Genomic DNA, 55,996 nt, shown 5'->3' on the forward strand with positions numbered 1-55,996 from the left:
TTCGGCGCTACCTCAGGATGACATGCTGCGAAATAATTAATCCCTACGTGGTGGGTTAAACAAACCCACCCTACAACTACGAACCGTCATTCCGGCCCCGTATCGCCGTACGGGGTAAACTCCGGCCGGAATCCATATCGGGCGAACGCCGTTCGCCCCTACTACACGCTACACGCTACCCGCTACTCATTTCCACACCGGCGGGATCTCCAGCTCGATAACGATGGAATCCACAGGGATGGTCTTGTCCGCATCGGCAGCCAGGTCCAGGTGCGGCACCATCAGGCAGAAGCTCAGCGTGTCATCGACGATAGACAGGTCCTCCGTCTTCCATCTGGCCCGCGCCGTCGTCCAGCCGTCGTAGCTGTCGGTCACATAGTAGCCGTCGTAGTTCACGACGATGTAATCCACGTACTCCTTGAAATCCGAGACGTAGGTCTCAAGGCCGGCCACCTCGCAGCGCCTGGGCAGGAAGAAGGAGTCCGGCGTGAAGGACATGTAGCCGTTGAACTCCAGCGTCAGGTTCTGCCTGGCCGTCACTATCATGTACGAGCCCGGCGCGAGGTTCACCGCGAAGGGCTTATCCATCTCATCGATGTAGAGCCCGGCATAGAAGCCGTCCCCGATCACGGCCGCCTGCTGAATGCCGCTTGCGTCATCGCAGGAGAACTCCGCCCGCTGCAGCGACAGGCCCTGCGTGTACAGCGCCAGCGCGTCGGCCGGTGCGCCCGCGTTGGAGGTGTAGCCCGTGTCCGCCGGGGCGGGGGTGATGCTGTCGTCCAGCACCAGCTTGCCCTGATTGATGCTTATTTGCCTTATCAGGAGGTCTTCACCCGTCATCTCTATGCGATATGCCCCCGTCGACAGATTGGAGGCCGTAAGCGACGCACCCTGCATCGGGCCCGGTTCGCCGCCCGCCGAGGCGTCGCCGTCGTCCGCTATCGAGGCGTTGGCCGTTAGATCGCCGGCGAGGTCGTAGATTTCGATGCTCAATGCGTCCGCGCCCTCGTCCTGATTCAAATCCTGTTTCGTCACGCTCAGCTCAAGGACGCCGTTATCGACGAATGTCCAGAAGGTGTGGCTTCCCTTTAATGAAATATTTATGTCAAGCCAGCCCTTGCCCTCCTCTACGGTGTTGAAGGACGGGATGAAGAGAGATTCCTCCGTTAGCGAGATGAGGGCCCCGGTGGCTTCCAACGCAACATCGCCCAAGCTCGACCTCAGGCGGTAGAGTCCCGGCTCCAGAGCGCCGGACGTGTACCACGTTCCCGACTCGTTGACGTACGTCTCCAGCCTCATCTCATCGCCCCAGACGGTGACGTACTGCGGCACCTGCTCCCCGGGCGAGGAGAACCTTATCTCGCCGGGGGCCGCCAGGTACAGCCAGGCCTCGGCCGCGGCCGTGTTCCCGCCTTCGTAGCTGTAGCCCGCCAGGTACAGTCCGTCCGCGGCTATCGCTTTGCCCTGGTTATAGGCGATGTTCGTGATTATGAAATCGATCTCCTCACCCTGCGGCGCGACGGCGAGGCGGTAGACGCCCCTGTCGCTCTGCTCCATGTTTATATGGCAGCGCTGTTTCTGTCCCAGCATCTTGCTGTCCGTGAAATTAAAATCGTCGAATATAACCTCGCTCACGGCAAGGGTCCCGTCCGGCGCGTAGAGCGACACGTTAATGTTATCCAGCCCCGCGATGCGGTTCAGGTCGCGCTTCTCCACCGTCAGCTCGAATTCTCCGCCGTTGGAGTACAGGTAGAATTCCTGCGCGCCCAGCAGCGCGGCGCCGCCGTCCAGGGGGGCGTACGCGGCGCGGGGATCCGGCAGCAGCGCGGAGAGCCCGGCCCCGGCATCGTAATCGCCGAACTGCGTATTGACGTACTCCTGCAGCGTCACCACCTGGTTTATGTCCAGCGACGGGTCGCCGCTGGCTATCAGCGAGCCCAGCGGCGGGTTGCCCAGGGGGTCCATGACCGTGGACAGGGGCGGGGGGTTCTCCGTGTCGGTGGCGTAGACCATCATCGAGCCGTTCTGCGTCACCAGCGGCAGATCGACGAGCTGGCCGTAGAACGGAACGTATGCGTACCTCAGGCTGTAGCCTTCTTCACACTGCGCGCCGATGACGAAGATGCCGTCCTCCGGGAAGTTGTCCGCGAACCTGACGGCCACCGCGACCTCGTCCGCCTGCGATAATCTCGGATCGGTGAGCTCGAAATAGACCGTGTCACCCGTTATCTCGCGATAGGTCACGCTGCCGTTGGACATCGCCTCCGAGAAGCCGGACGCGTTCCCCGAGAGGCGCGCCTTGCCGCTCAAATCGTTGCCGCCGACATCGATCCTGTGTTCGGGCGAGCCGCCCAGGGGCAGGAAGTTGATGTAGAGGATGATGAGCACGACCGCAAGCGGCGCCAGCCAGAGGAGCCTGACGTACTTCTTCTTTGACGACGGTCTGCTCTCTTCGCTCATTCGCTATCGATGACCTCTGCCGGGGCGCTCGCGTTGGGCCAGCCGTAGACCAGCACCGTGCCGGCGGCCATGGCGCGCGAGCCCTCCTCGTAATAGGCCAGGTTCTGCTCGATGTAGCGCACCGTCTCCTGCGGCAGCCTGTAGGCCGCCAGCTTGTCCATCACCAGCCAGCCGGACGGCGAGGCGTTTATGACCGCCTCCAGCTCTATAACGTCCTGTATGCAGGAGATGTTGGCATAACGGTCGCGGCCGTCTATGCAGTATTTGCCGTGGGTGCCCGCTATATCGAAGTCCAGCCAGTAATCCGGCTCCCGCTCCAGGTAGAATAATCCCACCGAGGGCCACGTGTCGATGATGACGTCCCCTTCCCGCGCGTTATCGTTGACGAAATTATAGGCCAGCTTGAAATCCGGCTGCGGCGCGGTCATGTCCAGCCAGTGCTCGCTCTGCGGCAGGAAGTTGAAGCCCGCGCCCGGCAGCGAGAGCCCGATGATCACGACGCAGAGCGCGGGGCCGAGCCACCTGTTCAACTGCTCCGCCCCGCCCGATCCTTTCAGGCGTTTCTTCAGCGCACGCGCCAGTATGTTGCCGACATACGTGACGGTATAGGCGAAGTAGATGATGAGCACGGGCATGAAGAGGTAGAGGTAGCGCATGGACAGCAGTTTCACCTGGAAGCAGAAGAAATAGAACGGGACGGCCAGCGCCAGCAGCAGGAGCAGGGAGGTTTTCCATTCCCTCTTGAACATAACGATGATCCCTGCGGCGCCCATGTAGAGTATGACGGGCAGGAACTCCGCCAGGTAATTGGTGTACTCGGTGAAGTAGTTCATCTTGAAGCCCCACGCTCCGGAGAACACGTGGAAGACCGCCTGCGCCACTATCAGCGTTATGGCGGCGAACAGGATAAAGGCGATGGTCTGCTTGCTCTTGAGGAATTCCCTGTTCGCGTATCTGCGTATGTTCCTGATGTTGGCCAGCAGAAGCCAGGCCAGGAACACCAGCACAACCGAGGCGCCGGAGGTATGGCTCAGCACGGCGCATATCGTCGAGACGACGGTCAGTATAAGCAGCTTATTGCTTCGTTTCTGCGTATAGAGATAGAAGAGATAGAGCGACAGGATATAGAAGAACTGCAATTGCTGATACATGCGCGCCTGACGCGACCAGGCTATCTCCAGGGCCAGGAACGTGACGATGAATGCCGCGATGAGCGCCGTCCTCGTCCCGCCTATCCTCCGCGCGAAGAAGAAGACCAGCGGTATGGTCAGCGTGCCGAATATCACGGAGGGCAGGCGCGCCGCCAGCTCGGTCTCGCCGAACATGCCCATGGAGGCGGCTATGAAGCTCGTATTCAGCAGTCCGTGCGTGTAGAACCAGCCGGAGGGCAGCACGGGCGCGCCTTTATCCAGCATGGCCAGCGCCGCCTGTATGCTGTAGCCTTCGTCGTACCACAGCGACTGGCTGCCCAGGTCGTACATCCTGAGCGCAAAGCCGAACACGGTGAGGAATATGAGGACTAAAATGCACGGGTCTATTCTGGATAATCTCGCGCTAATCACTTATATCTAATTCCTTGTCGACAATCCTTTTGCCGGGTTTTAAACTCACCCTTCCTTCCATATACCGAGATGTCATGGAAGGATTCCCTCTCTTTCGTAAAGAGAGGGATGCTTTATATGCTGTTGAAGGTGTTCTTCTCCTTCAACAATTAATTGGGCGAGACAACCTCGCCCCTACACGCTACCCTCTATGCGCCACCCGTTTTTTTATGGTAGAATCCTGTCATGTTCAAACTGAAATCGTCCCGCGTGCGTGAAGTGGCGGACACCACCTTTATCCTTCTGGTCATAGCCCTCACATTCATCCTTTTACTGGGCAGATTCGCCGATGTCAGGCAGTACGTTAGCCTGGACTACTTATTGGCTATTATACTTCTAATAGGAGTTTTTTCAATCCTGCTGCGTTCGGAATAACGCAAAACCCGCATGAACTCACCCTCAGGTCCCTCTCTTTCGCAAAGAGAGGGGACGAGCTATATCTCCCCCCTTTGGTAAAGGGGGATCGAGGGGGATTTACGTAGGGTGGGTTCAGAAACCCACCAAATAACGCTCGTATGGCCATACGCCCCTACGCGCCGACCGAATGTAGGGGTTTGATTCATCAAACCCGCGGCCCCCTCCATGGATTCCGGTTTTCACCGGAATGACGAAACGTAGGGTGGGTTTGCGAACCCACCACGTTGACGAGATTCTTCATCATTCCTAACAAGGATTCAGAATGACAGTCCAAGAGAAGAGAGATTCAGGAGATTCCTCTCCTGACGGGGTTATAGGGGTGTCCCCTATCTCTTTTTTTACATCCCCCAAGATTGGGGGATAGCAGGGGGTTGACTAGCAATTGAGATTGCCACGTCGTCCTTCCGAACTGCGGAGGGACTCCTCGCAATGACAGCCTTGAGAAAGGATGTCCCGTAGGGGCAATTCATGAATTGCCCCTACACGATGACCGAAACGTATGGGGGATTCCAGGGGGCACAGATATTATACCCTCTCCCTCCAGTAGTTCAGCAGGTCCTCCATCGTCTTCTCAAAGGGAATCTTTGGCTTCCAGCCGGTCTGTTTTTTAAACTTGGAGTAATCGCCCTGGAGCAGCTCCACATCCGAGGGCCTGATGCGATCAGGGTCCTGTTTGACCTTTATCTTTTTCTTGGTCATGGACAGCAACAGGTCCAGCATCTCGCTTATCTTCACGGCGTTGCCGGAGCAGATGTTGTAAACCTCTCCCGGTTCGCACTTCTCCACCGCCAGCAGGTAGGCGCGGACCATGTCCCTGACATCGGTGAAGTCCCTCCTGGACTCAAGGTTGCCCACGTACATCACGGGCTCCTTGCCCTTCTCTATCTCGGCTATCTGCTTGGCGAAGGCGGAGGTCACGAAAACCTCTCCCCTGCGGGGGCCGGTGTGATTGAAGCCGCGCGTGACAATCGTTTTTAATCCATATGACTTGTTGTACTGGTATGCCAGCTTATCCGCCGCCACCTTGGACACGCCGTACGTGGAGAGCGGGCGCAGGGGATTGTCTTCCTTTATAGGCACCTCGTCCGGATACACCATGCCGTATTCCTCCGAGCTTCCCGCCACCTGTATCACGGGATCGATGCCGGCCCTCCTCACCGCCTCGAACAGGTTTATCGTGCCGACCACGTTGGTCTCTATGGTGTCGGCCGGGGCCAGCCAGCTCATGGCCACAAAGGACTGCGCCGCCAGGTGGAAGATGTAGTCCGGCTTGATATCCTTTATCACGTTATCAAGAGAATGACCGTCCCTGATATCGGCGTTGACCAGGTGCAGGTCGCCCTTGATGTTCTTTATGTTTTCGCGCTTGCTGCGCCAGCGGTCCGTGCCGTGGACCTCAATGCCCTTGCCCAGCAGGTGCTCCGCGAGGTGGCTCCCGGCGAAGCCGGTGATGCCTGTGATCAAAGCTTTTTTCATCTGTCACCTCTTCGTTCTATCGTTAAAAGCAATCCAGGCGTTTGCCTGTTTATTGCTTAGTTTAATATAACAGCTTCATTTATACAATGCGAAAGTTTGTCTCTGTCTGCAAGCCGCGGCATATTATGCGAATATCGAGTGTAGGGGCGTATGGCCATACGCCCCTACGTGGATTCCGGCATCCGCCGGAATGACGAAACGTAGGGGTTTGATTCATCAAACCCGCAGTCGGCTGCGCCCACCCCCTGGTTCCAATTGTTGAAGGTGAAGAACACCATCAACAGCATATAAGGACTCGCAATGACAGCTGCGAGAGACAGGGGAGTCCAGAGGGTTCTCCCTCTGACGGGGGTTTGGGGGTGTCCCCCATTCTTTTTTTTACATCCCCCAAGACTGGGGGATTGCAGGGGGTTGACAACATTTCATTTATTGAAATAATCCCTACCCCTGCGCCTGATCGTCCGCGCGTTTGTTTTTTCTCCGCCGCCCCAGCCATATAAGCACACCGCCCGCGATGATCAAAGTAACGCCCACCGCCACCAGCAGCCAGCCCCACCAGGCTATCCCCCCCAGCCATAATTGCACGGCTTCCATCTCGCTCCAGCCGATGTAGGTCAAATAGCATCCCACGAATGTTTTAGGCAAACGTCCGGCCAGCGTAGCCAGGAGGTACTTCCAGAAAGGGAACCTGAGAGCCCCCGCAACCAGTCCGACGATATCGAAAGGGAGCGGCGTCAGGGCAAAGATAAAAACGGTCAGGCTCCCGTGGCGTCTCATCCAAACCTCGGCTCTCTGGTACCATACGGATCGCTGCTTGCTGATGATGACCCGGCCGGCGTATCCTACCGCATATCCCGTGAACTCGCCGAGGGCGCTGCCCACGCTGGAGGCCAGGGCTATCACAGCCCAGTTGGTTGCCGGGCTCACCACGAGAGCGCCGATGATTACGAATGCGAAAACAGGGAAAAATATCGTGGTGCTGGCGATGAACGACACCAGGAAAGCCCCCAGCGCTCCGTATTCCGTGAAGCCCTCCAGGTAGCTGGACGCCCGAAAGATGGCATAGCCCATGCCTAGAGTGGCTATGACCAGCAACGCCACGATAGACCACTGCTGCCCCCGGCTCAGCTTATCGATCTTCTCGGAGGAGCGACGGACCAGGTCGGCGGTGCGGTTAATCAACCCTTGATACAGTTTCGACAAGGTAAGTCTCCAGCCCCAATTCCTTTAACGAACGATGTATTTTCCCCGCCCGCGCGCGGTCGCGCATAAGGGCGAACAGCGTCGGCCCCGCCCCCGCCAGATGCGCCTCGTCTGCGCCCGCTTCATCGAATTTATTCCGATACCATTCCATGCCCTCGTACATCTCGCAGGCCACGAAATCGAATGTGTTATATCCCTGAAAAAGAGGTACAGGATTATTCCTGACGGGGGCTTGGGGGTGTCCCCCAATTTTTTTAATTCCCCCATGATTGGGGGATACAGGGGGTTGATGTCCCTCAACCGCAGACTCGATAAATGCCTCCGTCTTTCTAGCATAATCGCCCTTGCTATAGTGAGACGGCCTCAGCGCGCCGTACATGGCCTTCGTCTTCGATACCGGAACCGTAACCGACGGTTTCAGCAGAACGACGTACGACAGCGGCAGCGGCGGCAAAGGCGTGACGCGCTCCCCGCGGCCCTCGGCCAGAGCCGTGCCGCCCCGGATGAAATAAGGGACATCGGAGCCCAGAGTCGCCGCCATCTCGACCAGTTCTTCAGTCGAGAGGTTGAGCTTCCACAACCTGTTCAAAGCGACAAGCGCCGCGCCCGCGTCGCTCGAGCCTCCCCCCAACCCGGCGGCGACCGGTATGCCCTTCTTCAAAATAATCTTCGCGCCGCCTTTGTACCCCGATTCCTTCTTCAGCAGCCTCGCGGCCTTGAGCGCCAGGTTATCGGACGGGCGAAGTTCGACATTATCGCAATCGATAGAAAGCGACGGAGCGGCCTCGAACTGAATGGTGTCCTTCAGATCGATCTCCTGCAATATGGAAACAATATCGTGATAGCCGTCCTCGCGGCGGCCCAGCACCTCGAACGTGATATTTATCTTGGCGTATGCGTATGCCGTTATCATCTCTTCTTCGAAAACACCCGATAGAGCTCGGCCCACTCCGCGATGCTCAATGTCTCCGCCCGGCGCTTCGGGTCTATGCCCGCGCCGTCGAGGATATCGCCCGCCTCGTTCGGCGCTATGCGAAGCCCGTGCGACAGCGAGTTGCGCAGCTGCTTGCGCGGCGTTGAGAAGCCGCCGCGAACCACGTTGAAGAATGCGGCCTCGTCATCCACCTTGACCGGCGGGTCGCGGTAAACATCTATGTGCACGATGGCGGAATCGACCTTGGGCTGCGGGTAGAAGCTGCGCGGCGGTATGATTTTCACGATCGCAGGCTTGCCGTATAGCTGCACCCCCACGCTGAGCAGGCTCATATCTCCCGGCTTGGCCGCTATCGACTGCCCGACCTCCTTCTGCACCACGGCGACGATCACTGTCGGCTTGCGGCCCGCTTCCAGGAAACGGCGCAGCACCGCCGAGGCGATGTTGTAAGGCAGAGCGCCGACGACTTTGTAATCTCGATCTGACGGCACCAGCGATTCCGGAGCGCAATCCAGTATGTCCGCCTCGATGATCTCAACATTATTCGAATCCGCGAACTTCTCCCTCAGCGCCGCGGCCATCGTCCTGTCCAGTTCGACCGCGACAACACGGCCGGCTTCTTTTGCCAGTTCCTGCGTAAGCACACCGAGCCCGGGCCCGACCTCAACGACGTAATCATCGGGCGTAAGCTTTGCAGCCGCGACGATTCTATCCAGAGCATGCTTATCGACAAGGAAGTTCTGCCCCAGCCCCTTCCTGGCGCGGGTATCCAGCCGCCGCAGTTCCCTTTTCGTCTCGCTTAGAAGCATATCGACTCTTTAACTAATCCCTGACTCAGGAATCCCCTGGCACTCACCTTTCGAAACGTCGTTCTTCAGAATCGGGAAGTGCAGAGGGCTCTCCCTCTGCCGGGGTTTCAGGGGTGTCCCCTGTCTCTCTATTTTATGTCCCCCATGATTGGGGGATACAGGGGGTTGATATATCATTTTCAACTCAACCCATAAATAAAAAAGGCCGTGCACCCGCCGTCGATCTTACCCCGCGGATCGCCCCTGCCGTTCAGCTCAAACCAGGCAACCCTGCGGCACCCAGAAACCGCTATTTACCGCTGCTTCCTTCCGGACCTGACGGGGTTCATAGCATTCTGCCGCGCAGGACCCAATCATCAACACCTCCCTACAGAGACAACTGCCGACAGGATTAAGACCTTGGACGGGAATTCAGCCCCGCTATAGCGGATTTCGGGTACAGGGCACCGCTGGCTCCCCGCCTAGCACGACCAAACCTGATACTATCTTACCGATATTTCGTTGTCAAGCTTATCGAACTCACCCCGGCCCTCTCTCGCATGAGAAAGAGGTGAAGGAGAAGCTCCTTCCGGGGTAGTACAGGGGTGTCCCCTGTTTATTTAAATTCCCCCAAGACTGGGGGATAACAGGGGGTTGATGAGATTGCCGCGTCGTCCTTCCGTAGTCAGAGTGTATGGAAGGACTCCTCGCAATGACAGTCAGAAATAGATACGTAGGGTGGGTTCGCAAACCCACCGCGTAGGGGTAACCCCCCGTGGTTACCCTCCCAAAGGGCAGGGCAAGCCCTGCCCCTACGTTTATTCCGGCCTTCGCCGGAATGACGGCTTCGGAAAGAGGTGCCCCGATAAATCGGGGCCGGGGGAACCGGGGGTGTCCCCCGGATTATTCTATGTCCCCCAACGTATGGGGGACTACCAGGGGGTTCGGTTATTGTTTCCCCCTTAAAAAGGGGGATTCCAGGGGGTTGACACCTCTTATCTCATTCCTATATGTTGTTATCGCCATGACCAAACCTACAGAAATCGCTGAAGGTATTTACCGCATAGAGACGCCTCTCAAGGTAATGCAGTTCCAGCCGACGGCGTTTTTAATAAAAGATGCCGGAGTGTTAATCGAGCCCGGCCCCGCGATATGCATCCCTTCCCTGCATCGAGCGCTGGAGCATCTCGGCATCAAGAAACTCGACTACATCATACCGACCCACGTACATATGGATCACGCCGGCGGCACGGGAACGCTGGCTAGACTCTATCCCGAAGCGACAGTGCTGGTACACCCTCGCGGCCTCAAACACGCCGTCGACCCGTCGCGCCTCATCGACAGCGTCAAGATGGTATGGGGCGAGAGGTTCGAGGATAACTTCGGGCCCATAGTATCGGTTCCCGAATCTCAGATAAAAACTGTCGCTGACGGCGAGGTGATAAACGCGGGTGACAGGGACCTGGAGTTCATCTACACGCCGGGTCACGCGCCGCACCATATCGCCATATTTGATCACAAGCTGAAGGGGCTGTTCTGCGGCGAGGCGCTGGGCATGCCGGGCTATCAACTGCCGACCGCCGCGCCGATGAGCTTTGACCTGGCCGGCTACCTGTCGACGATCGAGAAACTGCAGCACAGCGACCTTGGCATCGAGACGCTGATATACTCGCACGGCGGCATCGAGCGTAATCCGGCTGACTGCATGAGCAGGGCTGTGGAGAACGCGCTCGCGTTTCGAGACATAGTCATGAAGGCGATGGAGCAGGGAAAGAGCCGCGCTGAAACCGGCAAGGCGTTAGGCTCATACATACAAAGCAAATACGACAGCAATATTGAGTCGGACTTGCAGGGTTTCGAGACCATCGCCACCGGATATATAACGTACTTCGAGAAGAAGTGAACTCGCCCTTCCTTCCATGATATTGAGGTATATCTCCCCCCTTTATGAAAGGGGGATCAGGGGGATTTACGTAGGGCGGGTTTCCAACCCGCCGCGTAGGGAGACGTATTCGTATGGTGGGTTCACAAACCCACCATGTTGACGAGATTCTTCATCGTTCCCAGCAAGGATTCAGAATGACAGCCTTGAGAAAGGGGAGTCCAGAGGGAGCACCCTCTGACGGGGTTATAGGGGTGTCCCCTATATCTTTTTTTTCATCCCCCAAGATTGGGGGATACAGGGGGTTGATGATAGTTGAGATTGCCACGTCGTCTTTCCGAACTGCTGAAGTACTCCTCGCAATGACAGTCCAAGAGAACAGAGGTTCAGTTTGTAGGGCGGGTTTCCAACCCGCCGAATAACGGGCGAATGATTATTCGCCCCTACGTGGATTCCGGCCTTCGCCGGAATGACGGGTACGACCCTCACCCTGACCCTCTCCCTGCAGAGGGAGAGGGAAATAATTTTTAAATTAACACCCCCTAACCCCCTCTTCTCAAAAGAGGGGGAAGAGGCTCCGCCTCGGGGTTTTACCGACACTAAAGATTATGGTTTATTCACGCTCACTTTAGTCCTCTCCCCTCAAGGTAGAGGTTAGCTTCTCACAGAGGTACAGGAGACCCTGTCTCCTGACGGGGTTATAGGGGTGTCCCCTATCTATTTTTTTATATCCCCCATGACTGGGGGATTCCAGGGGGTTGAACCTAACCTACCGGACGGTTGCCTAATTCTCAATCTCCATATAAAATAGTAAAACCATGTCCCGGAAAATACGCAAGGCAGTGATACCCGCCGCGGGCTGGGGAACCAGGTTCCTTCCGGCCACTAAAGCAGTTCCAAAGGAGCTTCTCCCGCTGTACGACAAGCCCATCATCCAGCACACGGTGGAGGAGGCGATAGCCTCCGGCATCGAGGAGATAATAATCATCACCTCCCCCGGCAAATCCTCCCTGGAAGACCACTTCGCCCCGCACAGGAAGCTGGAGTCCGCCCTGAAGAAGAAGGGCGACACCGAACTGCTGGAGAAGGTGCAGCGAACCTCAAGGCTCGCCGATATACGCTTCGTTCCCCAGAACAATCCCAGGGGGCTGGGACACGCCGTGCTCATGGCGGCGAAGGAGGTTGGCGACGAGCCCTTCGCCGTCTTCCTGCCTGACGACCTCTTCGGCGCCGATCCGACCGTGATAAAACAGATGTCGAAGGTGTATAAGAAATACGGGGGAAGCGTGCTGGCCCTGCTGAAAGTCGCGCCTGAGGATATCAGCCGATACGGCATCGTCAAGCCGGAGGAAGTGGCAAAGCGCACATACCGCATACTCGATACCGTTGAGAAGCCGGAGACTGAGAAGGCACCATCGCGGCTGGCCATCATGGGACGATACATCCTCACGCCTGAGATATTCGACGCGCTGCGGGCCACAAAGCCGGGCAAGGGCGGTGAGATACAGCTGACCGACGGTTTGGCTATTTTGCGGAAGAAGCAGAACTTATACGGCTATGAATTCGAAGGAACCTACTACGACGCGGGCAAACCGATGGGACTGCTTAAAACATCGATCGCCTGGGGACTGAAACAGCCCGGAATCGGTTTGGAACTGCGTGAATACCTCTATAAGCTCCTGTCGGGCTAGATCCTGAGCACCTCGACGAAGGCCTCCGGCGGTATCTCCACCCTGCCCACCATCTTCATCTTCCTCTTGCCCTCGGCCTGCTTCGCCAGCAGCTTGCGCTTGCGTGTGATATCGCCGCCGTAGCACTTGGCGATGACGTCCTTGCGATACGGCTTGATCGTCTCCCTGACGATGACCTTGCTGCCGATGGCCGCCTGTATCGCCACCTCGAAATTCTGGCGCGGTATGAGCTTCCGCAGCTTCGTCACCAGATCGCGTCCCTGCCTGTAAGCCCGCTCCCGCGGCACGATGAGGGAGAAGGCATCAACCGGCTGGCTGTTGATCAGTATCTCAAGCTTCACCAGCTCGGCCGGCAGATAGGCCGCGAAGGCATAGTCCATCGAGGCGTAGCCCTGCGTGCGCGACTTCAGGTGATCGTAAAAGTCGATGATGAGCTCGGAGAGAGGGACGTCGTATTTCAGCATAACGCGCAGTGCGCCGCCCGTTTCGCGCGATTGCACGTCCTCTTTGAGGAAATACTCCATGCCGCGATAATCGCCGCGCCGCTCCCGCAGCAGCTCCATCACGCTGCCGATGTACTTGGCCGGTATGATAATATCCACCGAGACCCACGGCTCCCTCAGTTCAGCTATCTCGGCGGGCGGCGGCAGCAGGGAGGGGTTGGCCAGAGAAAGCTCCTCGCCCCCGGTGGTGGTGACCTGATAAGCTACGCTGGGGGCGGTGGCCACCAGCTCCAGGTCATATTCCCGCTCCAGCCTCTCCTTGACGATATCCATGTGAAGCAGCCCAAGGAACCCGCAGCGGAATCCAAAGCCCAGAGCGGCGCTGCTCTCCGCCTCGAACACGAGGGACGCGTCGTTAAGGCTCAGCTTATCCAGGCTCTCGCGCAGTGCGGCATAGTCGTCGGTATTTATAGGATAGATGCCGGCGAAAACCATGGGCTGGGCCGGGCGGTAGCCCGGCAGCGGCGTATCCGCGCCTTCCTCCGCCGTAGTAACCGTATCTCCCACATGGCACTCGGCGACGGTCTTCAGCCCGGTGGCTATATAGCCGACCTCTCCGGTGTTCAGCCTGTTTACAGGCGTCATCCCCGGCTTGAAAACCCCCAGCTCGACCGGCTCCACTTCCTTACCGTTAGCCATCAGCCGCAGCTTGGCGTCTTTCGCCACAGCGCCGTCCATCACGCGCACATAGGCCACCACCCCTTTATATGAATCGTACTTGGAATCGAAGATAAGGGCGCGCAGCGGCTTCCTCGAATCGCCGCTCGGCGCAGGAATCCTCTTAACGATGGCCTCCAGGATATCCTTAGCCCCGGCGCCCGTCTTGGCCGAAGCCATGATGATCTCGTCAGCGAAAAAGCCTATAACGTTTTGAATCTCCTCGGACACCTTCTCCGGCTCGGCATTAAACAGATCGATCTTGTTGACAACCGGTATCAGCGTCAGCCTGTTCTCCTGAGCGATGTGCACGTTGGCCAGCGTCTGCGCCTGTATCCCCTGCGTCGCATCGACGACCAGCACCGCCCCCTCGCATGCCGCCAGGCTGCGCGACACCTCGTAGCTGAAATCCACGTGCCCCGGCGTATCGATAAGGTTAAGCTGATAATCAAGGCCGTCCGATGCCTTGTAATTCATGCAAACCGCTTTCAGCTTGATGGTGATGCCGCGCTCCCGCTCCAGGTCCATCTGATCGAGAAGCTGCTCGCGCATCTCCCGCAGGCTGACGGTGAACGTCTCCTCGAGAAGACGGTCGGCCAGCGTGGACTTGCCGTGATCTATGTGAGCGATGATGCAGAAGTTTCTTATGCGAGCCTGTTCCATAGCTGAATCCTAACATAAGGGACTATTAATCTCAAGCTCATCAAATATAAAAAAGGGGCCCTGTTTACCTACAGTGCCCCTCGCTTTGTTAAGTCGCAAAATTGACTTATGTTATTATTTCTCGTACTTACCGGCGCCCAGTATACCTACCACGCCGCCCAGTAATCCGAGGAACCCCCCGATGGCCGCCACCGGCGACATCAGCGGAACCACCGCCTCGGCCAACCCGGCTCCCTCAAGCGTAGGCCCGTCCACAAATCCCAGAATCGTATTAAGTATGATCCAGAATGAAACCAGCATAAGGATGTAAGATAGATTTATCTTTGTTTTCTTGCCTCCGACGACCAGCGTAGCGCTGGCACAGAAGAAGCCTATCAACATCGGCCATAGATGCGCATGATTTATCATCACAACAGTTTGAGTGCTTCCGTCATCCAGATCAACTATCTTAGCTACAAAAGCGGTCATCATGACCATTATCAAACCTATCCACCCCAAGATTACACATATCAGCGCAGATAGTTTGGCCATTATCTTGTTCATAGTCTCGGGGCCGAGCATTGACTCTAACACGTTTCCTCCTTGAGATATTTATCCAATTTTATATTACATTATGCCTGATTGATGCTCGCTCGTCAATATGATGACCTATTGAAGTCACGAACAGCCTCAACGCGAAAACCCTGTCGCCGTTTTCTCCCCGCGCAACCATCCAGCAAAAGAGGCACATAAAAAGAGAGCCTCGCACAGGAACGTGTAAGGCTCTCTTGATTTTAAGGAAAAACCGGCTAAGAATCAGCTGGCGTATTTGCCGGCGCCCATTATCCCGACAACGCCGCCAAGTATACCAAGGAAACCGCCTATGGCCGCCACCGGCGACATCAGCGGAACCACGGCCTCGGCCAGGCCCGCGCCCGCCAGCGTCGGCCCCGCTACGAAATTCATGATTGAATTCAGCATAACCCAGAAAGAAACAACGAACAGGATATAGGAAAGATTTATCTTTGTCTTCTTGCCTCCGGCCACCAGAGCGGCGCCGGCGCAGAAGAAGCCTATTAACATCGGCCACAAATGCGCATGATTGATCATCACAACAGTTTTCATACTCCCGTCATCCAGATCGACAGTCTTTGCGACAAACGCGGTCATCATGACCATTATCAAACCGATCCATGCCACGATCACACATATAAGCGCCGCCAGCTTGGCCATTATTTTCTTCATGACATCGGGGCCGAGCATTGACTCTAACATTCTATTCCTCCTTTAGCCGATCCTTTTTCTAAAATAACATTATTTTCTCTAATTTCACCTTCAGGCCAATGACCTGACTCCCTGTCGGCATAGCGCCTCCTCGTTACTTCTGCTCTATTGTTGGTGAATGCTAACACAAGACAAGGATAATTTCAACCTTTTTCTTACGATTTTATATCAACTTGTATCAAACAACCGTGCCGGCTAAAATCCCTGAGCCGTGAAGGATGCGGAAATAAGCGCCTTTTAATGGTGGGGAAGGAGGGACTCGAACCCTCAAGCCTTGCGGCACATGATCCTAAGTCATGCTCGTCTGCCAATTCCGACACTCCCCCGAAAGTAAATTACTACGCAGTCGATTCCTTAACGCATGGGCGGCACCATTACAGGGATGGAACAAAGTATCGACCTAAGTTCGGTTAAAAAACATTATCAGAGTACGGGCGGCCTGTCAACACGAACCGAACCATAAAGCTGTTCACCCCTGTCTCCGCGGCCGGAAGAAGAACCACCTGGCGAGAACGGCCATGATAGCAGCGCTGGAGATCACGCCGAATATGAGGAGAAAGATCAATACCGGCACTATGAGCACGCTAACCCACAGCGGACACGTCACCCACCACCAGCTCCAGTCTATGACATGGGTTAGCTTCAAGATTAGAAAAATTATGAAAACAGTAAACAATGTTCCGCCCATATTAACCTCCCCCCGCCGTAAACTATGCTACCGCCCCGCCTTCGCCAGCCACTTCGTTGAGTTATCGAAACTTACGGCGGCCTCGTTGAAATCGGCCATCCCCTCGTTCAGGCAGGTGCTGTCGCCGGTCTCAACCCACCTGATATAGGAGCGGCAACCATCCATGTAGGACTCTATACCCTTTAGCACGCTCTTCCTGGATTCCTTATACTCTTCTCTCGATGGCTCCGGTATCTCCTCCATAGCCTGGAGCAGTATAGGAAGGCGTCTGCTCGCTTCATTCAAGGCATCCAGCATCTCCGAGTCGCCGCCGCCCGCGGCCTTGCTCACCCTGCTCATGACGGGTGCGGCCTGGCTCCGTATACATTCGAAAGTGGCCAGCCACTGCACATCGGATGGCATCCCGTCCATCATCTTCTTCAGCCTGGCGCTGTCCTTCTCCGACACTACGTTCCGTGATTCCGTTTTTCCCTTGCACTCGGGATAACGAACGCAGACATGAAACTCCCTGCCGGCATTCGCGCCTTTTTTAGCCGTACGCAGAGTTGTCGCGGCTCCGCACAGCGGGCATTTGACCTCATCCTTCATCGAATATCCTCGCACGTCTTGGATAGCCTTTGTAATCATAATATCATTTGGCCCGACAGAGCAACTGCAAGTTCGGAGACCGACGAAAAAGAGGTGCCCCGATATATCGGGGCCGGGGGAACCGGGGATGTACCGTAGGGGCGCCGCTTGCTGCGCCCTTCTTGTCGGGCAGGGCTTGCCCTGCCCCTACCCGATGACCAACGTATGGGGGATACAGGGGGTTGATTGGGACTTTTTCAGCAGTCTGGTTCGGCGATATGCCTGCACCGTATTGGAATAATCGCTATTCCCGGCATCTCGATACAGGATTCAATATCACTCCTCCGCCGAATATGAGATGGTATAATAGTCTCTATGCAAATAGGCGATATCGTAATAATAGGAAACGAACGGCGCTATGCCTACAAGGTCATGGCGATAGTCGACACAGGATTTGGCACGATAGTCAAATACAAAGCGGAAGACCCTACTGTCAGGCCGCAAGAAATCACGCGGGAGCTGCCTGCCAAGAAAAAACCAAAGAAGAAAAAGGGTAAATGAGAAAAATATTCCGAGGACTACGCAAACAGGCAAGCTGCCAAGAATATGCTTAATCCAGCAACTCGAAGCTATTCAGCATAGCATTGAAGGTACTTTCCATAGTATCCCAGCATTCGGGTTCACAGGAAAATGTGATCAGCCAACCTGTATCCCCTTTAACCAGCACGCACTGCAGCATCTGACTAGTAGCCCCCCCAATAACAACCGTATATATCATCTGCTTGGCTGGCATGCCATCTATTGTTATCTCCTCTTCAGAGAGAATGTCATAATCTCCAAAGGCTTCCAGACCGATTTTGCTAGCCTCATAGAAAGTCTGCAAACTCAAGCCGCTTGCGTCCATTTCTGCCACGATAACCATAGCGCCGCTGCCCGAACACGCCGAAATAGAATAATAGGCAGTCCCTTCTTCTACCAATCCAGCCGGAGTCTCCTCCCAACCTTCAGGGAGAGTTATAGAAAAGCCTTTCTCCGACATCGAGGACATTCCTGTTTCTACAAAAAAGGCAGTAACTGACTTGTCTGAATTCATTGTTATCGTAACCAGACCGTTATCCCCGCTTGCCGCTCCTTCCCAATGGTCGAACTCCCAACCCGACGCCGGTTTGGCCAGCAAAATACATGATTTACCCTCCAGATAATCCCCGCTAACAGGCATGACGCTGCCCTGGCCATTAACGGAAGTAGATAAATGATATGTAGGCGTAGCACAAGCGATAGATGATAACAGCAATGTACTCAGTAATAACACTCCACCGATTTTAACCAATCTCATGCTACCCTCCTACTGAAAACCCATTTCGGGTTAAATACCGACTAATAAGATAGTAACACTTTAATGTAGTAAGAAACTAGTGTCAAGCACAAATGAGTCTATTGAGCCTAGCAGGTTAACATAGATAATAGAAGTAAGATTTAGAGATGATTAGCTGCAAAAACGTTGGTGAGCCGCCAGGGAGTCGAACCCTGAACCTACTGATTAAGAGTCAGTTGCTCTGCCGGTTGAGCTAGCGGCCCATATTTCAAAGTTAAAGGCGGGGTATCCCCGCCGCTTGGCACCGAGATGCTATTTTATAACATATCAGGACGATTGAGCAAGTATTACAGCTAGCGCCGCTGGCAGGGTCGACAATATTGGTCAACCCCCTGCACCTCCCCAAAATCTCAGCCACCATGTAGGGGCAATTCATGAATTGCCCCTACACATCACGCATCGGAAGCGAGCTTGCCGCCGATAGCCCAGTTCTCTTTGGCCACGTCCTCAAATACGACTGTAGTGGCCTCCGGCGGCGACTTGACGATTTTCACGATCGCATCCGTTATCGCCTTGGCCAACTCCGCCTTCTGCTTCCGGGTCCTGCCGGGCCACATCTCAACTCTAACGATTGGCATTTCACAACCTCCTGTTGCTAACATCGCATTGACATAGTATAGTAAAATCACTCTGAGTTGAATATTATGAACTTCTGGGACAAGCTGAAATTAAAATTCAAGAAGGCCGCAGGCCGTAACATTTTCCTTTGCGACAGCTGCAAATGGGACTGGCGCAGCACATGTCACCGCCCCGAGCGCCCCAACGCCGTGAAATGCCCCGACTACGAGAAGCGCGGCACGTAATCACAGGCCGTCGCTCAATCTCAGCGACAGGTACTCCGGCAGTCCGGCCTCCCTCATCTTCTCCTGCACCGCGGCTATATCGTAAGGTACGCGGTAGCTGTAGATAACCCGCTCGGCATCGTCATAGATAGCATAGCTTGCTCTGGGATCGCCGTCGCGGGGCTGGCCCACCCCGCCGGGGTTTACGATCATCCGCCCGCCCAGCTGCAACACCGGAAGCAGCGATTCCTTACGGCAAATCCCCTCGCAGTACGAAAAGACAGCCGGCACATGAGTGTGCCCTATAAGGCAATGCGCCGTGCCGACGCTTAGCAGGTTGTCCTCCGCGCTCACGACGGAGAAGATATATTCATAGAGGGGATCGAGCGGACTGCCATGCGCCAGGGTGAAATCGCCGCGGACTAATGTTAACGGAAGATTCTGCAAGTATTGCTTATCCGACTGATTCAACTGAATGGCCGTCCACTCGCAAGCCGCCGCCGCATCCGGATTGAAATCCGCAGTGTCTATCTTACCGGCGGCGGCCCAGTCATGGTTGCCCGCCACACAGATATGAGGATGCTCTCTGATAATATCCAGGCAGGTCGAGGGCTCGGGACCATAGCCGACCATGTCGCCCAGGCACCACAGTTCATCGACCCCTCCCCTTTCGTCGATGTCCCGCAGCACCGCCCGGAAGGCATCCAGATTGCCGTGAATATCGGCAAGTATCGCGTAACGCATAGCAGGATTACTATAGCAAGTTTCAGCAACGTTCGCTAGATAACGGCTGGGAAAGCGGGTATAATCTTGATTATGAAAATATCGGAACTGGGTGAATTTAAGCTCATCGAACTGATATCAAAGACCGTCGGGAAGACCGGCGGCGGGCGGCTGCTCATGGGCATCGGCGACGATGCGGCGTGCTGGAAGGCCAAAGGGCTGCAGATGGCAACGACGGACACCCTTATCGAGGGCGTACACTTCGATCTCCGGAACATCACCTGGACGGAGCTGGGCCGGAAGGCGATGGCGGTCAACCTGAGCGATATCGCCGCCATGGGCGGGCGTCCCCTTTACGCTTTAATATCGATAGGCGTCCCCGCCGACACCGACGCGGAAAACGTTGTCGAACTTTACAGGGGCATGCTCGATCTCGCTAAGAAGTTCAAAGTGCGCATCGTCGGCGGCGACACCGTTGCTTCGCCGATGATAGCGATAACGATTACACTCATCGGCGAAACTAAAAACAAGACTAAGCCACTCAGGCGTTCCGCGGCAAAGCCCGGTGATATGATCGCGGTAACAGGCACCGTGGGCGCCTCCGCGGGCGGTCTGGCGATGATACACAGGGGACTTTCTCTGGACAAGAAGGCCGCCGCGGCCTTGCTAGAGGCGCATATCAGACCCACGCCCCGACCCAGGGAGGGACTGATACTGGCGAAGAACGGCGTCAGGGCCGCGATAGACGTCAGCGACGGTCTGCTGGGCGACCTGGAAAAGCTATGCTTCGCCAGCGGTGTCGGCGCCAGGCTTAACAGCCACCGCATCCCGATCCATCCCGCTGTACTCAAGTCGTTCGGCAACGAGGCCCTTACCCTGGCCCTGACCGGCGGCGAGGATTACGAGCTGATATTCACCGCATCGCAGAAGATAATGGATAAGTGCAAACGCGATGTCCCCTGCGCGGTAACCGTGATCGGCAAGATAGTTAAAGGCAGGGGTGTGAAGGTCCTTGACGAAGACGGGAACGAGTTCTCCTGGGGTTATTCGGGGTGGGACCATTTCATGAAGGGAACGCGTTTGTGAAGTTCACCAGCCGCAGCCCGGAGGAAACGCAGCGCCTCGGCAGAGAACTGGGGCGCGCGGCGCGGTCCGGGGATGTGATATTGCTTGTCGGAAATCTTGGCGCGGGCAAGACCTGCCTTACTCAGGGCATCGCCTGGGGGCTGGATATCGACGGATACGCCAGGAGTCCTTCCTTCGTAGTAGTGAACGAATATAAAGGCCGACTACCGATGTACCACATCGACCTGTACAGGCTCGACAACATCGCTGAGATTGCCGACATCGGCCTGGACGATTACCTGTACGGACGAGGATTGTGCGTGGTGGAATGGGCCGATAAAGCCATCGACCTCCTGCCGCCGCAGAACCTGCTTATCGAAATCGATATGATTGGCGATAACGAGCGCAACCTCGCTCTAATGTCGCACGGGGAGCGTTACAAAGCAATGCTTGCCGATATCAAAAAGAGGTTCAGCTAGTGGAACTGGCGATAGACACCGCAACCGATACCGCCTCCGTAACCGTATCGCGCGAAGGCAGGCCGATAGCTGAGATAAGCTGGCTCGCGGGCCAGAACCATACGGTCAACCTGATGCCTAACGCATTGCGCTTATTCGAGCTCATAGGCGAAGAATTAAATAAGATCGACGCGGTATTTATATCGCTGGGGCCGGGCAGCTACAACGGCCTTCGCGCCGGGCTCAGCGCGGCCAAGGGATTGGCGCTGTCGCTCGACATTAAGCTCGTCGGTATCGGCACGCTGGAGATCGAGGCTTATCCCCACGCCGACACCGGCCTGCCGGTATGCGTGATACAGAACGCCGGGCGCGGCGAGATAGCCTCGGCCGCATTTCGTACAGGCGACGACGGATGGCAAAAAACGGTCGATGAAAATATAACGACCCTCGATGCGCTGTGCAAAACCATCGGCGAGAAAACGATTATATGCGGACAATTTTTCGCATTCCCCAAGAATCAACCGGACCCGGCGGACTTCATAGCCGAACGCCTCGGCGAGCTGGCCGTTATACGCGAAACCAATTTGCGACGCGCCGGATTCCTTGCCGAACTGGGCTGGAAACGATTGGAACGCGGCGGGGTCGATGACATAGCAACACTGCAACCTTTATACTTGAGACGACCGTCTATAACTAAACCGAGAGAGAAAAAATGAGCATCTGGAAAAAGGCTTCTCCGCAAGACCTCAAGGAGCTTCCGCTGTGTTTTGCCTGCGGCAAGGATAACGCCATCGGGCTGCGCTTGAAGTTCCGTCAGGAAGGAGATAAAGCGGTGGCGGAATTCCAACCGAACGGGATGCATCAGGGCTGGCCCCAGGTCATGCACGGCGGTCTTACATGCACCTTGCTGGATGAAGCGATAGGCTACGCGGTGACATACAGCGGATTCTATGTAGTGACCGCCAAACTGGAAGTACACTACAGGAAACCGGCCCCTGTGGACCGGCGGCTGCTCATCAGCGCATGGGTCAAATCCCACAGCAAGCGCACCGTTGAAGGCTCGGGCGAAATAAGGCTGGAGGACGGCACGCTCATCGCCGAGGGAACTGCAACGATGCATATTATCTACAATACAGATTAAAACGTGTCCAGTTAGAAGAGTATATCGCATATTCGATCGGCGACAACACAACCGAGGGAGAGAAGAAGATGAGTATCTGGGAAGAAATCGCGGCGCAGGATGTTAAGGAGACTCCGTTATGCTTCGCCTGCGGCAAGGATAATCCCTTTGGACTGAAACTCAAGTTCCACAACGAGGACGGCAAGGCGATAGCGGAGTTCGTGCCGGGCAAGAACTACCAGGGATGGCCAAACGTGGCGCACGCCGGCATCACGTGCACTATGCTCGATGAAGCGATAGGCTACGCCGCGCACTACGAAGGAATATATATTGTGACGACCAAGCTGAATATGAGGCTGATCAAGCCCACCATGATAGGCCGGAAGTTCATTATATGCGGCGAAGCCAGACGGGTAAACGAAAAGAAAGCGGAAGGTTACAGCACTATTAAGATGGAGGACGGCACGCTGATAGCGGATGCCAAGGCCGAGATGCATATCATCATGACATGATTAGAGCACGAACTCCCCCTAACCCTCTCTTTAATAAAGAGGGGGAAGTCCTTCCATGGAAGGACAGGGGTGTCTCGTATTCCGTAGGGGCATCCTTCCATATGCCTTAATGTCATGGAAGGATTGTGCCTGCCCTCTGTGGGCGACCACGAGGGTCGCCCCTACGCGATGACCAACGTATCGGGGATTCAAGGGGTTGAATATCGACTAGATTGCCGCGTCGTCCTTCCATATACCGTGATATCATGAAAGGACTCCTCGCAATGACAGGCAGTAACAGGGGAGTATAGAGGGATCGCCCTCTGACGGGGTTTTAGGGGTGTCCCCTATCTTTTTTAACGTCCCCCAAGATTGGGGGACAACAGGGGGTTGATTCCAACGAGATTCTTCATCCTTCCAGAGAATCTTATTATGGAAGGATTCAGAATGACAGGTTAAAATTAAAAGAGGTACAGGAGAAATTCTCCTGATGGGGGAACTGGGGGTGTCCCCCAGATTTATTAATGTCCCCCAACGTATGGGGGACTACTAGGGGGTTCGGTTATCGTTTCCCCCTTCAAGGGGGACCGCAGGGGGTCCCAACTAAACTAGAGGCGACAAATGACAAAACAGCAAAAACGCTCATTAAAAGACTTCGAAAACTTCACAAACTGCTGGGGCTGCGGCGTGGACAATCCCATCGGCCTCAGGCTCAAATTCAAACGTGACGGCGACGTTGCCAGGGCCGAGTTCACGCCCGGCGAGGACCACCAGGGCTGGCCCGGCTACATCCACGGCGGCATCATCAGCGGCCTGCTCGACGAGGCCGTGGCCTATCCCGCCTACTACAGCGGCTACTACTGCGTCACGGCCAAGATGGAGACCCGCTTCAAGAAATCCGCCGCCCCCAGCCAGCGCCTTATGATTACCGCCCGTACCACCGGGGTGCGGGATAAGACGCTTGAAGCCGAAGCCGAGATAAAGCTTGACGACGGAACGCTCATAGCGCATGCTAAAGCGACGATGTTCATAATGGAGAAAGCATAGAGAGGAACAAGATGATTCAACGCACTTTGATATTATGTAAACCTGATGCCATCGAGCGCAGGCTCGGGGGAGAGATACTCGCCCGACTGGAAAAGGCCGGGCTCAAGATCGTGGCCATGAAGATGCTGTGGATGGACGAAGCGCTGGCAAAGCGACATTATGCCGTCCATGCGGATAAGCCCTTCTTTAACGACCTGCTTAAATTCATAACATCCGACCCGATAATCGCCGCCGTCTTCGAGGGCGAGAACGCCATAGAGGTGGCGCGCAACACTATGGGCAAGACCGATCCGGCCAAGGCCGACAAAGGAACGATCAGAGCCGACCTGGGAGAGAGCATCGAGCGCAACATGGTCCACGGCTCCGATTCGCCGGAGAATGCCGAGATAGAGATAAAGAACTTCTTCAAGCCCGAGGAGATTCTAAAATATACTACTCGATCCTGACCAGGGATTTGGCCTTGGACCAGAGCTTGTCCAGCTTGTAGTATTTCCGCTCATCGGCGCCGAAGATGTGGACGATAACGTCGCCGTAGTCCATGAGCAGCCAGCCGGATTCGACATCGCCTTCTTTATGCTTCAGTTTGGGCCCTTTTTTATGAAACGTTTTGTCGATCTCCTCGGCTATGGCCGACGTCTGGCGCTGGGAGGCCCCGCTGCATATCACAAAGTAATCGGCGAACGAGCACAACTCCCGCACATCCAGCAGAACGATATCCTCCGCCTGCTTGTCCGAGGCCACCTCAACTATCTTGCGTGCTGTCTTTTCGCCGTTCAGTTATAGACTCCTTATAAATCGATACTCCAATTATAGCATGTCCTCAACGACCGTCATTGCGAGCGAAGCGAAGCAATCTCCTATTGCGCCGTGTCACAAAACGACGAGATTGCCACGTCGTCCTTCTGCACACCTCAACCAGAAGAAGGGCTCCTCGCAATGACAATAAAAGTTACTACACAAACAACGACAGTTGCTTCCCTTATCCGGTTTTGTTAGACTTCCCCAAAGCCCATATTTTCGCGCCGACGGCCGAAAAGATGAAAACGAAACCTAGCGGCTCAAACCATCGCCCCAGCTTCGCCGAAGAGCAGGCGCTGGTAAAGTGCGGATGTCGCCTCATCGCCGGCATCGACGAGGTGGGGCGCGGCCCGCTGGCGGGGCCGGTCATGGCCGCCGCCGTCATACTGCCCCTCGGCCTGGATACCGAATGGCTGCACCTGATCAACGACAGCAAGCAGCTCACGGCAGAGACCCGCGAGCAACTCTTACCTCTGATTCTCGAATCCGCTATAGCCGTCGGCATCGGAGAGATGTCATCGGAGGCCATCGACGAATACGGCATTGTCAGAGCTACTAAGATGGCTATGAAAAAGGCGATCGCAAATCTCGATACCAAGCCCGACGCTCTGCTCATCGACTTCGTGCGGCTCACCGAAGTCAACCTGCCCCAGCGCTGCATCCCCAAGGGCGACTGCATATCGTTGTCGATAGCGTGCGCCTCCATAATCGCCAAGGTCACGCGCGACCGCCTTATGGTCGAGTTCGACAAAACCTATCCCGGCTACGGCTTCGCCGAGCACAAAGGCTACGCGACCAAGGAACATCTGGAGAGCATCGGTCGGCTGGGCGCCTGCCCCATTCACAGGATGTGTTTCTCGCCGTTCAGGCCGGAGATGGATTTAGGAAAGATTTGATCGACGATTGTTTTCGATGTAGGGGCGCAGTCTTCGCGCCCTTTGTTTTGGGCATCTTTCCATATACCAGAATATCATGGAAGGACCTGCCCCAACACGATCGTTTCCAAATGTAGGGGCACAGCATGCTGTGCCCCTACGGAATACATCATCGACCGACGACGTAGGAGCGAATAGCCATTCGTCCTCCATGGATTCCGGTTTTCACCGGAATGACGGTTACAGAGAGAGGTGCCCCGATAAATCGGGGCCGGGGTTTTAGGGGTGTCCCCTATCTTTATTAAAAATCCCCCAAGATTGGGGGACATAGGGGGTGGTGACTACCTTACTTGGAGATCCTCTCGATGAATTTCTTGATCTCAGCGAAATACCCCTCGCCGCCCACGATGTAGTTATCGTTATGCATCGCCCCCGCGATGGCGCAGAACTTCTTTGGCTCGTTGGCTGCTTTAAACAGAGTATAACCCGATTCGAAGGGCACGACATCGTCATGATCGCCGTGCAGCATCAGCAACGGAGCTTTTACACGCTTTATCTTAGAATACGAATCATACTTCACTGAAAAAGCCTTCGGCGGCATCTCAAAAATATCGACGAGCGAAGTGAACGTGGCCTCCAGAATGAGACCCATAATCCTGTTCCTGCAGGCCAGATCGACGGCGATGGCCCCACCCAGCGACTGTCCAAAGATGATAATCCTATCCTCCTCGACATCCGGGCGCGAGCGCAGGTAGTCCAGGGCCCCATGCGCATCGCGATATGTCCCGTCCTCGGTGGGCCGCCCCTGGCTCCTGCCGTAGCCGCGGTAGTCGAAGATGAATATATTGACATCGAGCCTGTCGTGAAGCAGCTTCAATTGGTCCAGACGGTCGCCTATGTTGCCGGCGTTTCCGTGGCACCACAGCAATGTCTCGCGGCGGCTGCCGGGCACGAACCATCCGTGAAGTGTTAAAGCATCGGCCATTCTAAATGTAATATCCTCGAACTCCAGGCCCAGGTCGCCGGGCTGGCCCAGGAGTTCTTTCTCGGGATAGAAAATAGTGTCTTCCACCTGCATCAAATCACCTCATTATCGCTACAAAGCTGTTTAACGGTACGCCCATGGAATCGGCAACAGGTTTGCACTTGGCCATGGAGCAGTGAAACACCTTGCCGGTCGGTGGCAACTCGGTAAGCCCCTCCCAGTGCCCCATCCCCTTGGCTATCACCAGGTCAGCGGCGGCGAACTCGCTCCTGAATTCTTGCGACGCCGCCTCGAACAAGACACCGGGAGCGTCGAGTCCCGTGGTTATTACGCGGCCAAGCCGCCCATCGAGGCCGGCGCGGCGCAGATCATCGATGGTGGCGTCGTTCTGGACAGGCGATCCCTTGACAACATATGTGACAGACACGAACTGCCTGAGCCATTTCACCAGCGGCAGGTCGAAAAATACTTCACCCGTGTTATCGGCGAGGAACATTAATGTTCTGGCCCCCTTCAGCCTTCGCTCGAAATCGGACGAATCATCAACTGCGAATGTTATCGGCGACTCGATGTCCTTCTTCACCTGCTCAAGGTCGCGGAAGAAATCTATGGCGTTGCCCGCCAGCGCCAGCGACAGATAAGACTTGAAATCGTTCGATGACGGAGCCCCAACCTGAGCGACAAGTGTACGGGAAAGCTCCATCTCCCGCTCCTTCATAGGAAGATATGGATCAGGATTTCCGGTGATATCCCGGACGACGCGGTGAATCCTGGTGGCGACATCTATGGTCAGACAGTCAATGGAGAAGTGCTTGTCGAGCACTACCGTACCCGCCTCGATAGCCTCAGACCGTAAGGCGTGATCAGTCGTTGCATAACTCGCCGCTTGACTCAGCAGCCGCGCCAGGCAGTCATAACATTCCGCTACAGCTTTCACTTTTTTATTATACGATAATATTGCCTGCGAGCAACACAAAGCATATACTCAGAGAGAATACCGTAGGTAGGGGCGAAAAATTTTTCGCCCCTACCCTGTGACCAACGTAATAAGAGGTACAGGAGACAAGGTCTCTTGACGGGGTTGTAGGGGTGTCCCCTAATCTTTTCATACATCCCCCAAGACTGGGGGATAGCAGGGGGTTGACCGGCTACGAGATTGCCACGTCGTCCTTCCATATACCGTGATATCATGGAAGGACTCCTCGCAATTACAGTCCTAAAGGAAAGAGGTACCCCGATGAATCGTGGACGGGGTTGTAGGGGTGTCCCCTAAACATTTTTAAGTCCCCCAACGTATGGGGGACTAACAGGGGGTTCGGTTATTGTTTCCCCCTTTCAAGGGGGATTCCAGGGAGTTTCCACAAAGATTATGAATCGCAGAGAAACAGGCGCCATCGCGGAGAACATCGCCACAGACTATCTGTTAAAACGCGGCTACAAGATACGCGAGCGCAACTACCGCACCAGGGCCGGCGAGATAGACATCATCGCATGGAAGGACGGTGCGCTCGTCTTTATAGAGGTGCGCGCCAAGACGGGCAAGTCGTTCGGCAGTGCTGAAGAGTCGATAACAGAGAGAAAGAAGAAGCGCCTCGTCGCACTGGCCGAGGCCTACCTGAGCGACACCGGCGAGCAGCCGGAGGCTTGCCGCATCGACTTAATAGCTATAGACCTGAACGCGAAAGGCGAGCTGCTGAGATTGAATCTTATCGAGAACGCCACGGGTTGGGCGACGACTTAAAGGTATTAACTGCCTTCACACTTAACCATAACCCTATTACTATTTACCATATTGAGTCGATGTGCTAAAATTAACCCTCGGGAATTGAGTGTGTTATGCCCGTTTACGAATATTTATGTAAAGATTGCAACCGCCGCGTCAGCATACTTTTGCGGAAGTTAGATACTAAACCCAAGTGCCCTATCTGCAAAGGAGAGAGGCTTGAACGCCGTTTCTCGCGTTTCGCCGTTCGCGGAACCTACAAGGACATCTACGAAGACATCCTCGGCGACAACCAGCTTACCAGCGGCATGCTGAACAATGATCCCCGCGCCATGGCCGATTGGAACAAGCGCATGATGCGCGGCATGGAAACCGGCCACGAGCCCACCGAGTACGACGAGCATCTTGAACGCATGGAAAAGGGCGAATGGCCCATGATACCCGGCGTAACCGCCCCCCGAACTCCTCCTCCCGATAAGTTGGAAGCAATGAAGGAAAAAGCCGAGAGGAAGAAGAAGGACAAGAAAGTCAAAGAGGACGATTAGGGAATATGCCCATCTACGAGTTCAAATGCGGAGGATGCGGTAGAAAGGTAAGCGTCTTCCTTAGAGATACCTCAAGGCAGGCCGTCTGTCCGGAATGCGGTGGAAGCGACCTGAAGCGCCTCGTTTCCCGAATCGCCTATCACAATAAAGCCGGCGTATGGACCGAGGAAATGGGCCCGCCGCCTGCGATAGGTGACGAGAAATATTACAGCGACCCGCGCAACATCGGGAGATACACGGAACATCGTCTCAAGCAGCTCGGCATAGACATGCACAGCCCGGAATACAGCAAGACCTTCTCCGAGGTCAACGATATGATTGAGAAAGCGCGTGACGGTGAGATGCCGGACAAGATCAAGGATATATAATTAATGCTTCGTCTAATCGATGCTAATCTTAATCGTCTCAGCGAAGGGATGCGCCTTCTCGAGGACGTGGCTCGATTCATATTAAACGACGCGGCCTTAAGCTCACGGCTGAAGGCCCTGCGCCATGATCTTCTTTCCGATGCGAAATCCTTCCAGACTACCCTTCTAACAGCGCGCGACTCCGAAAGAGACGTCACCGCTTTTTCCAAGGAAAGCATGTCCCGGAGTGATGTGAACGATGTTGTTACCGCCAACGCCAGGAGGGTCACCGAATCGCTAAGGGTGCTGGAGGAGTTCGCCAAACTGCCGGATGTCGACCTTGATCCAATGAAATTCAAGCGGGCTCGCTTTGCAATTTACGATATCGAGAGAGAACTCGAAGGCAAGGTATCACGCCGCGGCAGGCGTATAGCGGGCCTATACGTGATAATCGACAGGGAGTTATTGAGTGGGAAAGACGAGGTCGACGCCTGCAGACAGGCCATCCGCGGCGGCGCAAATATCATTCAGCTTCGAGATAAACTTGGTAATAAATCCCGGATACTCAACTCCGCAAGGAAGCTCAAAGATGCCTGCGTGCCTTCAGGTGTTCCCTTTATCGTGAACGACGACTTGGGCATAGCGCTGGCGTCAGAAGCCGACGGGCTTCACGTCGGGCAGGAGGATATCCCTGTCTCAGACGCACGCCGCCTGCTCGCGATCGATAAGCTGCTGGGATGCTCAACTACGACGGTGGACGAGGCGCGCAAGGCCGAGGCCGACGGCGCCGACTATGTTGCCGTCGGTTCCATATATCCGACGCAATCCAAATCGGATATCAATGTTGTCGGACTGGACAGGCTGCGGGAGATTAGAGATTCGGTGTCGCTGCCGATCGTCGCCATCGGCGGCATCAATGCGGACAACGCCCGCGCCGTCGTCGACGCCGGGGCTGATGCGGTGGCCGTGATCAGCGCCGTCCTGGCAAGCGACGATATAGAACGGGCCGCTCATAAGATCGCGGAAAGGCTGGAGGCAAGATAGATGGGAAAGTTAGCGGCCCACCTTGAAGCAATATCTGAAAAGGCGCGGGCGGCTTTTTCATCGAAAGATATAGCCCGGGAACAGGCGTTGCGGTCATCGCGTGAGGCCATCCGCTTCTGCTCCGAAGGCATCCGCGCCGTGCACCGCGGCGAATACGACGACGCGAGAAAGAAACTGGACTCCGCCCGCGATCTGATACGGGAGCTCGAAGAAGTCCTCAAAGAGCACCAGGACCTGCTTCACAGCGGCTTCGTCTACAGCGCCCAGAAGGAATACGCGGAGGGCTGCTCTACTTTATCTATAATCGTAGAAGGAACGATTCCCGGTCCCGATGATATCAAGGTAGGATATGCCGCCTACCTTAATGGAATAGCGGAGGCGGTGGGAGAGTTGAGACGGCATACGCTGGACACGATGCGCAAAGGCGATATCGCACGATGTGAGGAGCTACTCGAGGCGATGGACGATATCTACGGGGTGCTGGTCACCATGGATTTCCCCGATGCCATGACCGGCGGTTTGAGAAGAACTACCGACTCGACGCGTGGCATACTGGAGAAGACCAGAGGTGACCTGACCGTAGCCTTACAGCAACAAAAGCTGGAGGGAAAGCTGTCCAACCTCGAAAATAAAATAAAATAGGAGGTGTATATGGACCCAATTTATTATGCGGTAATCGCAGGAGTCTTGGGACTCGTTGCTGCCGCATCATTTGCCGCCTACGTGCTGCGGCAGGATGAAGGCACGGAACGGATGAGAGAGATCTCAGCCGCCATCAGAGAGGGCGCTATGGCCTTCATAAAGCGGGAATACCAGATACTGGCTGTATTTGTGGTGGTTCTCGCAATCGCGCTGGGCTTTATTATCAGCCCATGGGCTGCCCTTGCCTTCGTTTTTGGCGCGGCTTGTTCGGCGATTACCGGCTTTGTCGGAATGAACATTGCCATCAGGTCCAACAACCGTACTGCGGCTGCGGCTGCTAAAAGTTTGAACCAGGGACTGAGAGTCTCATTCCGCAGCGGTGCAGTAATGGGTATCTCGGTCGTTGGCATCGGTATCCTGGGCTTGTCTGTCCTGTACTTTGCTTTCAATGGGAATGTAGACTTTCTGCAAATTATCCCCGGATTCGGCTTCGGCGCGTCGCTGGTGGCGATCTTCGCCAGGGCCGGAGGCGGCATCTACACCAAGGCGGCCGATACGGGCGCCGACCTGGTCGGCAAGGTGGAGCAGGGCATCCCTGAGGACGACCCGCGCAACGCCGCCGTTATCGCGGACTTAGTCGGAGACAACGTCGGTGACGTGGCCGGCATGGGTGCCGACCTGTTTGAGTCCTATGTGGATGCCATCATCGCCACTATGACACTTTCTATGGTGGCGGTGGGCGCTACCCTGTTCGCCGGAACCGAAAGCGAGATGGAGAAGGCTGCCTGGAACCTGCCGATGATGGTGGCCGCGGGCGGTATCATCGCCTCTCTCATCGGAGTGTTCCTTGTCAAGGTAGGTAATAAGCCCGAGATGAAGGCTCTGCTTAACGCGCTCAGGCGCGGCACTTTCTCAGCGGCTATATTGACCGCGGGATTTTCCGCTCTGGCGGTATACTTCCTCGATGCTTCATGGGGAGTATTCGGGGCTATCATGACCGGTCTGATCGCCGGCGTATTGATAGGAGAAAGCACCAACTACTTCACTTCATACGAATTCGGGCCCACACGCGGGGTTTCCAAAGCGTCTCAGACCGGAGCGGGCACCAACATCACCAAGGGATTCGCTGTCGGCCTGTTGAGCACCATACCGCCGCTCGTGATAATCGCAATCGCAATCCTGGTGGCAGATTACTTCGGTAACGTCTACGGAATAGCGATCGCCGGTATCGGTATGCTTTCCACGCTAGGCGTCACACTTGCAACCGATGCCTACGGGCCTGTGGCGGACAATGCCGGCGGCATCGCAGAGATGTCGGACCTGCCCGAGGATGTCAGGAATCGTACCGATGCCCTCGACTCACTGGGTAATACCACTGCGGCAACAGGAAAGGGTTTTGCTATCGGTGCTGCCGGACTTACGGCTCTGGCGCTGATGCTCTCCTACGCTTTTGCTGCGGGAATTGTGACTATCGAAGGTGGGGTGATCGATGTCAGCCAGCTCAGTTTGCTGGATACATCGGTAATCGCGGGGATCTTCCTGGGCGTTCTGATGCCATGTCTCTTCTGCGCCCTGACCATCGACGCGGTGGGTCGAGCCTCTTTCGCTATAATCAATGAGGTTCGGCGGCAGTTCCGCGAAATCCCGGGGATCATGACCGGTGAGAGTAAACCGGAGTACGGAAAGTGCGTGGATATATCCACTAAATCCGCACTCAAGGAAATGATCGCACCGGGTCTCCTGACGGTAGTGATACCCATTGCTGTCGGCTTCATTCTGGGCCCCATTGCTCTGGCAGGTTTCCTTGTTGGAGCCGTCGCAACGGGATTCATGATGGCTGTAATGATGTCCAACGCCGGTGGCGCGTGGGATAACGCCAAGAAGTGGATCGAGACCGGAAAGTTCGGCGGCAAGGGCTCGGATGCCCACAAGGCTGCCGTGGTCGGCGATACCGTAGGCGATCCGTTCAAGGATACTTCCGGCCCCTCGCTGAACATCATGATAAAACTGATGTCCATTGTGGCGCTGGTTCTTGCACCGGTGCTTGAGGGCACAAACGGGCTGCTGGGCTAACCGCGAAGAAACGGGTTACTCTTGCGCTCGATGCCAATAGTGGTTTTAGGGCCATGCCCGGGGTAGACGATAGTCTCGTCGGGCATGGCCTTAGTTTTTCTCTGAATTCCGCCGTTAAACGGCTGCCGACACACACCCCGCCGTTCCCTTGGAGGTAAAGCCATATTAGATAGTGTGAATCGACACTTACTCGAAGAACGCAGTGTTACATTCATCCCCGCACTACTTATCCAGTAAGTACGGAACTATAACTACCGCGATGTTGGGATGTTTCTCGAAGGCACGATGTAACCGCAAAGCGCTGCGCTCGTGCAAATATCTCTCCCACCAGTGCGCCGTGATGAACTCCGGCAGTACGATGGTTACGAAAGCATCCGGCTTCTGACTATGAATTGCCCTGATATACGCCAGCAGCGGGCGCACAAATGAGCGGAACGGCGACTCGATAACGGCCAGCTTTAAATCCGGAGCATAGGCGTTAACTCTTTCTTTAACCTTCTCGGCGCTTTCCGGATCGGTCGATACATGCAGCATAATGGCGTCGCTCGCAACGCTCCTTGCGAATGCTATTGCCCGCAGCGATGCATAGTTTATATCCTCGATAGGTACGATGACCACCTGATCGATCTTGGTCGACGGCAGTTGCTCCGGCACTATACGCAGCTGCTCCCCTACGTTGTTGTAATGCCGTTGAATCGCTAAGAATATCGCTACCAATATCGGTATTAGTAAGACGATGATCCATGCCCCGAGCATGAATTTTGTCGCCACAACAACAAGCAGGATGCCAAAAGTGACGACGGCGCTTACGCCGTTAACAGTGATGCTGAATCTCCACTTAGGCCCCCTCTCCTTCCACCAGTGCACAACCATGCCGGAGTTAGCCAGGAAAAACGCCAGGAAAACGCCCACGGCATATAAGTGAATAAGGTTATGCACATTCCCCTGAAATATAACAACGAGCAACGCCGCAATTGCTCCCAGGGCGATGATACCCGTGGAATATGCCAGACGGTCCCCTCTGTCCGTGAACTGGTGCGGCATATAGCGATCATGCGCCATAACCGATACCAAGCGTGGAAATACAGCGAAAGCGGTATTCGCGGCGATAACTAGAATGCCTATGGTAGCGATCTGGAAAATGATGTAGAACGCGTTTACGCCAAAGACGGCGTGCGCCACCTGCGAGATAATCGTCTCTTCACCGGGCACCAGCCCCATCTTGCTTGACAGATATGATATGCCGAGAAAGGCCGTCCCCAGAACTACAGCCATGACTATAAGCGTTCTTGCGGCATTCTTAGCTTCCGGTTTCTGAAACGCGGTGACTCCGTTAGAAATCGCCTCGGTACCGCTCATGGCCACGGCGCCGGCGGAAAAAGCCCTGAGAATCAGCCATAGGGTCAGGACCGGCGCGGCGGTCTCGATTACGGGAGGTGCGCTGCTGGGCTGCAGGGTTCCGCTGGCCGCTTTAACCAGCCCCACAACGAGCATTGCGGCTAGACTTACGATAAATAGATAGGTTGGAATAGCGAAAAGCGTGCCGGACTCGCGAATGCCGCGCAGGTTGCCGAACGTCAGCAGCGCGATGAAGAAAAGACTTAAGAGAACGTTCAGATTAAAGAACGCCGGCAGCGTCTGTTGTATCGATGCAATCTGTTCGCCGTACCCCGATGCTATCAGCGCCGAGGTTACCGCCTCGGTACCGGCGGCTATGGAAACGGAGACCATGAGAATATAGTCGATCATCAATGCCGCGGCGGCGATCAGTCCGGCCTTCTCGCCCAGGTTTTCACGGCTGACAACATATGACCCGCCGCCGCCGGGATATGCGTAAATAATCTGACGGTAGGAAAAAGAGACGATGATCAGCATCACTATAATGGCGATCGATATGTATAGCGATGTATGCAAGGCAAGATTCCCCGCAGCCATCAGAATCACAAGCGCGGCTTCCGTTGCGTATGCGCTCGATGAGATCGCATCCGAGCCGAAGATCGCCAATGCCTTAAATTTAGTCAGACGCTCCAGGGATTCCTGTGCCGTTTCCAGTGGACGGCCGATGATGATTCTCTTAAGTACCCTGTAAATCCTCGCAAACAAACCAGCCGGACGATCGGATTCCGGGGTTGCAACGAAATGCGCGGGGCCGACCTTGCGAAAATATTGAGGATGAGACTGTCGTGTGCGCACATATTTATCGCCAAACCGCGCACCCTGCCTGACCTCACTTATTATGAGATCGGGGCGTATCTCTTTACCCTGCGGCTTCGGTTCACCGGCTGCCTGTGGAATCCCTGCCTGGGACGGCTCCTCTTTTCCGACGCGTGAACCTCTAACAAGCTTTTTCAGCTTGCGGTTAGCCTTCTTTACTACGACGCGCGATCGGGCTATCCTGGGTACGCCTGCGTTAATCGTATGGCCGGCCTTGCGCACGTAGACATTACCGTAACTGAGACCCTTCTTTGCCTCGCCTATTATGATACGGTCAGGGCGAACTGTTCTATTTTGCGATTCATGTTTGTCCGATTCATCCGACGGCTTTTCCCTGTCGTCAGGCAAATCCGAACCATTCTCTTTATCCATGAAATAATTTTCCTATGAGAAGAAAGTCTTCCGGCAAACATATGCCCGATTACAATTCAAAAAGCACCACTATCAAAGGATATCATTACACATGCGAACAAAGAAAATAACTAGGGAATATTACACCCATAAAACCGTGTTGTCAATCGGCGACTAGAATCGGAGGAACGGATTGTGCCGTCGCTCATCGCCGATGGTGGTCTTGGGCCCGTGTCCGGGATAAACGGTCGTATCGTCCGGCAGTGTCATCAGTTTGCGCCGGATGCTGTCGATGAGCACCTCGTGGCTGCAACCGGGAAAATCGCTGCGGCCCACGCTGAGGTTGAACAGCGTGTCGCCGACGAAGGCCACCCCGTTGCCATAAAGGCAGATGCCCCCCGGGCTGTGTCCGGGGGTATGGAGCACTGTGAATTTGAGGTCTCCGACTTCGATAATGTCTCCGTCCTTTAGAACTATATCGGGGTCAGGCGGCGCCTCCACCGGCCCCCCCACCATGATGCTGATCATGCGCGACGCCCCCACCGCCCTCTCGCCGCTGGGCTCATCCCCATGCATCGCGAACTTGGCGCCGGTCGCCTTCATTACATCACCGAGGGCCATCAGGTGGTCCGGGTGGCTGTGCGTCGCCACGATTATCTTGATATCGAGGTTCATGTTCTTTACCTGCTTCATGATGAAGTCCGCATCGGCGGCAGGGTCGATGATCATGCCCTCGCCGGTGCTTTCCGAGCCGACGATGTAGCAGTCGGTCCAGAACGGTCCTATTTCAAATCCGCGTATAATCATACAGCCATTTTTTCATGATACCTCCCACCGTGTCAAGGCTTTGACTTTCAGGTGCAAAACTGTTAACTTTTTCTAGGCCACTTATTTTTTAGGGAGTACTTTATTGAAAGCAAGCATGGAAAAGATCGTCTCGCTGTGCAAGCGGCGGGGTTTTATATTTCAGTCGAGCGAGATTTATGGCGGGATGTCCGCCTGCTGGGACTACGGCCCGATAGGTGTTGAACTCAAGCGCAACGTGAAAGAAGCCTGGTGGCGTTCCATGGTGAAAGAGCGCGAGGATATCGTCGGCATCGATGCCAGTATCCTTATGCATCGTTCCGTGTGGAAGGCCAGCGGTCATGAGGAGGGGTTTGCCGATCTCTTGAGAGAGTGCAAAGGCTGCAACCAGCGCTGGCGCGCCGACCACCTGGAGGGCGAGGTCTGCCCGGATTGCGGCGGCGAGCTTACCGAAGGGAAAATGTTCAACCTGATGTTCAAGACCTTCGCCGGCCCGATAGAGGGGGATAACGCAATTGTTTATCTGCGTCCGGAGACGGCGCAGGGCATATTCGTCAACTTCGCTAACGTCATGGAGACGACGCGAAAGAAGCCGCCCTTCGGCATCGCACAGATAGGAAAATCCTTCCGCAATGAGATCACCACCGGCAACTTCATCTTCCGCTGCCGCGAGTTCGAGCAGATGGAGATGGAATTCTTCGTCAAGCCGGGCACCGAGGGCAAATGGTATGAGTACTGGCTGGACCAGCGTTTCAACTGGTATTTGAACCTGGGCATCAAGAAGGAGAACCTGCGAATGCGCGAGCACGCCAGGGAAGAGCTGGCGCACTACGCCAGGGCCTGCTCCGATGTGGAGTACCTGTTCCCCATCGGCTGGTCCGAGATCGAGGGCATCGCCAGCCGCGGCGACTTCGACCTGACGCAACATTCAAAGTTCAGCGGCAAGGATTTGAGCTACTTCGATGCCGAGACCAAGGAGAAGTACATGCCCTGCGTCATCGAGCCGTCATCGGGAGTCGACCGAAACGCATTAGCCTTCCTCATCGACGCGTATGACGAGGAGCCGGACAAGGACGAGATACGCACCGTGCTGCACTTCCACCCCGACATCGCGCCGGTGAAGGTGGCCATCCTCCCCCTGAGCAAGAAGGAGAACCTGTCGCGCATGGCCCGGGACGTCCACGCCCTGGTGCGCAAGCAGATAAACTCCCAGTACGACGACACGCAGAGCATCGGCAGGCGCTACCGCCGCCAGGACGAGATCGGCACGCCGCTCTCGGTGACCGTCGATTTCGAGTCGCTGGAGGATAACGCCGTCACCATCCGCGACCGCGACAGCATGAAGCAGATACGCGTGCCCGTGGCCGTGCTCGTCGACACGCTGAACAAGAAGCTGTCCGGCGAATCGATAGAGGTTCTTCCGCCCGGCGGCAAGCTGCTAGGCGCCGAGGGAAAATAAGAGCTAAAGGCCGCGACGATGATACCCAGATATCCTGCCATCGGCATTTGCGGTCTCTCGTGCCGGCTCTGCCCCAGGTATCACACCGACGGCGAGAGCAGGTGCCATGGCTGCAAGACCGAATCGAGGATGGGGGCGGGATGTCCCTTCATCACATGCGCTTTAAAGAAAAAAGGCGTCGAGTTCTGCTGGGAATGCGAGCAGAGCGATAACTGCCCAAAATGGGGCGCACACAGGAAGGCGAGCAGGACCGTCGACAGTTTCAAATGCTATCAGACGCTTGAGGGCGACATCGCATTAATAAAAAGGAACAGCATCGTCAACTTCGACAAGCTGCAGAAGACCAGGGAAGCGTTTCTGAAAGAGATGCTGAGAGATTTCAATGACGGGCAGTCTAAGAACTACTACTGCATCGCGGCGACGGTTCTTGAAATAAAAGAGCTGGAGCAAGCCCTGATCGAGGCCAAAAAGACATCGAAAAAGCTCGATTCTAAGGGCAAAGCCAAGAACATGCATGCGATACTGGACAGGATAGCGCAGCAGAAGGGCTACAACCTTAAGCTGAGAAAGCCGAAGTAAACACAACCCTCGTCATGCCGGACCTGATCCGGCATCCACTCCACACCACCATGGATTCCGGCCTGCGCCGGAATGACGAGCGTAGCAATGTAGGGTGGGCTGTGCCCACCATCACAACCAGCACGTAGGGCGGATTTCTAATCCGCCGCCGTAACCGTAGGGTGGGTTAACTTGTGTTTAACCCACCGCAAACCGCTATTATCATATTTTGGTGGGTTTCACTATGCTCTACCCACCCTACTTTTGAGGAAGCCTACGCAGGAAAATAATCGACAAAGACTTCCCTCCCCTCTTTCCTTATGATATAATCTCATCCGTTATGCTTCAAATAGGTGTCACACGCTTTACTAGCGGTTCAGTTGACACGGAATGCCCGAAAACTATATAATCAATCGGCATTGTTTTGCACGTAACAAATTCTAAAGTGGGGAGCGAGAATGGCTAAAGAAAAAGACGTAATCACCTTTGACCGCTCGAAGCGGACTTTCGTCAAGACAACGACGGAAAGCGGCTTCGAGGTCAAACCCTCCTACGGCCCGGATGACGTAAAGGGCCTCACCTACAAGAAAGATCTGGGTAACGACGGAGAGTACCCCTACACCCGCGGACTCTACAAAGGAATGTACCGCAATATGCTGTGGGTCAGCGCGCAGGCTCTCACCCGCGAGACCGCGGAGAAGAGCAGGAAAGAAAGAAAGGTTATCTGGGAAGCAGGCGCCGACACCATCTATCTTTCTTCAGGCGATGTCGGCAGGACGGGATGCGACCCCGACCATCCCCTCGCCAAGTACGATGCAGGTTACGGCCCCGAGATGTACTCATGGCGGCGCATGGAGGCCGACCTCAAAGGCATCGATATCACCACAGCTATCATCACTTTCCACGGCGCATCATCCCAGCAGGACGACTGCCTCTGCGTGGCGGAGCTGGCCACCGTCGCCGACATGTGGGGCGTCGACAAGAAGCTCATCAGGGGCTCATGCATCAACGACCCCGTCTCCAACGCCGCTACCGGCTTCAGCGTGGACTTCCCGCTGGACATCGGGCGCAGGCTCAACGGCGACCTCACCGAGTTCTGCTGCAAGGAAATGCCCAAGTTCTCGCCGTTCGCGCCGATCGCCTACGACCTCTGGGAGGCCGGATGCAACTCGGTGCAGCAGCTGGGCATCATACTTTCATCCGTATCGGCCTATTGCCAGGAAGTAGTAGACCGAGGTGTCCCGTTCGAAGCGGTAGGCAGCCGCGTAACCATCAGCATCGCGTCATCGCTCGACTTCTTCGAGACGGTATGCAAGCTGCGCGCGGCGCGCAGAATGTGGGCCCGGATCGCCCGCGAGCGCTTCGGCGCCAAAGACGACAAGGCCTGCCGCCTGCGCATAGCCGTAAGGACGCCGGGACAGACCATCACCCGCCAACAGCCGCTGAACAACATCGCACGCATCGGCTTCCAGGCCATGTCGGCCATCATCGGCGGATGCAACGCAATGGACTATGCCAGACATGACGAGGCCTTCTGTATTCCTTCAGAGGAATCCTCGACCATAACACTGGCTTTAAACCATATCATCGCCCAGGAGACCGGCGTCGGCCTCACCGCCGACCCGCTGGGCGGCTCCTACTATGTGGAATGGCTCACCAACCAGCTTGAAGAGGCCTCCTTTAAACTGATGAAGGAGATCGAGGGGCTGGGCGGCATATGGACCGTAGCCCAGAACGGCTGGCTCAGGAAATACGTCAACGCCGCCCGCGACGAGAGACTCAGCGGCCTTGCCGACGGCAGCATCCCGCAGGTCGGCGTGAACTTCTTCAGGCTGCCCGACGATAAGGAGCCCGACATCGTCGAGTACGAGTTCAAGAACTTCGACAAGACCCAGACTGACCTCTTCAAAGAGATCAAAGAATACAAGGCCAAGCGCGATATCAAGAAGACCCGCGCTGCGCTGCACAAGCTGAGGGAGAAGGCCAAGACGAAAGAGAATCTGATGCCCTACATCATCAGTTGCTTCAAGGCCGACGCCACCAGGTCTGAGATACTCGGAATGATCCGCGAGGCTTTCGGCTACAGCTACGATACGGTCGGAATGATCGAGCGGCCGAAGTTCCTTAACTAAGGATATAACTTATACTTAAAAATATCGGAGGGAAATGTGGTCGAAAAGAGGAAAATTCGCGTATTAGTTGCTAAACCCGGCACGGATTCGCACTTCAGAGGTGCGGAGCTCATCGCACAGATTCTGAGGAATGCCGGCATGGAAGTGGTATACACCGGACGGTATCAGACCTCGGAAATGATAGTCAGCACCGCAATCGCGGAAGACGTCGACGTCGTAGCCCTCAGCTCGCTGGCCTGGTCGCAAGAGAAGTTCTACACCGAGGTCGCCGACATGCTTAAGAAGAAGGGCTCCGATATCATAATTATCGGCGGAGGCATCATCTCCGAGAAGGCCAAACCGAAGCTGATCAAAGCCGGCGTGACCGGCCTTTACGGACCCGGCACTCCCTATGAAGTGATAATCGATCATATCAAAGGCAGGGTCGAGAAAGAGCGCTGGGGCAAGGGTAAAGCGGCAACAAAGAAGGCCGCTCCGAAGAAAGCCGCAACCGCAAAGAAGACCTGCAAGAAGAAGAAATAATTCAGAACCCCGCCGAGCAACTCGGCGGGGTGTTCCATATAATAAGGGGGCTTTATGACACAGGAGAACCTATCCCCGTCGGGGATCCCTATAAAGGACATCTACACCCCTGAGGACATCAAAGGCCTTAACTACAAGAAGGATCTCAACGCATCCGGCGAGCCGCCGTTCACCCGCGGCCCCTATCCTTCCATGTACCGCGGCCAGGCATGGACCGCCAGGCGCCTCAGTGGGTTCAATACTCCGGAAGAGACAAACGCATTATATAAAGAAGAATTCAAGCTGGGACAGACCGGTTTCTCGGTGGCGCCCGACATGACCACGCCGTCAGGCATGGATGCCGATGACCCGCGCGCTGCGTCCGAGGTAGGACATGCCGGAGTGCCGTTCAGCACGCTGCAGGATATGGAAATATGCTTCGCCGACCTGCCTATCGATAAGGTTTCAACATACCTTGCCGACAGGATCGGCGGCTTCCTTACCGCGATGTACCTGGTCATGGCCGAGAAGCGCGGCATCCCGATGTCGCAGGTCAGGGGAACATCGGCCAACGACCTGCTGGCATGGAGCGCGCTCAACCTGCTTAACCAGGTATCGCCCGAGGCCAACCTGCGCTACGCCGTGGACCTCATCGAGTGGTGCGCCGAGTACGCGCCGAAGTGGAACGCGCTGTCCATCGACTCGTACAACGCGCGCGACAACGGCGTGAACGCTGTGCAGGAGATCGGCCTGGCCATGGCCAACGGCATCCAGTACATCGAAGAGGAAAAGAAACGGGGACGCGTACCGCTGGATAAATTCGTGCGGCGCTTCTCATTCAACACGGCCGTACACAACGACATCTTCGAAGAGGCGTGCAAGCTGAGAGCGGCGCGCCGCATATGGTATAAGATCATCACCGAGCGCTATGGTATCACCGATCCCAACTGCGCCAAGTTCCGCGTCCACGTGCAAAGCTCGGGTTCCACTCACACCTACCAGGAGCCTTACAACAACATCATCCGCATCGCGTTCCAGGTGCTCGCCGGGGTGCTCGGCGGCGCGCAGTCGATACATGCCAACGGCTACGACGAGGCCATCTGCCTGCCCACCGATCAGTCGATGTTGCTGTCGATCAGAACCGGACAGCTTGTTCAATACGAGAGCGGCGTGACCCGCACCATCGACCCGCTGGGCGGCTCATACTACATCGAGTCTCTCACCAACGCAATGGAGAAAGAGATATGGAAGTTCATCGACGAGGTTGAGGCCCAGGGCGGACTGGCAAAAGCCATCAGCAAGGGCTGGGTGCACCGCCTGTATCGCGATGCCATCGTAAGCTACGAAGACAGGATACAGAAAAAAGAAATCCCTGTCGTTGGAGTTAATGTCCATCGCCTGGATAAGGAGATCTACGAGGTGCCGATCTTCAAGCCCGATCCCACGCGGTCGGCGGCCTCGCAGATAAAGAAGCTCAAAAAGCTCAAGAAGGAACGCAACAACGCCACTGTCAAGAAGTGCCTTGCCAAGGTCGAAGAGGCCACCAGGAAGGGCGAGAACGTTATGCCGGCAACCATTGAAGCTATCCGGAACTACGCCACTCTTGGAGAGCTCTCCGCTCTGCAGCTTAAGGTCTACGGAGAGTGGAAATATCCAATGGGTATCTAAATTGTGAGGTTGTTATGGCAAAAAAGACAGCGAAGAAAATAAAGATATTAATGGCAAAACCGGGCATCGAAGGGCACTGGCGCGGCCTTGTGGCGGTAAGCAACGCGCTGCGAGACGGCGGCTTCGAGGTGATCTATGGATCGAACATGACGCCCGAGGAGATCGCCAACACAGCGGTCCAGGAGGATGTCGATATCGTCGGCCTCAGCATCATGTCGGCGAACTATGTTATGCTGGTCGAGAGCGTGGTCAAGGCGCTTAAGAAGGCCGGAAAAGGCGACGTAATGCTGCTCGTTGGCGGAATCATCTGGGAAGAGGACTTTGCCGCGCTCAAGAAGCTGGGGGCCACGGGCGTATTCGTCCCCGGCACGCCGCTGCAGGATATAGTCGACTTCGTCAAAAAGAAGACTAAAGCCCTGGTTTAGCTGAGTTCATTACCAACAAATCGAATCGCCAAACGGCTATCGTAGAGATAGCCGTTTGTGGTATTATGAGAAACCGTTGAAAAAGAGGCCGGGATTCGGACATATAGCACTCACTGCTTTCTATCCCTAAAGGGATTGGGGGGGGAAGAGGTACAGGATTCTTCCTGACGGGGTTCTAGGGGTGTCCCCTATTTTTTATAAAATCCCCCCAAGACTGGGGGATAGCAGGGGGTTGATTAGCTTTTACCAGAGGTTCTATATCCCGACACTGGCCTGTCAATACAACAAATGTCGAGTAACGGTATGTCTGATAGAAAAACTACGCTGACAATCCAAGTACATCCAAACGCAAAGCGCAATGAAGTTCTCGGTTTTGAAGAGGGCATACTGCGACTGAAAATCGCGGCGCCCCCTGTCGAGGGCAAAGCCAACAAAGAGCTTATCAGTTTCCTCAGCAAGACCCTCGGCACGCGTAAAAGCGGCATCACAATCGACCGCGGAGAAACGAGCAAGGTTAAGATAGTAACGATACTCGGCATCGATCGCGAACAGATATACCAAATGATTGAGGCGGCGAGACGGAAATGAGGATACTGCACTTCGCCGACCTGCACCTCGGGGTGGAGAACTACAACACCGGCATCAATCCCGAAACAGGTCTGTCGACGCGCCTACACGACTTCCTCAACGCCCTTGACGAGGTCGTGGACTATACTCTGAACCATAATGTCGACCTGGTTCTGTTCTGCGGCGACGCCTACAAGAGCCGAGAGCCTTCGCAGACACACCAGCGCGAGTTCGCCAGGCGCATCTGGAAGCTGGCATCGAACGGGGTCGCGGTCCTGCTCCTCACCGGCAACCATGATCTGCCCAACGCCATCGGCCGCGCGACGACGATCGAGATATTCAAGACCTTGTCGATACCGAACGTTATCGTGGCCAACACGCTGGGCACATACAAAATCGACACTGGAAACGGAACCATACAGATAGTAGCGCTGCCCTGGGCCAGAAGAAGCGCATTGCTAAGCCGCGAGGAAACCAAGAACCTTTTGGCAGAGGAAGTGAACAAGAAGCTGGAGGCCGCCCTGACCGAACGCCTGCAGTTGGAGATGGAGAACCTCGACCCGAGATTACCCGCTATCCTGGCAGCACACGTCACAGTAGCCAACGCCAGATACGGCTCCGAGCGCAGCATGATCATGGGCAATGACTACGGCCTTCTTCAAAGCAACGTGGCCGACCCCAGGTTTGACTACGTGGCGCTGGGGCACATACACAAGACGCAGGTGATGAATGAGAACCCGCCCGTGGTCTACGCCGGCAGCCTGCAGCGCATCGACTTCAGTGAAGAGGATGACGATAAGGGATTTTTCATCGTCGATATAGAGCGCGGCGGTAAGACTAATTTTGAATTCGTGCCGGTTAAAGCGCGTCACTTCGTGACGATAAAGATCGACATCGGAGAGCAGGAAGCCAAGCCGACGGAGACTGTGCTCAACGCGATACAACGATGCGATGTGGCTGACGCTATAGTTCGCGTGCAGATATCGATGCCGGAGCGCCTGGCTAAAGATATCGACGATTCCGCCATTCGCAAGGCACTGCAAAATGCCTATCAGGTAGCTAGCATTTCGCGTGACGTATCGCGGGAGCGCAGGCCGCGCTTATCCGGCCTCTCGCCGGAGGGATTGCAGCCGCTCGACGCGCTTAAGGCCTATTACGAAGCAAAGAAGCCGCCGCTTGATGTCGAAATTCTGTTGGAATACGGCAGGCGCATGATCGATGAAAGCGACGGCGCGCAGATAGGAAAAGATATAGTCTGATGGACGGATATGTTGGATCGTGGTCCTTTGTCGCCGAGTACTGCGTATATGTCTTTATCGCGGTAATCGGCTTGATGCAAATCATCGCGGCCAAGTGGGAACTGCGGGGAATAGCATTTTTTCACGCAAAAAAATGGGGCTACACCTTCGGCTCCGTAGCCATCGCCGGCGTCTTCATCTGGTTCTTCGGCTTCACCGGCTTAGATCTCAAAGAGCCGACTTTCGACACGCCGCCGCAACTACTCTGGCTGGCGGTCAGTGTTGTGTTGGCCTTGCTGGTAACATTCGGCGTTTCATCGTTCGTCAATCGTAATATGAAACCGACTGCGGAACCGGACGAAACGCAGCGCGACGGCATCGAGGTTCTTAAACGGAAGACCTATTGGCAATCCATCGCTCGATTCTTCGATAAGGGAGGAACGAGATGAAACACGCCGATGAGACGGTCTTCTTCTGGATAAACGGCCTCTCCGATCACGTATCCTGGATCGATGAGATTATTCGCACGCTTTCCTGCGACCTGTTCCTGCCCGTAGTCATGATTATCGCGCTTATCGCCGTGTGGTTCTCAGGACGCAATATTGCGGACAGGACAAAGAATCAGTACGGGGTAATATGCTCGCTGGCCAGCATGGGAATAGCCAATCTGCTGGTATTCATCTGCAACGGAGTGTTGCCCGACCGTCTGCGGCCTTTTGAGGCCTTCCCCGACAAGGTTAACCTGATATTCTATCCCCCCACCGACCCTTCGTTCCCCTCCAACGCCGCCGCTGCTTCGTTCGCACTGGCCATCGGACTCTGGGTCTACAACCGCAAGCTGGGATATATCCTATCGATACCGGCGATCATCATCTCTTTCGGACGCGTATATATAGGCGTGCACTACCCGCTCGATATCCTGGGTGGTTTGGCCCTGGCGATCCTGGCGACAGGCATAGTAATGGTGGTGATAAAGCTGTGCAGGCCCGTCCTCGACCGGCTATTAAATCTGATGCGGAAGATATATCTGGCCTAGAATTAAATCGACGCTAAAGGCCCTTGACTATTCTATCGTAGTCCGCCACCATGCGGCGCACCACCTCGCCAGCACTAATCTCCTCACGAACCAGCCCCGCCACCTCACCGCAGGCCGCCTGCCCCTTGACCACGTCCCCACCCAGCAGCGCCGCCTCGGACAGCTTGGAGAACATCTTCACCGAGCGCTCCTCGTCGGGCGCCCCCGAGCGTTCCTTCTTCACGAGGTCCCTGGTCAGCTCGTTCAGCAGCCCGCGGAACATCATGAGCCCCCGCCCCGTGATGACGGTCGCCGTATCGCCGGCCTCGACGATGGACTTCTTGTAATCGGGATGCGCCAGGCACTCCGTTGTCGCAACGAAGCGCGTACCCATCTGCACGCCCTGCGCCCCCAGCGCCAGCGCCGCCGCCAGCCCGCGCCCGTCGCCGATGCCGCCCGCCGCCACCACCGGAATCTTGACCGCGTCGACGACCTGAGGGATGAGGACCAAAGTGGTAAGCTCATCGGGGCTGTTGATGCCGCCCGACTCGTAGCCTTCCGCGATAACGATATCGACGCCGGCCTTCTCGGCTCCGACGGCGTGTTTTACCGTGGCCACCAGGTGCAGCACTTTTATCCCGTGCTCGTGAAAATACGGCGTATGAAGTGCCGGACTACCCGCCCCGGTTGTGACGACCTTGATTCCTTCGGCGACAGCGATGTCGATAAGGCTGCGGTCGTCCTTGATCATATGTATGGGAAAGTTCACCGCGAAAGGCTTGGAGGTTAGACTCTTAGCCTTCTTTATCTGCTTTCTGATGTTATCGCCAACCTTGCTCCAGTCAGGCTCCCCCGCGTTGGGGCTTATGACCCCCAGCCCGCCGGCCTCCGATACCGCAGCGGCCAGCTCCGCACCCGCGATGAGACCCATGGCTCCCTGAATTATGGGATACTCTATTCCCAGCAAATCGCAAACCTTTGTCTTTTTCACTGACATTCCCTCATTTCTATTTCTAAATATCCGACGCTAGACTATACGGCTATCGCAATCCCGCGACAACCCTGTCATAGTCCTCGACTATTTTCTTTATTATATCGCCTGCGGGGACGATATCGCGAATCATACCCGATATCTCGCCGCAATACAGTTCACCCTCTTCGACCAAGCCTTCGAACTGCCCCATGCGCGAACGGCCCATGCCGATGTGCGCCAGAAGCTCGTCAGCCGTTGTCCCCTTCTTGTCCATCCGAGCTACCTCAGCGGAAAATTCGTTCTTCAGTCCTCGAGTCGGCGAGAGAGCCCGGCCCGTAATCATTGTGCCGGTATCGGGCGATTCGACGATGCGGCGTTTAAAATCCTGATGGGCGTTGCACTCGATTGTAGCGATGAAGCGCGTGCCCATCTGCACCCCCTCCGCACCCAGCGCGAACGCGGCGGCCACCCCCCGCACATCTGCAATGCCCCCCGCCGCGATGACCGGTATATTCACCGCATCGACGATCTGAGGCACCAATACCATCGTGGTCAGCTCATCGAATCCGTTGTGTCCGCCGGCCTCGAACCCCTCCGCGATGACGGCATCGACGCCGCACTCCTCCGCCACCTGCGCCTGCCGCACCGACGACACCACATGCAGTACTATAATCCCGGCATCTTTGAAACGACTTGTGTGAAGTCTGGGATTGCCCGCCGCGGTGGTGACGACCTGAACCCCTTCCTCGATCAACACGTCGACTAGTGCCGCTATTTCAGGAATAAGAACGACGATGTTCATGGCGAACGGCTTCGAGGTAATATCCTTAGCCCTGCGTATCTGATCTCTCAGGTTAGCTTCGACGTTATCCTCGATACGCATGCCCGCGTTGGGGCTGATCGTACCCAGCCCGCCGGCCTCGGACACGGCGGCGGCCAGCTCCGCGTTGGCGATCCATGTCATGCCGCCCTGTATTATCGGATACTCGATACCGAGAAGTCCGCAGACTCGTGTCTTTTTCATCACTTTTGACCCTTGATGCCATCCGCATTCTATTGAGAATCCAAGGATGATGTCAAGGCACCACCACCGTAGGGGCGAGGTCGCCTCGCCCTCCGCATATCGTTAACCGTAGGGGCGGGTTTAAAACCCGCCCCTACACGATGACCGAAATATCGGGAGACTATCCGCCGGTCTGATAAACCCAACCCCGACTTAATTTGACTTCATGCAATCTTGTGCTGTAGAATTCTATTCGCATATCAAGGAGGGATGATGAAAAGGAACCTGATGGAAATCCTGGCCTGCCCAATCTGCAAGGGAGACCTGGAGCTTACCGTTTTAGAAGAGAACGAGAAGGAAGTCGTCAAGGGTTCCCTCTTCTGTAAGAAATGCTCTCAAACGTATCCCATCGAAGATACCATCCCCAACCTGCTCCCGCCCGATCTTCGCACTTAGATAATAGGAGGTAGCATCCGGATGTCTCGCATCGTTGGATTACTCATATGTCTTGGAACTCTTGCGGCCGGCGCGGCTTTCATCGCCGGCGTTGTCCTGCAATACGATAAGGTAGCGTGGGCGCTGCTGGTGCCTGTAGCACTTGTCGTGTTTGTGGTCTTAATGCTGGGTTTCTGGATCGGCTGGATCATGGCCGTGACCAAGATCGAATCGCCGCCCGAGATCGCCGAGGAAAAAGAAGTCAAGAAATAGCCTCACTTGCCGGGCTTGTATGTGACCCAGGCATCCGGGGACTCGTAAACCTGAACCGTGACTATGGGGAGCTTCCTCTTGCGGAGCTCCTCATATATTTTAGCCGCGATGTTCTCCGCCGACGGGTTGACGCTGTCAAACGGAGCGACATCATTCAGCGAAACGTGGTCGAAATCGGCTAGTACTTCTCGAAGGTGTTTCTTCACGACGGCGAAGTCGCACGCCAGCCCGATGTCGTCCAGCTTATCGTAGCGAAGATTTATAACGACCTCGTAGCGATGGCCGTGGAGATTCTCGCACTTGCCGCGGTAGCCCCTGAGCGCATGCGCCGCATTGAAATGTTCGCGCACCGATACCTCATACATTATGCCTAACCTCCGGGAACAGCTTCGATCTTTTTATTACCTCTACCACTCCATCCCTGCCCTCGACCCTCGCCGCCAGATCGCCGACCCGCTCGCCCGTAGCCGGGTGAACGACATCCGGAGCGATCTCCGCGAACGGAATCAGCACAAACGCTCTCTCTCTCATTCGCGGGTGAGGAATCGTTAGCTCCGGCGACTCCATAATTGTATCGCCATATAATATTATGTCAATATCTATAACGCGGGGAGCGTTTTTTAGGCTGAGGTCGCGACCCATTTCGGCTTCGATGCCTTTGATTAACGATAGCAATTGCACAGGGCTCATGTAGGTATCGATTCTTATTACCATGTTGAGAAATCGCGGCTGCTCACCTACGCCAACGGGCTCGGTCTCATAGACCGATGAGACCTTTCCACCATCTTGCGTAAGCAACGCGATTGCTTTTATCAAGTTCGCCCGCCGATTCCCTAGGTTCGAGCCAAGAGATAGGTACACCCTCACGGGTTTCAAGGACAACTTTATCCCCCTCACTATCCCCCTCACTACGGCATCAGTCATCCTGGCTACCCGTTTCATCTGCAACACATCGTGAACGCGGATGATATCAGCCCCGTTGGCGATACCCAGGGCTACCGTTGCCGCCGTGCCCTCCAGACGCTCATCTACAGGCAGATCGAGCACCTGCCCTATCATCGATTTTCGTGAAGTGCCCAGCAGTATCGGCCTGCCCAGCGACTTCAATTCATTCGATCGACGCAAGACTTCGAGGTTTCCCTCCAGCGTCTTGCCAAAGCCAATCCCCGGATCGATTATGATGTTCTCCCAGGCCACTCCGGCATCTAAAGCTTTATTCATGCCGATCACCAGCGACTCAACGACCGCCGCCATTATATCCTTATATTGCGTATCCCGCTGATTGGCGGTGATAACGATGGGAACGCCGTATTTGGCAGCCACACCGGCCAATTCCGGGTCTTGCCTCAAGCCCCACACGTCATTTATCATATTAGCGCCGGCCTCAAGCGCGCGCCGAGCCACTTCCGATTTATATGTATCGATAGAGATAGGCGTATCGATTTCTTTGGAAAGCTTCTTAATAATAGGTAACACACGGTTGAGTTCTTCCTCTGCCGTAATCGGTTTTGAGTCAGGCCGTGTCGATTCTCCGCCAACGTCTATTATGTCTGCGCCCTCTTCAACGAGGCGTCTTGCCCGCGCCACGGCAGCCTCCACATCGTTGCCTACCCCGTCGCCTGAGAAGGAATCATCGGTGATATTAAGTATGCCCATTACATATGTTCTCCGACCCCAGCAAAACTCCCTGCCTCCAAGAAACATATGTTCGCACAGGTATTCATTCATAGTTACAGATTCTAACATAAGGAAAACACGATTAAAACACTTGACAAGCCGATTATATTCTTTTATTATAAATTATGTAATATTAGATTATAGATTAAGGGGAGCGTTATGGAGCTTTTAAGAACTATCCTATCCGTACCCGGCAACAGAGAGAAAATGCTTGAGAAGTCGAAGGAGTTACGTGCCGATATAGTAGTGCTAGACCTGGAAGACTCCGTTCCGCAAGAAGAAAAGGCCCGCGCCCGATCTATAGTTGAGAAGTGGATTCCAAAACTCACGGGCAACAGCAGCAGAATCTACGTCCGGATAAATCCGCTTGACAGCGGATTCGCCAAAGAAGACCTTGAGGCAGTCATAATACAAGGTATTGACGGCATCAGCCAACCAAAGCCTTCAACGGCACAAGATATACATAAGATAGCCGAGATTCTCACACGCCTCGAGAAAAAAAGAGGACTGCCGGAAGGCCGCGTCAAGATACTGCCTTGGATCGAAACGGCGCTGGGGTTAATCAACGCTTACGAGATTGCCAGCTCTTCGCCGAGGGTAAACGGCGTGATATTCGGCGCCAACGACCTCGTGCTTGAGACTGGCATGACCCGCTCGGAAGAGGGAAACGAGCTGCTCTATCCAAGGACTAAAGTAGTGATAGCCGCCAGGGCCGCCGGCGTCTCCGCTATCGACACGCCGTATAACAACTTCAAGGATGAGCCCGGCTTGATAAAAGAGACCACGCTTGCGCGCAATCTGGGATTCAGGGGCAAGTTCATTATACATCCGAGCCAGGTGGATATTGTGAACAGGATATTCCGCCCCACGGAGGAGGAAGTGGCGTACGCCAGGCAGGTCGTCACCGCCTTCGAGGATGCGAGGCAAAAAGGGTTCGCCTCCGCATCGCTTGACGGCAAGATGATCGATATTCCTATCGCGCAGAGAGCCCTTGTGATTCTTCTAACACATGAGGCGATTTCCGCCAAGGAGCGTGGCTAGCACATCCTTCGGTTTTCGTAACTAAACAAATCTTTCGTAAGGCCGTCTCGAAACAGGCGGCCTTCTTTTTGTGCACCAAGCAAAGCGTCCGAATCTAAAACAGGCCTGCAAGAATATCCATCTCCGTTCTTCATTATCTAAAATACCGCAAAATAGTACTTTGTGAATTATTGCACAATCCTTGCATTACTAAATTAGGAAGGATATAATGGATTCGTCCGTTTTAATATAACTGCCTCCCGGAGGTAAAATGGCAATAGAAGATAAAATCAACGATCTAGGCAAACGCAGACAGGCATCTAAGAAGGGCGGCGGCGAAGACAAGATCAAATCCCAGCATGAAAAGGGTAAAATGACCGCCCGCGAAAGAATAGCGGCATTTTTAGATGAAGGCAGCTTTGTAGAACTGGACTCCTACGTACTCCACAGGTGCACCGATTTCGGACTGGCCGACAAGAAACACCCCGGCGACGCGATAGTAACAGGATACGGCACGGTAAACGGACGGCTTGTATACCTGTTCGCGCAGGACTTCACCGTATACGGCGGCTCGCTCTCCGAGGTCATGTCCGAGAAGACGTGCAAGGTCATGGACCTGGCTGTGAAGAACGGAGCCCCGTTCATCGGACTCGCCGACTCGGGCGGAGCCCGCATCCAGGAAGGCGTGGAAAGCCTCGCCGGCTACGGCGAGATCTTCCTGCGAAACACCCTGGCGTCCGGTGTCATCCCTCAGATTTCAGTCATCATGGGTCCGAGCGCGGGTGGCGCGGTCTATTCACCGGCCCTCACCGATTTCATCTTTATGGTTCAGGGGACAAGCCAGATGTACATCACCGGACCCGACGTTATCAAGGCCGTCACCGGCGAGGAAGTGACCCATGAAGCGCTCGGCGGAGCCATGGCCCAGGCCACTCACAGCGGCGTGTGCCACTTCGTAGCTCAGGACGACAAGGACTGTCTGGAGATGGTACGCAGGCTGCTGAGCTACCTGCCGCAAAACAACATGGAGGACACTCCCTTCTCCGAGACAAAGGATCCCCCCGACAGGATGGATCAGGGACTGCTGAAAGCGGTTCCCGACGATCCGAACGCTCCATATGACATGAAGGACGTCATCAAGATGATATTCGATGACGGCGAGTTCTTCGAGGTTCACGAGCACTACGCCAAGAACATGCTCACCGGATTCGCCAGGCTGGGAGGACGCTCGGTGGGCATCGTGGCGCAACAGCCGGCGTTTAACGCGGGCATCATCGATATCACCGCGTCGGTCAAGGCGGCGCGTTTCGTGCGATTCCTCGACTGCTTCAACCTGCCGATAATCACCTTCGTCGACGTTCCCGGATATATGCCCGGCGTGGATCAGGAATACGGCGGAATAATCAAGCACGGAGCCAAGATAATCTACGCGTACTCGGAGGCCACCGTTCCCAAGATTACGATAATTACAAGGAAAGCCTACGGCGGTGCCTACGTCGCGATGAGCAGCAAGCACCTGCGCGGCGACATGAACTTCGCCTGGCCGCAGGCCGAGATCGCCGTAATGGGTCCGGACGGAGCCGTGAACATCATTTACCGGGACGAGATTAAAAAGGCGGAAGATAAGAAGGAAGCCAAGAAGAAACTGGTCAAGGAATATCAGGATAAGTTCGCCAATCCATACTGCGCAGCGGGCCGCGGCTATATCGACGATGTACTGGATCCCAGGGAGACGCGCCCGATGCTTTTCAAGGCTCTCGAGATGCTGCAGAACAAGCGGGACACCAACCCGCCGAAAAAACATGGCAATATCCCGCTTTAAGAGGGGCTATGAAGAATAAAAAGACAACGATAGCGGCGATTCTCGCCGCCGTCGATCAATACGAAGCGGAAACCCAGGCGGCTGTGCTGCAACTTTCCGAAAAGCCGCGTCCCATAATAGTCAGCAACTGGAAATACTATGGCGTGGGTGAGATGATGAGAATGCGCACCACCTGGCAGCTAAGGTTGTGCAACACCCGCCCAATGCAAAGGAGATAATCACACATGGCAAAGAAGAATCCCTTAAAAATAATGGACACCACATTTAGAGATGCGCACCAGTCGTCGTTCGCCACCAGGATGAGAATGGAGGATATGGAGCCCATCGCCGCTGAGATGGATAATATGGGTTTCCACGCGCTGGAGGTATGGGGCGGAGCCACATTCGACGTGATGACCCGCTTCCTCAACGAGGACCCATGGGAGAAAGTTCGCAAGTTCAAGAAGCTTATGCCCAAGACCCCATTCCAGATGCTGCTCCGCGGCCAGAACCTGGTGGGTTACCGCAACTACGCCGATGATGTCGTAGAGGCGTTCGTTAAGCACTCCGCGGAAGTCGGCATCGATATCTTCCGCGTATTCGACGCCTTAAACGACGAGCGCAACGTGGAAGCCTCCTTCAAAGAGATAAAGAAAACGGGCAAGCACATACAGGCCTGTCTCAGTTATACGCTGACCGAGCCCAGGCTCGGCGGCCCTGTTTTCACTATCGAATACTATGTCAATAAAGCGAAGGTTTTCGAAAGCATGGGTGCGGATAGTATCTGTATAAAGGATATGGCCGGACTGCTGTCCCCGTACGATGCCTACGATCTTGTCAAAGCATTAAAACAAGCGGTCAAAATACCGATACAGCTTCACACCCACTACACCAGCGGCATGGCATCCATGACCTATCTCAAGGCCGCCGAGGCCGGAGTGGATATAGTTGACTGCTGTCTGTCTCCTTTCGGCTTGCGCTCATCACAGCCCGCCGTCGAGCCTATTGTTGCCACGCTCAGCGGAACGGACAGAGATACGAATCTCGACTTGAAAACTATGTTAAAACTGGACGAGTACCTGGAAAAAATCGCTCCAAAATATAAACACCTTTTCGACAGCAGCAAGGTATCGGTAATCGATGCGGGCGTGTTGTCGCACCAGATACCGGGAGGCATGTTCACCAACCTGGTGAGCCAGCTTAGAGAGGCCGATGCGCTCGATCGAATCAACGAGGTTTATGCGGAACTGCCCCGCACCCGCAAGGATATGGGCTATCCTCCCCTTGTCACGCCCACAAGCCAGATAGTCGGCGTGCAAGCGGTACAGAACGTACTCTTCGGCCGCTACAAGATGATATCCGGCCAGGTTAAGGATTATTTCTACGGCCTGTACGGCAGGCCGCCAGCCCCCGTCGATCCCGAGGTGCAGAAGCTGGCGCTCAAGGGCTATGAGAAGGGCGAGACGCCGATAACGGTTCGCGCGGCTGATACGCTGGCCCCCGAGATGGAGAAAGCTAAAGAGGCGACGAAGGGAATTGCTAAGGACATCGGGGATGTACTTATATATGCCATGTACCCGCAGACCGGTTTGCGCTTCCTGAAATGGAAGTACGGCCTGGAGCCAATCCCCGATGACGTTAAGCCCAAGACGCTGGAACAGTGCAAGAAAGAGCAAGACCTTATAGCCAAGGCCAAGGCCGGCAAGCTGGTGGAGAAGGTGGAGAAACCGGCGCCGGCAAAGAGCGCTGCGGCTCGGGTATACAACGTCTTCGTAGATAACGAGTACTATCAGGTCGAGGTCGATCCGCAGAACGGCGCACGTACTGTGAGCCAGCCTGCAGTTGCGGCAGCAACGGCGACACCGGCGCCCGCGCCGAAAGCGGCGGCACCGGCACCCGCGCCGAAAGCGGCGATACCTGCCGGAGACGGAGTTATGACATCGCCCATGCCCGGCACGATAATCAAGTATGTCGTTAATGTGGGACAAGAGGTCAAGGCCGGGGAAACCATACTGATACTTGAAGCGATGAAGATGGAAAGCGCCTTGCCTTCGCCCATCGCCGGCAAGGTCAAAGAGCTAAGCTGCAAGGCCGGGGACCGCGTGACGAAGGGCGCCGTCCTGGCGATAATCGAAAAGTAATGCCATGGGCCGTTAACCAAGGGGAACTGTTTTGCCAGAAATCCTAGTAAAGGATAGCCATAATACAAGTCGAGTGGAAAGAGCGGCTCGATTAGTAAGGACATTAATCTTATAAGCGTCGAGATGGCCGGTAGTGACTACTGGCCATCTTTTTTTAAATAGCGACTATGCAACAAATATATTGATTGAAGGAGTAGGTCTATGAGAAAGAAAGTGACAGTCATCGGGGCCGGCAATGTCGGCGCCACCTGCGCGCAGCGCATAGCGGAGAAGGGATACGCCGACGTGGTTATGCTGGACATCGTCGAGGGGCTTCCGCAGGGAAAGGGTTTGGATATCCTGCAATGCGGGCCGATCATCCCTTTCAATACCAATATGACCGGCACAAACGACTACGCGGACACGGCCAACTCCGATGTCGTCGTCATCACCTCCGGGATAGCGCGAAAGCCGGGGATGAGCCGCGACGACCTTATTATGACCAACATGAAGATTATCACAGAGGTCACCGAGAATATCGCCAAACATTCGCCTAATTGCATCATCGTATGCGTGACCAACCCGCTGGACGCCATGACGCAGCTGGCCTGGCATGTGAGCAAATTCCCCAGGAACCGCGTGCTGGGACAGTCCGGCGTGCTCGATTCCTCCAGGTTCCAGACCTTCATCGCCCAGGAGCTCAAGGTCTCCGTGGAGGACGTCTCGGTTTGCGTGCTCGGCGGTCACGGCGACACGATGGTGCCCGTCCCCAGGCTGAGCACCGTGGGCGGGATACCCCTCCCTGAGCTCATCGCCAAGGACAAGCTGGACGCCATGGTCAAGCGCACCGTCAACGGCGGCGCCGAGATCGTGAAC

Annotated in this window: 59 protein-coding genes, 2 tRNA genes, 1 other RNA gene and 1 pseudogene (1 of these 63 running past the window's edge); 36 read left to right on the top strand and 27 right to left on the bottom strand. The window is 55.4% G+C overall.

Annotated features, from left to right (window positions below; all coding sequences use genetic code 11):
• Nucleotides 1-186: 186 nt before the first annotated feature.
• Both WC562_02175 and WC562_02180 read right to left on the bottom strand, forming a co-directional pair.
• A complete protein-coding gene (locus WC562_02175; GenBank protein MFA5054967.1) occupies nucleotides 187-2,460 on the bottom strand; it encodes a hypothetical protein in 2,274 nt (757 codons plus the stop codon).
• Entirely contained in the window at nucleotides 2,457-4,022 is a 1,566-nt protein-coding gene (locus tag WC562_02180; protein ID MFA5054968.1) for a glycosyltransferase family 39 protein, read from the bottom strand. Before WC562_02180 ends, WC562_02175 begins: the two co-directional genes overlap by 4 nt.
• Before the next feature lie 225 nt (nucleotides 4,023-4,247).
• On the opposite strand from WC562_02180, the gene WC562_02185 reads away from it, so the two are divergent.
• Nucleotides 4,248-4,436: a hypothetical protein gene (locus WC562_02185; protein MFA5054969.1), complete on the top strand. Its 189-nt coding sequence runs from the start codon at nucleotides 4,248-4,250 to the stop codon at nucleotides 4,434-4,436.
• A 567-nt stretch (nucleotides 4,437-5,003) separates the two neighbouring features.
• Here WC562_02185 and WC562_02190 read toward each other — a convergent pair.
• The 5 genes from WC562_02190 to ffs all read right to left on the bottom strand — a co-directional run bounded on the left by WC562_02190 (nucleotide 5,004) and on the right by ffs (nucleotide 9,370).
• Nucleotides 5,004-5,954: a GDP-mannose 4,6-dehydratase gene (locus WC562_02190; GenBank protein MFA5054970.1), complete on the bottom strand. Its 951-nt coding sequence runs from the start codon at nucleotides 5,952-5,954 to the stop codon at nucleotides 5,004-5,006.
• A gap of 441 nt (nucleotides 5,955-6,395) precedes the next feature.
• Nucleotides 6,396-7,157: a VTT domain-containing protein gene (locus WC562_02195; protein MFA5054971.1), complete on the bottom strand. Its 762-nt coding sequence runs from the start codon at nucleotides 7,155-7,157 to the stop codon at nucleotides 6,396-6,398.
• Nucleotides 7,129-8,106, bottom strand: a complete 978-nt coding sequence (gene ispE, locus WC562_02200) for a 4-(cytidine 5'-diphospho)-2-C-methyl-D-erythritol kinase (GenBank protein ID MFA5054972.1) — start codon at nucleotides 8,104-8,106, stop codon at nucleotides 7,129-7,131. The genes WC562_02195 and ispE overlap by 29 nt, the downstream gene beginning before the upstream one ends.
• The gene (gene rsmA, locus WC562_02205; protein ID MFA5054973.1) at nucleotides 8,067-8,900 is read right to left on the bottom strand and encodes a 16S rRNA (adenine(1518)-N(6)/adenine(1519)-N(6))-dimethyltransferase RsmA; all 834 of its coding nucleotides are present in this window, start codon (nucleotides 8,898-8,900) and stop codon (nucleotides 8,067-8,069) included. The genes ispE and rsmA overlap by 40 nt, the downstream gene beginning before the upstream one ends.
• 205 nt (nucleotides 8,901-9,105) lie before the next feature.
• An RNA gene (gene ffs / locus WC562_02210) (signal recognition particle sRNA large type) lies at nucleotides 9,106-9,370 on the bottom strand.
• 533 nt (nucleotides 9,371-9,903) lie between these two features.
• On the opposite strand from ffs, the gene WC562_02215 reads away from it, so the two are divergent.
• Both WC562_02215 and galU read left to right on the top strand, forming a co-directional pair.
• A complete protein-coding gene (locus tag WC562_02215; protein ID MFA5054974.1) occupies nucleotides 9,904-10,782 on the top strand; it encodes an MBL fold metallo-hydrolase in 879 nt (292 codons plus the stop codon).
• Nucleotides 10,783-11,579: 797 nt separating this feature from the next.
• On the top strand, nucleotides 11,580-12,452 hold the full coding sequence (gene galU, locus WC562_02220; GenBank protein ID MFA5054975.1) for a UTP--glucose-1-phosphate uridylyltransferase GalU: 873 nt from the start codon (nucleotides 11,580-11,582) through the stop codon (nucleotides 12,450-12,452).
• Here galU and lepA read toward each other — a convergent pair.
• From lepA to WC562_02250, 6 genes are all read right to left on the bottom strand, one after another.
• Entirely contained in the window at nucleotides 12,449-14,275 is a 1,827-nt protein-coding gene (lepA, locus tag WC562_02225; GenBank protein MFA5054976.1) for a translation elongation factor 4, read from the bottom strand. The two genes, galU and lepA, sit on opposite strands and share 4 nt — an antisense overlap.
• A gap of 114 nt (nucleotides 14,276-14,389) precedes the next feature.
• On the bottom strand, nucleotides 14,390-14,848 hold the full coding sequence (locus tag WC562_02230) for a hypothetical protein (GenBank protein MFA5054977.1): 459 nt from the start codon (nucleotides 14,846-14,848) through the stop codon (nucleotides 14,390-14,392).
• Nucleotides 14,849-15,070: 222 nt separating this feature from the next.
• Entirely contained in the window at nucleotides 15,071-15,529 is a 459-nt protein-coding gene (locus WC562_02235; protein MFA5054978.1) for a hypothetical protein, read from the bottom strand.
• A 250-nt stretch (nucleotides 15,530-15,779) separates the two neighbouring features.
• A tRNA-Leu gene (locus tag WC562_02240) sits at nucleotides 15,780-15,864 on the bottom strand.
• A 143-nt stretch (nucleotides 15,865-16,007) separates the two neighbouring features.
• Nucleotides 16,008-16,226, bottom strand: a complete 219-nt coding sequence (locus tag WC562_02245) for a hypothetical protein (protein MFA5054979.1) — start codon at nucleotides 16,224-16,226, stop codon at nucleotides 16,008-16,010.
• Nucleotides 16,227-16,253: 27 nt separating this feature from the next.
• Complete coding sequence (locus WC562_02250; GenBank protein ID MFA5054980.1) at nucleotides 16,254-16,814, bottom strand: hypothetical protein; 561 nt, start codon at nucleotides 16,812-16,814, stop codon at nucleotides 16,254-16,256.
• A gap of 354 nt (nucleotides 16,815-17,168) precedes the next feature.
• Here WC562_02250 and WC562_02255 point away from each other — a divergent pair, with 354 nt between their 5' ends.
• The gene (locus tag WC562_02255; protein MFA5054981.1) at nucleotides 17,169-17,354 is read left to right on the top strand and encodes a hypothetical protein; all 186 of its coding nucleotides are present in this window, start codon (nucleotides 17,169-17,171) and stop codon (nucleotides 17,352-17,354) included.
• A 49-nt stretch (nucleotides 17,355-17,403) separates the two neighbouring features.
• On the opposite strand, the gene WC562_02260 is transcribed toward WC562_02255, so the two are convergent.
• The 3 genes from WC562_02260 to WC562_02270 form a co-directional block, all read right to left on the bottom strand.
• Nucleotides 17,404-18,129 (bottom strand): PsbP-related protein, encoded by a 726-nt coding sequence (locus WC562_02260; protein ID MFA5054982.1) that lies wholly within the window; start codon nucleotides 18,127-18,129, stop codon nucleotides 17,404-17,406.
• A 166-nt stretch (nucleotides 18,130-18,295) separates the two neighbouring features.
• Nucleotides 18,296-18,371: transfer RNA gene (locus tag WC562_02265), tRNA-Lys, on the bottom strand.
• A gap of 189 nt (nucleotides 18,372-18,560) precedes the next feature.
• Nucleotides 18,561-18,746 carry a 2-hydroxymuconate tautomerase gene (locus tag WC562_02270; GenBank protein ID MFA5054983.1) on the bottom strand — a complete coding sequence of 62 codons (186 nt, stop codon included), beginning with the start codon at nucleotides 18,744-18,746 and terminating at the stop codon, nucleotides 18,561-18,563.
• Between the two features lie 66 nt (nucleotides 18,747-18,812).
• Between WC562_02270 and WC562_02275 the strand changes: the two genes are divergently transcribed.
• Nucleotides 18,813-18,971 (top strand): hypothetical protein, encoded by a 159-nt coding sequence (locus tag WC562_02275; protein MFA5054984.1) that lies wholly within the window; start codon nucleotides 18,813-18,815, stop codon nucleotides 18,969-18,971.
• Here WC562_02275 and WC562_02280 read toward each other — a convergent pair whose 3' ends face one another.
• Nucleotides 18,972-19,694 (bottom strand): metallophosphoesterase family protein, encoded by a 723-nt coding sequence (locus WC562_02280; protein MFA5054985.1) that lies wholly within the window; start codon nucleotides 19,692-19,694, stop codon nucleotides 18,972-18,974. It abuts the gene before it with no gap.
• Nucleotides 19,695-19,766: 72 nt separating this feature from the next.
• On the opposite strand from WC562_02280, the gene thiL reads away from it, so the two are divergent.
• The 7 genes from thiL to ndk all read left to right on the top strand — a co-directional run bounded on the left by thiL (nucleotide 19,767) and on the right by ndk (nucleotide 24,300).
• Nucleotides 19,767-20,759 carry a thiamine-phosphate kinase gene (gene thiL, locus WC562_02285; protein MFA5054986.1) on the top strand — a complete coding sequence of 331 codons (993 nt, stop codon included), beginning with the start codon at nucleotides 19,767-19,769 and terminating at the stop codon, nucleotides 20,757-20,759.
• Nucleotides 20,756-21,217: a tRNA (adenosine(37)-N6)-threonylcarbamoyltransferase complex ATPase subunit type 1 TsaE gene (tsaE, locus tag WC562_02290; protein MFA5054987.1), complete on the top strand. Its 462-nt coding sequence runs from the start codon at nucleotides 20,756-20,758 to the stop codon at nucleotides 21,215-21,217. Before thiL ends, tsaE begins: the two co-directional genes overlap by 4 nt.
• Nucleotides 21,217-21,912 carry a tRNA (adenosine(37)-N6)-threonylcarbamoyltransferase complex dimerization subunit type 1 TsaB gene (gene tsaB, locus WC562_02295; protein ID MFA5054988.1) on the top strand — a complete coding sequence of 232 codons (696 nt, stop codon included), beginning with the start codon at nucleotides 21,217-21,219 and terminating at the stop codon, nucleotides 21,910-21,912. The genes tsaE and tsaB overlap by 1 nt, the downstream gene beginning before the upstream one ends.
• Nucleotides 21,909-22,337, top strand: a complete 429-nt coding sequence (locus WC562_02300; GenBank protein ID MFA5054989.1) for a PaaI family thioesterase — start codon at nucleotides 21,909-21,911, stop codon at nucleotides 22,335-22,337. Before tsaB ends, WC562_02300 begins: the two co-directional genes overlap by 4 nt.
• Before the next feature lie 68 nt (nucleotides 22,338-22,405).
• Nucleotides 22,406-22,828: a PaaI family thioesterase gene (locus WC562_02305; protein ID MFA5054990.1), complete on the top strand. Its 423-nt coding sequence runs from the start codon at nucleotides 22,406-22,408 to the stop codon at nucleotides 22,826-22,828.
• Nucleotides 22,829-23,428: 600 nt separating this feature from the next.
• A complete protein-coding gene (locus WC562_02310) occupies nucleotides 23,429-23,854 on the top strand; it encodes a PaaI family thioesterase (GenBank protein MFA5054991.1) in 426 nt (141 codons plus the stop codon).
• Between the two features lie 14 nt (nucleotides 23,855-23,868).
• Nucleotides 23,869-24,300: a nucleoside-diphosphate kinase gene (ndk, locus tag WC562_02315; protein ID MFA5054992.1), complete on the top strand. Its 432-nt coding sequence runs from the start codon at nucleotides 23,869-23,871 to the stop codon at nucleotides 24,298-24,300.
• On the opposite strand, the gene rsfS is transcribed toward ndk, so the two are convergent.
• Entirely contained in the window at nucleotides 24,287-24,631 is a 345-nt protein-coding gene (gene rsfS / locus WC562_02320; GenBank protein MFA5054993.1) for a ribosome silencing factor, read from the bottom strand. The two genes, ndk and rsfS, sit on opposite strands and share 14 nt — an antisense overlap.
• Nucleotides 24,632-24,891: 260 nt before the next feature.
• On the opposite strand from rsfS, the gene WC562_02325 reads away from it, so the two are divergent.
• Nucleotides 24,892-25,548, top strand: a complete 657-nt coding sequence (locus WC562_02325; GenBank protein MFA5054994.1) for a ribonuclease HII — start codon at nucleotides 24,892-24,894, stop codon at nucleotides 25,546-25,548.
• A 325-nt stretch (nucleotides 25,549-25,873) separates the two neighbouring features.
• Here the strand turns inward: WC562_02325 and WC562_02330 are convergent, their stop codons facing one another.
• A complete protein-coding gene (locus tag WC562_02330) occupies nucleotides 25,874-26,605 on the bottom strand; it encodes an alpha/beta hydrolase (GenBank protein MFA5054995.1) in 732 nt (243 codons plus the stop codon).
• 4 nt (nucleotides 26,606-26,609) lie between these two features.
• The gene (locus WC562_02335; GenBank protein ID MFA5054996.1) at nucleotides 26,610-27,449 is read right to left on the bottom strand and encodes an ARMT1-like domain-containing protein; all 840 of its coding nucleotides are present in this window, start codon (nucleotides 27,447-27,449) and stop codon (nucleotides 26,610-26,612) included.
• Between the two features lie 432 nt (nucleotides 27,450-27,881).
• Between WC562_02335 and WC562_02340 the strand changes: the two genes are divergently transcribed.
• The 6 genes from WC562_02340 to WC562_02365 all read left to right on the top strand — a co-directional run bounded on the left by WC562_02340 (nucleotide 27,882) and on the right by WC562_02365 (nucleotide 32,886).
• On the top strand, nucleotides 27,882-28,253 hold the full coding sequence (locus tag WC562_02340) for a YraN family protein (protein ID MFA5054997.1): 372 nt from the start codon (nucleotides 27,882-27,884) through the stop codon (nucleotides 28,251-28,253).
• A 95-nt stretch (nucleotides 28,254-28,348) separates the two neighbouring features.
• On the top strand, nucleotides 28,349-28,780 hold the full coding sequence (locus tag WC562_02345) for a zinc ribbon domain-containing protein (GenBank protein ID MFA5054998.1): 432 nt from the start codon (nucleotides 28,349-28,351) through the stop codon (nucleotides 28,778-28,780).
• Between the two features lie 5 nt (nucleotides 28,781-28,785).
• On the top strand, nucleotides 28,786-29,148 hold the full coding sequence (locus WC562_02350) for a zinc ribbon domain-containing protein (protein MFA5054999.1): 363 nt from the start codon (nucleotides 28,786-28,788) through the stop codon (nucleotides 29,146-29,148).
• Between the two features lie 3 nt (nucleotides 29,149-29,151).
• Nucleotides 29,152-30,171, top strand: a complete 1,020-nt coding sequence (gene thiE / locus WC562_02355) for a thiamine phosphate synthase (GenBank protein MFA5055000.1) — start codon at nucleotides 29,152-29,154, stop codon at nucleotides 30,169-30,171.
• The gene (locus WC562_02360) at nucleotides 30,172-30,813 is read left to right on the top strand and encodes a haloacid dehalogenase (protein ID MFA5055001.1); all 642 of its coding nucleotides are present in this window, start codon (nucleotides 30,172-30,174) and stop codon (nucleotides 30,811-30,813) included.
• A gap of 9 nt (nucleotides 30,814-30,822) precedes the next feature.
• Entirely contained in the window at nucleotides 30,823-32,886 is a 2,064-nt protein-coding gene (locus WC562_02365) for a sodium-translocating pyrophosphatase (protein MFA5055002.1), read from the top strand.
• Here the strand turns inward: WC562_02365 and WC562_02370 are convergent.
• The 3 genes and pseudogenes from WC562_02370 to WC562_02380 all read right to left on the bottom strand — a co-directional run bounded on the left by WC562_02370 (nucleotide 32,883) and on the right by WC562_02380 (nucleotide 36,258).
• Nucleotides 32,883-32,972: pseudogene (locus WC562_02370) on the bottom strand (MBL fold metallo-hydrolase). The gene WC562_02365 and the pseudogene WC562_02370 sit on opposite strands and share 4 nt — an antisense overlap.
• Nucleotides 32,973-33,108: 136 nt before the next feature.
• Nucleotides 33,109-35,472, bottom strand: coding sequence for an APC family permease (locus WC562_02375; GenBank protein MFA5055003.1), 2,364 nt, complete (start codon nucleotides 35,470-35,472; stop codon nucleotides 33,109-33,111).
• A gap of 153 nt (nucleotides 35,473-35,625) precedes the next feature.
• Entirely contained in the window at nucleotides 35,626-36,258 is a 633-nt protein-coding gene (locus tag WC562_02380; GenBank protein ID MFA5055004.1) for an MBL fold metallo-hydrolase, read from the bottom strand.
• Nucleotides 36,259-36,373: 115 nt separating this feature from the next.
• Here WC562_02380 and WC562_02385 point away from each other — a divergent pair, with 115 nt between their 5' ends.
• The 10 genes from WC562_02385 to WC562_02430 all read left to right on the top strand — a co-directional run bounded on the left by WC562_02385 (nucleotide 36,374) and on the right by WC562_02430 (nucleotide 45,839).
• Entirely contained in the window at nucleotides 36,374-37,714 is a 1,341-nt protein-coding gene (locus WC562_02385; GenBank protein MFA5055005.1) for a glycine--tRNA ligase, read from the top strand.
• An 18-nt stretch (nucleotides 37,715-37,732) separates the two neighbouring features.
• Nucleotides 37,733-38,293 carry a DUF3795 domain-containing protein gene (locus tag WC562_02390; GenBank protein ID MFA5055006.1) on the top strand — a complete coding sequence of 187 codons (561 nt, stop codon included), beginning with the start codon at nucleotides 37,733-37,735 and terminating at the stop codon, nucleotides 38,291-38,293.
• 437 nt (nucleotides 38,294-38,730) lie between these two features.
• A complete protein-coding gene (locus tag WC562_02395; GenBank protein MFA5055007.1) occupies nucleotides 38,731-40,404 on the top strand; it encodes a methylmalonyl-CoA mutase family protein in 1,674 nt (557 codons plus the stop codon).
• A gap of 36 nt (nucleotides 40,405-40,440) precedes the next feature.
• Nucleotides 40,441-40,926, top strand: coding sequence for a cobalamin-dependent protein (locus tag WC562_02400; protein ID MFA5055008.1), 486 nt, complete (start codon nucleotides 40,441-40,443; stop codon nucleotides 40,924-40,926).
• Nucleotides 40,927-40,980: 54 nt separating this feature from the next.
• A complete protein-coding gene (locus WC562_02405; protein ID MFA5055009.1) occupies nucleotides 40,981-42,573 on the top strand; it encodes a methylmalonyl-CoA mutase family protein in 1,593 nt (530 codons plus the stop codon).
• Nucleotides 42,574-42,587: 14 nt separating this feature from the next.
• Nucleotides 42,588-42,998: a cobalamin-dependent protein gene (locus WC562_02410; protein ID MFA5055010.1), complete on the top strand. Its 411-nt coding sequence runs from the start codon at nucleotides 42,588-42,590 to the stop codon at nucleotides 42,996-42,998.
• Between the two features lie 303 nt (nucleotides 42,999-43,301).
• Complete coding sequence (locus tag WC562_02415; GenBank protein ID MFA5055011.1) at nucleotides 43,302-43,586, top strand: DUF167 domain-containing protein; 285 nt, start codon at nucleotides 43,302-43,304, stop codon at nucleotides 43,584-43,586.
• The gene (locus tag WC562_02420) at nucleotides 43,583-44,824 is read left to right on the top strand and encodes an exonuclease SbcCD subunit D (GenBank protein ID MFA5055012.1); all 1,242 of its coding nucleotides are present in this window, start codon (nucleotides 43,583-43,585) and stop codon (nucleotides 44,822-44,824) included. Before WC562_02415 ends, WC562_02420 begins: the two co-directional genes overlap by 4 nt.
• The gene (locus WC562_02425; GenBank protein MFA5055013.1) at nucleotides 44,824-45,252 is read left to right on the top strand and encodes a hypothetical protein; all 429 of its coding nucleotides are present in this window, start codon (nucleotides 44,824-44,826) and stop codon (nucleotides 45,250-45,252) included. Before WC562_02420 ends, WC562_02425 begins: the two co-directional genes overlap by 1 nt.
• Entirely contained in the window at nucleotides 45,249-45,839 is a 591-nt protein-coding gene (locus WC562_02430; protein ID MFA5055014.1) for a phosphatase PAP2 family protein, read from the top strand. The genes WC562_02425 and WC562_02430 overlap by 4 nt, the downstream gene beginning before the upstream one ends.
• Before the next feature lie 13 nt (nucleotides 45,840-45,852).
• Here WC562_02430 and WC562_02435 read toward each other — a convergent pair whose 3' ends face one another.
• Nucleotides 45,853-46,815 (bottom strand): nitronate monooxygenase, encoded by a 963-nt coding sequence (locus WC562_02435; protein MFA5055015.1) that lies wholly within the window; start codon nucleotides 46,813-46,815, stop codon nucleotides 45,853-45,855.
• Nucleotides 46,816-46,858: 43 nt separating this feature from the next.
• Nucleotides 46,859-47,815, bottom strand: a complete 957-nt coding sequence (locus tag WC562_02440; GenBank protein ID MFA5055016.1) for a nitronate monooxygenase — start codon at nucleotides 47,813-47,815, stop codon at nucleotides 46,859-46,861.
• 252 nt (nucleotides 47,816-48,067) lie between these two features.
• Here WC562_02440 and WC562_02445 point away from each other — a divergent pair, with 252 nt between their 5' ends.
• Together WC562_02445 and WC562_02450 are read left to right on the top strand one after the other, a co-directional pair.
• Nucleotides 48,068-48,250, top strand: coding sequence for a methytransferase partner Trm112 (locus tag WC562_02445; GenBank protein ID MFA5055017.1), 183 nt, complete (start codon nucleotides 48,068-48,070; stop codon nucleotides 48,248-48,250).
• Nucleotides 48,251-48,271: 21 nt separating this feature from the next.
• Nucleotides 48,272-48,502, top strand: coding sequence for a hypothetical protein (locus tag WC562_02450; GenBank protein ID MFA5055018.1), 231 nt, complete (start codon nucleotides 48,272-48,274; stop codon nucleotides 48,500-48,502).
• 2 nt (nucleotides 48,503-48,504) lie between these two features.
• On the opposite strand, the gene queD is transcribed toward WC562_02450, so the two are convergent.
• Complete coding sequence (gene queD / locus WC562_02455; protein ID MFA5055019.1) at nucleotides 48,505-48,867, bottom strand: 6-carboxytetrahydropterin synthase QueD; 363 nt, start codon at nucleotides 48,865-48,867, stop codon at nucleotides 48,505-48,507.
• The gene (gene folP / locus WC562_02460; GenBank protein MFA5055020.1) at nucleotides 48,860-50,158 is read right to left on the bottom strand and encodes a dihydropteroate synthase; all 1,299 of its coding nucleotides are present in this window, start codon (nucleotides 50,156-50,158) and stop codon (nucleotides 48,860-48,862) included. The genes queD and folP overlap by 8 nt, the downstream gene beginning before the upstream one ends.
• 180 nt (nucleotides 50,159-50,338) lie before the next feature.
• On the opposite strand from folP, the gene WC562_02465 reads away from it, so the two are divergent.
• The 5 genes from WC562_02465 to mdh all read left to right on the top strand — a co-directional run.
• Nucleotides 50,339-51,220 (top strand): CoA ester lyase, encoded by an 882-nt coding sequence (locus WC562_02465; GenBank protein MFA5055021.1) that lies wholly within the window; start codon nucleotides 50,339-50,341, stop codon nucleotides 51,218-51,220.
• A gap of 250 nt (nucleotides 51,221-51,470) precedes the next feature.
• Nucleotides 51,471-53,021 (top strand): acyl-CoA carboxylase subunit beta, encoded by a 1,551-nt coding sequence (locus WC562_02470; GenBank protein ID MFA5055022.1) that lies wholly within the window; start codon nucleotides 51,471-51,473, stop codon nucleotides 53,019-53,021.
• A gap of 8 nt (nucleotides 53,022-53,029) precedes the next feature.
• Nucleotides 53,030-53,239, top strand: coding sequence for a hypothetical protein (locus WC562_02475; GenBank protein MFA5055023.1), 210 nt, complete (start codon nucleotides 53,030-53,032; stop codon nucleotides 53,237-53,239).
• A gap of 6 nt (nucleotides 53,240-53,245) precedes the next feature.
• Nucleotides 53,246-55,141: a pyruvate carboxylase subunit B gene (locus tag WC562_02480; protein ID MFA5055024.1), complete on the top strand. Its 1,896-nt coding sequence runs from the start codon at nucleotides 53,246-53,248 to the stop codon at nucleotides 55,139-55,141.
• A 201-nt stretch (nucleotides 55,142-55,342) separates the two neighbouring features.
• A protein-coding gene (gene mdh / locus WC562_02485; protein MFA5055025.1) for a malate dehydrogenase crosses the window boundary here: on the top strand, nucleotides 55,343-55,996 show its 5' portion. The gene runs 276 nt beyond the window's last position; 654 of the gene's 930 nt are visible here — the first part of the coding sequence; it begins with the start codon at nucleotides 55,343-55,345; the stop codon falls past the right edge of the window.

It is taken from the genome of Dehalococcoidia bacterium (assembly GCA_041649635.1).
In the GTDB taxonomy this organism is placed as follows: Bacteria; Chloroflexota; Dehalococcoidia; order E44-bin15; family E44-bin15; genus JAYEHL01.

What these genes read in the sequence shown, in the direction of transcription:
- WC562_02385 (MFA5055005.1), top strand. Translation starts at nt 36,374, where the DNA reads ATGGAAAAGATCGTCTCGCTGTGCAAGCGGCGGGGTTTTATATTTCAG.
- WC562_02305 (MFA5054990.1), top strand. Translation starts at nt 22,406, where the DNA reads ATGAGTATCTGGGAAGAAATCGCGGCGCAGGATGTTAAGGAGACTCCG.
- WC562_02185 (MFA5054969.1), top strand. Translation starts at nt 4,248, where the DNA reads ATGTTCAAACTGAAATCGTCCCGCGTGCGTGAAGTGGCGGACACCACC.
- WC562_02190 (MFA5054970.1), bottom strand. Translation starts at nt 5,954, where the DNA reads ATGAAAAAAGCTTTGATCACAGGCATCACCGGCTTCGCCGGGAGCCAC.
- WC562_02465 (MFA5055021.1), top strand. Translation starts at nt 50,339, where the DNA reads ATGGAGCTTTTAAGAACTATCCTATCCGTACCCGGCAACAGAGAGAAA.
- WC562_02435 (MFA5055015.1), bottom strand. Translation starts at nt 46,815, where the DNA reads ATGTCAGTGAAAAAGACAAAGGTTTGCGATTTGCTGGGAATAGAGTAT.
- WC562_02270 (MFA5054983.1), bottom strand. Translation starts at nt 18,746, where the DNA reads ATGCCAATCGTTAGAGTTGAGATGTGGCCCGGCAGGACCCGGAAGCAG.
- WC562_02470 (MFA5055022.1), top strand. Translation starts at nt 51,471, where the DNA reads ATGGCAATAGAAGATAAAATCAACGATCTAGGCAAACGCAGACAGGCA.
- WC562_02340 (MFA5054997.1), top strand. Translation starts at nt 27,882, where the DNA reads ATGAATCGCAGAGAAACAGGCGCCATCGCGGAGAACATCGCCACAGAC.
- WC562_02450 (MFA5055018.1), top strand. Translation starts at nt 48,272, where the DNA reads ATGTCTCGCATCGTTGGATTACTCATATGTCTTGGAACTCTTGCGGCC.
- WC562_02350 (MFA5054999.1), top strand. Translation starts at nt 28,786, where the DNA reads ATGCCCATCTACGAGTTCAAATGCGGAGGATGCGGTAGAAAGGTAAGC.
- WC562_02440 (MFA5055016.1), bottom strand. Translation starts at nt 47,815, where the DNA reads ATGAAAAAGACACGAGTCTGCGGACTTCTCGGTATCGAGTATCCGATA.
- WC562_02445 (MFA5055017.1), top strand. Translation starts at nt 48,068, where the DNA reads ATGAAAAGGAACCTGATGGAAATCCTGGCCTGCCCAATCTGCAAGGGA.
- lepA (MFA5054976.1), bottom strand. Translation starts at nt 14,275, where the DNA reads ATGGAACAGGCTCGCATAAGAAACTTCTGCATCATCGCTCACATAGAT.
- WC562_02415 (MFA5055011.1), top strand. Translation starts at nt 43,302, where the DNA reads ATGTCTGATAGAAAAACTACGCTGACAATCCAAGTACATCCAAACGCA.
- WC562_02255 (MFA5054981.1), top strand. Translation starts at nt 17,169, where the DNA reads ATGCAAATAGGCGATATCGTAATAATAGGAAACGAACGGCGCTATGCC.
- WC562_02330 (MFA5054995.1), bottom strand. Translation starts at nt 26,605, where the DNA reads ATGCAGGTGGAAGACACTATTTTCTATCCCGAGAAAGAACTCCTGGGC.
- WC562_02275 (MFA5054984.1), top strand. Translation starts at nt 18,813, where the DNA reads ATGAACTTCTGGGACAAGCTGAAATTAAAATTCAAGAAGGCCGCAGGC.
- queD (MFA5055019.1), bottom strand. Translation starts at nt 48,867, where the DNA reads ATGTATGAGGTATCGGTGCGCGAACATTTCAATGCGGCGCATGCGCTC.
- thiL (MFA5054986.1), top strand. Translation starts at nt 19,767, where the DNA reads ATGAAAATATCGGAACTGGGTGAATTTAAGCTCATCGAACTGATATCA.
- WC562_02475 (MFA5055023.1), top strand. Translation starts at nt 53,030, where the DNA reads ATGAAGAATAAAAAGACAACGATAGCGGCGATTCTCGCCGCCGTCGAT.
- folP (MFA5055020.1), bottom strand. Translation starts at nt 50,158, where the DNA reads ATGGGCATACTTAATATCACCGATGATTCCTTCTCAGGCGACGGGGTA.
- WC562_02380 (MFA5055004.1), bottom strand. Translation starts at nt 36,258, where the DNA reads ATGATTATACGCGGATTTGAAATAGGACCGTTCTGGACCGACTGCTAC.
- WC562_02245 (MFA5054979.1), bottom strand. Translation starts at nt 16,226, where the DNA reads ATGGGCGGAACATTGTTTACTGTTTTCATAATTTTTCTAATCTTGAAG.
- WC562_02325 (MFA5054994.1), top strand. Translation starts at nt 24,892, where the DNA reads ATGAAAACGAAACCTAGCGGCTCAAACCATCGCCCCAGCTTCGCCGAA.
- WC562_02300 (MFA5054989.1), top strand. Translation starts at nt 21,909, where the DNA reads ATGAGCATCTGGAAAAAGGCTTCTCCGCAAGACCTCAAGGAGCTTCCG.
- WC562_02480 (MFA5055024.1), top strand. Translation starts at nt 53,246, where the DNA reads ATGGCAAAGAAGAATCCCTTAAAAATAATGGACACCACATTTAGAGAT.
- galU (MFA5054975.1), top strand. Translation starts at nt 11,580, where the DNA reads ATGTCCCGGAAAATACGCAAGGCAGTGATACCCGCCGCGGGCTGGGGA.
- WC562_02410 (MFA5055010.1), top strand. Translation starts at nt 42,588, where the DNA reads ATGGCAAAAAAGACAGCGAAGAAAATAAAGATATTAATGGCAAAACCG.
- WC562_02420 (MFA5055012.1), top strand. Translation starts at nt 43,583, where the DNA reads ATGAGGATACTGCACTTCGCCGACCTGCACCTCGGGGTGGAGAACTAC.
- WC562_02345 (MFA5054998.1), top strand. Translation starts at nt 28,349, where the DNA reads ATGCCCGTTTACGAATATTTATGTAAAGATTGCAACCGCCGCGTCAGC.
- WC562_02430 (MFA5055014.1), top strand. Translation starts at nt 45,249, where the DNA reads ATGAAACACGCCGATGAGACGGTCTTCTTCTGGATAAACGGCCTCTCC.
- WC562_02425 (MFA5055013.1), top strand. Translation starts at nt 44,824, where the DNA reads ATGGACGGATATGTTGGATCGTGGTCCTTTGTCGCCGAGTACTGCGTA.
- rsmA (MFA5054973.1), bottom strand. Translation starts at nt 8,900, where the DNA reads ATGCTTCTAAGCGAGACGAAAAGGGAACTGCGGCGGCTGGATACCCGC.
- WC562_02280 (MFA5054985.1), bottom strand. Translation starts at nt 19,694, where the DNA reads ATGCGTTACGCGATACTTGCCGATATTCACGGCAATCTGGATGCCTTC.
- WC562_02310 (MFA5054991.1), top strand. Translation starts at nt 23,429, where the DNA reads ATGACAAAACAGCAAAAACGCTCATTAAAAGACTTCGAAAACTTCACA.
- WC562_02375 (MFA5055003.1), bottom strand. Translation starts at nt 35,472, where the DNA reads ATGGATAAAGAGAATGGTTCGGATTTGCCTGACGACAGGGAAAAGCCG.
- WC562_02215 (MFA5054974.1), top strand. Translation starts at nt 9,904, where the DNA reads ATGACCAAACCTACAGAAATCGCTGAAGGTATTTACCGCATAGAGACG.
- WC562_02365 (MFA5055002.1), top strand. Translation starts at nt 30,823, where the DNA reads ATGGACCCAATTTATTATGCGGTAATCGCAGGAGTCTTGGGACTCGTT.
- WC562_02405 (MFA5055009.1), top strand. Translation starts at nt 40,981, where the DNA reads ATGACACAGGAGAACCTATCCCCGTCGGGGATCCCTATAAAGGACATC.
- WC562_02390 (MFA5055006.1), top strand. Translation starts at nt 37,733, where the DNA reads ATGATACCCAGATATCCTGCCATCGGCATTTGCGGTCTCTCGTGCCGG.
- thiE (MFA5055000.1), top strand. Translation starts at nt 29,152, where the DNA reads ATGCTTCGTCTAATCGATGCTAATCTTAATCGTCTCAGCGAAGGGATG.
- WC562_02250 (MFA5054980.1), bottom strand. Translation starts at nt 16,814, where the DNA reads ATGAAGGATGAGGTCAAATGCCCGCTGTGCGGAGCCGCGACAACTCTG.
- WC562_02260 (MFA5054982.1), bottom strand. Translation starts at nt 18,129, where the DNA reads ATGAGATTGGTTAAAATCGGTGGAGTGTTATTACTGAGTACATTGCTG.
- WC562_02395 (MFA5055007.1), top strand. Translation starts at nt 38,731, where the DNA reads ATGGCTAAAGAAAAAGACGTAATCACCTTTGACCGCTCGAAGCGGACT.
- WC562_02360 (MFA5055001.1), top strand. Translation starts at nt 30,172, where the DNA reads ATGGGAAAGTTAGCGGCCCACCTTGAAGCAATATCTGAAAAGGCGCGG.
- WC562_02235 (MFA5054978.1), bottom strand. Translation starts at nt 15,529, where the DNA reads ATGTTAGAGTCAATGCTCGGCCCCGATGTCATGAAGAAAATAATGGCC.
- WC562_02175 (MFA5054967.1), bottom strand. Translation starts at nt 2,460, where the DNA reads ATGAGCGAAGAGAGCAGACCGTCGTCAAAGAAGAAGTACGTCAGGCTC.